This is a genomic window from Desulfosporosinus shakirovi (genome assembly GCF_020595055.1).
Classification (GTDB): domain Bacteria; phylum Bacillota; class Desulfitobacteriia; order Desulfitobacteriales; family Desulfitobacteriaceae; genus Desulfosporosinus; species Desulfosporosinus shakirovi.
In genome coordinates, this window is record NZ_JAJDOO010000005.1 from 138,016 (window position 1) to 195,483 (window position 57,468).

46 protein-coding genes, 2 pseudogenes and 1 riboswitch are annotated in these 57,468 nt (G+C 40.3%); of the genes and pseudogenes, 11 read left to right on the forward strand and 37 right to left on the reverse strand.

Going from position 1 to position 57,468, the window contains the following annotated elements; all coding sequences use genetic code 11:
* The 10 genes and pseudogenes from LJE72_RS06510 to LJE72_RS06550 all read right to left on the reverse strand — a co-directional run.
* Nucleotides 1-585, reverse strand: a pseudogene (locus tag LJE72_RS06510) (hypothetical protein); the annotation flags it as partial.
* A 304-nt stretch (nt 586-889) separates the two neighbouring features.
* Entirely contained in the window at nt 890-1,258 is a 369-nt protein-coding gene (locus LJE72_RS06515) for a hypothetical protein (protein WP_229246815.1), read from the reverse strand.
* A gap of 103 nt (nt 1,259-1,361) precedes the next feature.
* Complete coding sequence (locus LJE72_RS06520; protein WP_229246816.1) at nt 1,362-2,714, reverse strand: YeiH family protein; 1,353 nt, start codon at nt 2,712-2,714, stop codon at nt 1,362-1,364.
* Complete coding sequence (locus LJE72_RS06525) at nt 2,714-4,105, reverse strand: sigma-54-dependent transcriptional regulator (protein WP_229246817.1); 1,392 nt, start codon at nt 4,103-4,105, stop codon at nt 2,714-2,716. The genes LJE72_RS06520 and LJE72_RS06525 overlap by 1 nt, the downstream gene beginning before the upstream one ends.
* Entirely contained in the window at nt 4,106-6,244 is a 2,139-nt protein-coding gene (locus tag LJE72_RS06530) for a PAS domain-containing sensor histidine kinase (protein ID WP_229246862.1), read from the reverse strand. It abuts the gene before it with no gap.
* Nucleotides 6,245-6,583: 339 nt separating this feature from the next.
* Nucleotides 6,584-6,763 (reverse strand): DUF454 family protein, encoded by a 180-nt coding sequence (locus LJE72_RS26695; RefSeq protein WP_396390547.1) that lies wholly within the window; start codon nt 6,761-6,763, stop codon nt 6,584-6,586.
* A 15-nt stretch (nt 6,764-6,778) separates the two neighbouring features.
* Entirely contained in the window at nt 6,779-7,591 is an 813-nt protein-coding gene (locus tag LJE72_RS06535) for an RMD1 family protein (protein ID WP_229246818.1), read from the reverse strand.
* Nucleotides 7,592-7,605: 14 nt separating this feature from the next.
* A complete protein-coding gene (locus LJE72_RS06540; RefSeq protein WP_073030713.1) occupies nt 7,606-8,430 on the reverse strand; it encodes an RMD1 family protein in 825 nt (274 codons plus the stop codon).
* A gap of 1,547 nt (nt 8,431-9,977) precedes the next feature.
* On the reverse strand, nt 9,978-10,241 hold the full coding sequence (locus LJE72_RS06545; protein ID WP_229246819.1) for a class I SAM-dependent methyltransferase: 264 nt from the start codon (nt 10,239-10,241) through the stop codon (nt 9,978-9,980).
* Nucleotides 10,242-10,337: 96 nt separating this feature from the next.
* Nucleotides 10,338-10,874 (reverse strand): YehS family protein, encoded by a 537-nt coding sequence (locus LJE72_RS06550; RefSeq protein WP_229246820.1) that lies wholly within the window; start codon nt 10,872-10,874, stop codon nt 10,338-10,340.
* Nucleotides 10,875-11,222: 348 nt separating this feature from the next.
* Between LJE72_RS06550 and LJE72_RS06555 the strand changes: the two genes are divergently transcribed.
* Nucleotides 11,223-12,584: a radical SAM protein gene (locus LJE72_RS06555; RefSeq protein WP_229246821.1), complete on the forward strand. Its 1,362-nt coding sequence runs from the start codon at nt 11,223-11,225 to the stop codon at nt 12,582-12,584.
* 162 nt (nt 12,585-12,746) lie between these two features.
* Here LJE72_RS06555 and LJE72_RS06560 read toward each other — a convergent pair whose 3' ends face one another.
* From LJE72_RS06560 to LJE72_RS06585, 6 genes are all read right to left on the reverse strand, one after another.
* Nucleotides 12,747-13,673, reverse strand: a complete 927-nt coding sequence (locus LJE72_RS06560; protein ID WP_229246822.1) for a DUF3795 domain-containing protein — start codon at nt 13,671-13,673, stop codon at nt 12,747-12,749.
* A 76-nt stretch (nt 13,674-13,749) separates the two neighbouring features.
* Nucleotides 13,750-14,547 (reverse strand): RNA polymerase sigma factor, encoded by a 798-nt coding sequence (locus tag LJE72_RS06565; protein ID WP_229246823.1) that lies wholly within the window; start codon nt 14,545-14,547, stop codon nt 13,750-13,752.
* A gap of 371 nt (nt 14,548-14,918) precedes the next feature.
* Nucleotides 14,919-15,707, reverse strand: coding sequence for an ATP-binding protein (locus LJE72_RS06570; protein WP_229246824.1), 789 nt, complete (start codon nt 15,705-15,707; stop codon nt 14,919-14,921).
* A gap of 134 nt (nt 15,708-15,841) precedes the next feature.
* Entirely contained in the window at nt 15,842-17,806 is a 1,965-nt protein-coding gene (cooS, locus tag LJE72_RS06575; protein ID WP_229246825.1) for an anaerobic carbon-monoxide dehydrogenase catalytic subunit, read from the reverse strand.
* Nucleotides 17,807-17,919: 113 nt separating this feature from the next.
* Nucleotides 17,920-18,585 carry a Crp/Fnr family transcriptional regulator gene (locus tag LJE72_RS06580; protein ID WP_229246826.1) on the reverse strand — a complete coding sequence of 222 codons (666 nt, stop codon included), beginning with the start codon at nt 18,583-18,585 and terminating at the stop codon, nt 17,920-17,922.
* Between the two features lie 239 nt (nt 18,586-18,824).
* A complete protein-coding gene (locus LJE72_RS06585; protein ID WP_229246827.1) occupies nt 18,825-19,148 on the reverse strand; it encodes a GNAT family N-acetyltransferase in 324 nt (107 codons plus the stop codon).
* Nucleotides 19,149-19,414: 266 nt separating this feature from the next.
* Between LJE72_RS06585 and LJE72_RS06590 the strand changes: the two genes are divergently transcribed.
* A complete protein-coding gene (locus tag LJE72_RS06590) occupies nt 19,415-19,729 on the forward strand; it encodes an MGMT family protein (RefSeq protein ID WP_229246828.1) in 315 nt (104 codons plus the stop codon).
* A 394-nt stretch (nt 19,730-20,123) separates the two neighbouring features.
* Complete coding sequence (locus LJE72_RS06595) at nt 20,124-20,678, forward strand: DoxX family protein (protein ID WP_229246829.1); 555 nt, start codon at nt 20,124-20,126, stop codon at nt 20,676-20,678.
* Between the two features lie 163 nt (nt 20,679-20,841).
* Here LJE72_RS06595 and LJE72_RS06600 read toward each other — a convergent pair whose 3' ends face one another.
* The 12 genes from LJE72_RS06600 to lpdA form a co-directional block, all read right to left on the reverse strand.
* The gene (locus LJE72_RS06600) at nt 20,842-22,791 is read right to left on the reverse strand and encodes an endonuclease MutS2 (protein ID WP_229246830.1); all 1,950 of its coding nucleotides are present in this window, start codon (nt 22,789-22,791) and stop codon (nt 20,842-20,844) included.
* A 612-nt stretch (nt 22,792-23,403) separates the two neighbouring features.
* Entirely contained in the window at nt 23,404-23,937 is a 534-nt protein-coding gene (locus tag LJE72_RS06605; RefSeq protein WP_229246831.1) for a hypothetical protein, read from the reverse strand.
* A gap of 27 nt (nt 23,938-23,964) precedes the next feature.
* On the reverse strand, nt 23,965-24,702 hold the full coding sequence (locus tag LJE72_RS06610) for an energy-coupling factor transporter transmembrane component T family protein (RefSeq protein ID WP_229246832.1): 738 nt from the start codon (nt 24,700-24,702) through the stop codon (nt 23,965-23,967).
* A complete protein-coding gene (locus LJE72_RS06615) occupies nt 24,683-26,233 on the reverse strand; it encodes an ABC transporter ATP-binding protein (protein WP_229246833.1) in 1,551 nt (516 codons plus the stop codon). Before LJE72_RS06615 ends, LJE72_RS06610 begins: the two co-directional genes overlap by 20 nt.
* Nucleotides 26,234-26,298: 65 nt before the next feature.
* A riboswitch (cobalamin riboswitch) is annotated at nt 26,299-26,472 on the reverse strand.
* Between the two features lie 197 nt (nt 26,473-26,669).
* A complete protein-coding gene (locus tag LJE72_RS06620) occupies nt 26,670-27,506 on the reverse strand; it encodes a thioredoxin domain-containing protein (RefSeq protein WP_229246834.1) in 837 nt (278 codons plus the stop codon).
* A 13-nt stretch (nt 27,507-27,519) separates the two neighbouring features.
* Entirely contained in the window at nt 27,520-27,936 is a 417-nt protein-coding gene (gene gcvH / locus LJE72_RS06625) for a glycine cleavage system protein GcvH (protein WP_229246835.1), read from the reverse strand.
* Nucleotides 27,937-28,190: 254 nt separating this feature from the next.
* Nucleotides 28,191-29,057, reverse strand: coding sequence for a methyl-accepting chemotaxis protein (locus LJE72_RS06630; protein ID WP_229246836.1), 867 nt, complete (start codon nt 29,055-29,057; stop codon nt 28,191-28,193).
* 285 nt (nt 29,058-29,342) lie between these two features.
* Entirely contained in the window at nt 29,343-30,062 is a 720-nt protein-coding gene (locus LJE72_RS06635; protein WP_229246837.1) for a Crp/Fnr family transcriptional regulator, read from the reverse strand.
* Between the two features lie 160 nt (nt 30,063-30,222).
* The gene (locus tag LJE72_RS06640) at nt 30,223-31,617 is read right to left on the reverse strand and encodes an SLC13 family permease (protein WP_229246838.1); all 1,395 of its coding nucleotides are present in this window, start codon (nt 31,615-31,617) and stop codon (nt 30,223-30,225) included.
* A gap of 69 nt (nt 31,618-31,686) precedes the next feature.
* Nucleotides 31,687-33,171 (reverse strand): aryl-sulfate sulfotransferase, encoded by a 1,485-nt coding sequence (locus LJE72_RS06645; RefSeq protein ID WP_229246839.1) that lies wholly within the window; start codon nt 33,169-33,171, stop codon nt 31,687-31,689.
* Between the two features lie 471 nt (nt 33,172-33,642).
* A complete protein-coding gene (locus LJE72_RS06650; RefSeq protein WP_229246840.1) occupies nt 33,643-34,932 on the reverse strand; it encodes an alkyl/aryl-sulfatase in 1,290 nt (429 codons plus the stop codon).
* Nucleotides 34,933-34,998: 66 nt separating this feature from the next.
* Entirely contained in the window at nt 34,999-36,372 is a 1,374-nt protein-coding gene (lpdA, locus tag LJE72_RS06655) for a dihydrolipoyl dehydrogenase (protein ID WP_229246841.1), read from the reverse strand.
* A 336-nt stretch (nt 36,373-36,708) separates the two neighbouring features.
* Between lpdA and LJE72_RS06660 the strand changes: the two are divergent.
* Nucleotides 36,709-39,254, forward strand: a pseudogene (locus LJE72_RS06660) (HD domain-containing phosphohydrolase).
* Nucleotides 39,255-39,378: 124 nt separating this feature from the next.
* Here the strand turns inward: LJE72_RS06660 and LJE72_RS06665 are convergent.
* From LJE72_RS06665 to LJE72_RS06700, 8 genes are all read right to left on the reverse strand, one after another.
* Nucleotides 39,379-41,214, reverse strand: a complete 1,836-nt coding sequence (locus tag LJE72_RS06665) for a sensor domain-containing diguanylate cyclase (RefSeq protein ID WP_229246842.1) — start codon at nt 41,212-41,214, stop codon at nt 39,379-39,381.
* Nucleotides 41,215-41,224: 10 nt separating this feature from the next.
* Nucleotides 41,225-41,860 carry a hypothetical protein gene (locus LJE72_RS06670; protein WP_229246843.1) on the reverse strand — a complete coding sequence of 212 codons (636 nt, stop codon included), beginning with the start codon at nt 41,858-41,860 and terminating at the stop codon, nt 41,225-41,227.
* A gap of 428 nt (nt 41,861-42,288) precedes the next feature.
* On the reverse strand, nt 42,289-42,459 hold the full coding sequence (locus LJE72_RS06675) for an alpha/beta hydrolase fold domain-containing protein (RefSeq protein ID WP_229246844.1): 171 nt from the start codon (nt 42,457-42,459) through the stop codon (nt 42,289-42,291).
* Between the two features lie 185 nt (nt 42,460-42,644).
* A complete protein-coding gene (locus LJE72_RS06680) occupies nt 42,645-42,842 on the reverse strand; it encodes a DUF1858 domain-containing protein (RefSeq protein WP_073030690.1) in 198 nt (65 codons plus the stop codon).
* Nucleotides 42,843-42,875: 33 nt separating this feature from the next.
* Nucleotides 42,876-45,227 (reverse strand): endopeptidase La, encoded by a 2,352-nt coding sequence (gene lon / locus LJE72_RS06685; protein WP_229246845.1) that lies wholly within the window; start codon nt 45,225-45,227, stop codon nt 42,876-42,878.
* Between the two features lie 122 nt (nt 45,228-45,349).
* On the reverse strand, nt 45,350-45,925 hold the full coding sequence (locus LJE72_RS06690; protein ID WP_229246846.1) for a TetR/AcrR family transcriptional regulator: 576 nt from the start codon (nt 45,923-45,925) through the stop codon (nt 45,350-45,352).
* A gap of 247 nt (nt 45,926-46,172) precedes the next feature.
* On the reverse strand, nt 46,173-46,349 hold the full coding sequence (locus LJE72_RS06695; protein WP_229246847.1) for a hypothetical protein: 177 nt from the start codon (nt 46,347-46,349) through the stop codon (nt 46,173-46,175).
* An 89-nt stretch (nt 46,350-46,438) separates the two neighbouring features.
* Entirely contained in the window at nt 46,439-46,846 is a 408-nt protein-coding gene (locus tag LJE72_RS06700; RefSeq protein WP_229246848.1) for a molybdenum cofactor biosynthesis protein MoaE, read from the reverse strand.
* 555 nt (nt 46,847-47,401) lie between these two features.
* Here LJE72_RS06700 and LJE72_RS06705 point away from each other — a divergent pair.
* The 5 genes from LJE72_RS06705 to LJE72_RS06725 all read left to right on the forward strand — a co-directional run bounded on the left by LJE72_RS06705 (nt 47,402) and on the right by LJE72_RS06725 (nt 52,747).
* Complete coding sequence (locus LJE72_RS06705) at nt 47,402-48,094, forward strand: class I SAM-dependent methyltransferase (RefSeq protein ID WP_229246849.1); 693 nt, start codon at nt 47,402-47,404, stop codon at nt 48,092-48,094.
* 517 nt (nt 48,095-48,611) lie between these two features.
* Nucleotides 48,612-49,415: a hypothetical protein gene (locus LJE72_RS06710; RefSeq protein ID WP_229246850.1), complete on the forward strand. Its 804-nt coding sequence runs from the start codon at nt 48,612-48,614 to the stop codon at nt 49,413-49,415.
* 12 nt (nt 49,416-49,427) lie between these two features.
* Nucleotides 49,428-50,555, forward strand: coding sequence for an ATP-binding protein (locus LJE72_RS06715; protein ID WP_229246851.1), 1,128 nt, complete (start codon nt 49,428-49,430; stop codon nt 50,553-50,555).
* A gap of 6 nt (nt 50,556-50,561) precedes the next feature.
* Nucleotides 50,562-51,980 carry a vWA domain-containing protein gene (locus LJE72_RS06720; RefSeq protein WP_229246852.1) on the forward strand — a complete coding sequence of 473 codons (1,419 nt, stop codon included), beginning with the start codon at nt 50,562-50,564 and terminating at the stop codon, nt 51,978-51,980.
* A 494-nt stretch (nt 51,981-52,474) separates the two neighbouring features.
* Nucleotides 52,475-52,747, forward strand: a complete 273-nt coding sequence (locus tag LJE72_RS06725) for a hypothetical protein (protein ID WP_229246853.1) — start codon at nt 52,475-52,477, stop codon at nt 52,745-52,747.
* Here LJE72_RS06725 and LJE72_RS06730 read toward each other — a convergent pair whose 3' ends face one another.
* Nucleotides 52,748-52,996 (reverse strand): DUF3102 domain-containing protein, encoded by a 249-nt coding sequence (locus tag LJE72_RS06730; protein WP_312038898.1) that lies wholly within the window; start codon nt 52,994-52,996, stop codon nt 52,748-52,750.
* 171 nt (nt 52,997-53,167) lie between these two features.
* Between LJE72_RS06730 and LJE72_RS06735 the strand changes: the two genes are divergently transcribed.
* Both LJE72_RS06735 and LJE72_RS06740 read left to right on the forward strand, forming a co-directional pair.
* A complete protein-coding gene (locus LJE72_RS06735; protein ID WP_229246854.1) occupies nt 53,168-53,623 on the forward strand; it encodes a hypothetical protein in 456 nt (151 codons plus the stop codon).
* 829 nt (nt 53,624-54,452) lie between these two features.
* A complete protein-coding gene (locus tag LJE72_RS06740; RefSeq protein ID WP_229246855.1) occupies nt 54,453-57,416 on the forward strand; it encodes an FAD-binding and (Fe-S)-binding domain-containing protein in 2,964 nt (987 codons plus the stop codon).
* The last annotated feature ends 52 nt before the right edge of the window (nt 57,417-57,468 follow it).

Below are 57,468 nucleotides of genomic sequence, written 5' to 3' on the forward strand. Positions count from 1 at the left end.
TTGAGCTTCTGCCTGTGCTAGAGCCTCTTCGAGTGCCTGGATATCTGCTTTCGCTTGGGTCAAGGCCTCTTCGAACGCCTGGACATCTGCTTTCGTATGCTGTATATCTGAGTACGATATAGGAAGCTTGGCAGGGTAAGGAAGTACAGAATTAGTCACGCCCTCTATGCAAGAAGCTTCCACAAGACCCTCGGTATAGTTGTCATGAAGTTTTATGTTAATATCTTTAGTATTTACAGTAGTCGAAATGCTATTGAAAGCCTCTTTCTTTTGGAAATCAGTGACTTTCAATATCCCCTCATGTAACATTCTATCCATGGTAACTTGGAATTTCGGAAAGTTATTAATGACACGAGAATCAGGAAGCTGTTGTTCTATAAGTTGTTTAACTCCATCACTTAAGAATTCCGACGGAAAACTTGGGATATCCTGTAATAACGTAGTAAGTTTCATGACGATTTGACAACCCTTTTGAAATTCTTCATCCGATCCCCCCCCCGTTAATATGCAAACGGTGAAGATTCTTTCAATGATCTGATTAATCCATTTTCTAATTCTGGGATCACCGTAAAAATATGTCTCCAAGATTATCCACCTCCAGTTAATAGCTTGTAAATAACCTATGCTTGTCACTTCAGAATAAGTACCCAACCGACGATATCAACAGATCTCATCTTGGTTTCTTCCCAACATTCACATGAATTTTCACCATAAGATGAAATATCTTTAAGAATGCCTATACGCATAATGTCTAAATAACACTATGAAAAGTTAAACAAGGTGCTCCGCATATTTTTATACGAATCACCTTGTTTTCTTACCGACCTCCGAGGTCCGAACTCAACGATCAACTTGCAGCGCACAAATCAAATTTCCTTTACCGCGTCATCTAAAGCACGCCCCATTTGCGCCTATATTCCACCTTCAAAACAAACTCATCATCATGGTAACCATGTTCCTTCAAGGCATTAAGGGAGTCATTAAAATCAAAAGACTCCGTCTCCATCAGAATGTGGTCTTTCCAACCTGTGATTGCCCAATCATCATGTACCTTTAAAAGGATGTCCATCATTTCGGCTATATGATTTAATCGAGTATGCATAAACTCAGCGAAATACCTTAAATTTTCCGGTTGAACATCCTTTACCTTAGTTATGTCATCCAAGGGTGGTTTTTCTCCAGGCAACCACTCTCTCTTTTCATAATAATTAAAGACAAAACGCGTTCTCTGAACACAGGTTTCATTATTCGGATTCATCGATAGGTCTCCTTTGCAAGATAATTCAATGTCTCTGTTGGTCCAAAACAATCTAAAGGCCACCTGCAAAGGTGGCTTTTCTTGAGGAATGAGTGCCCAGATCTTACTTGACTGTTATCCAATAGTTCCCCATAATTACAACCGCTAACAGATATCCAAGTGGAATATTTACCAATACACCGGCAGTAAAAGCTGCAAACGGCTTCCAACCGACTGAAGCAAGGTCCTTCAAGCGGCTGGTTAGGCCAATGGAGAGAAAAGTAAAGATGAAGGCCCAATTTCTCAATTCTATAATCGGATTAATGATTCTATTATCGAGCACTTTGGAAGTCACTACATGCGGAGAAGCAGCTAAGAAGGTTATGATAATTGAGGCTACAAAGAACCCTATAACGAATTTCGGAAAGCGTATCCAGACATCAAGCGCATCCGGTTTGGTGCCGACATACCTTTTCTCCCATCTTGTGACCGAAGTAAAAGCCATTATGAAACACCAGATCCCAATGAACATGTCACGACCTACGACTTTCATCAGGGTAAAGGTTTTGATTGCTTGTTCATTGATAGCAGCCGCTGCGGCCATACCCGGAGCATCAGCAAATTCTGCTGTTCCAATCCAAGCACCAGCGGGGCCGGGCGGAATATGTAATGCTTTAATCGCTAAGGGGAGGATGAAAATCATAATGATGGACCAAAGAATAACCAGAGAAATTGCAATCGACACGTGCTGCTTTTCTGCTTTAACGGCACCACCAATGGCAATCGAAGCTGAAACTCCGCAGATTGAACCACCAGCTGCCAGAGTCGCAGCAAAGCGCTTATCAAGTGCGAAAACCCTTGTTCCTGTCCAGTAAATGGTGAGGAAAGTAGCGAGTGCAATAATTGTTGCTTGAGCAAAAGCAGTCGTACCGGCTTTGACGATTAAAGTAAAGGGTAAGGAAGCACCCATTAAAACAATTCCCAGCTTAATGTAAAATTGGGTCTGAAGTGCGGTGCTAAGCCAATTCGGAATCTTAAAAAGGTTACTAATTATGAGTCCTACTATGAGTGCGAGAAGCGGGGTTTCAATGTTATACCGTTTCATGACATCCCAAGAACCCCATACCGAAACAAGAACACTCAATAAAAAAAGAAACGTGAATCCCACTAAAAATCGTTTAACTTCTCCAGTCAGGGCTTTAACTGCGATTGAAAACAAAATGAGAAAAAACAAATAGAGTGTTAAGAGAGTAATCTTATGGCTGCTGACATAACTTATGGCAGTGTTGTAGCTGCTATAGCTTGGGATCTTCAGTACAATCCAATTCATAAAGTTAATCCCCTGACTCCAGAACACAATTGTTAACACTATGATCGTCAGACCAAGCCACACAGCCCAATAATCTTCCTGTTTCCAAAGGTCCGACCAGCCCCCGGAAGGAGTCGTTGGTTTCTTTGCAGAGGATACATAGCCCATTACTCAACCACCCCATAACTCTGTAACTTTCGATACAGATTCCTTACACTGATTCCTAATAAACTTGCTGCTTGTGACTTATTTCCCTTTACTCTTTTAAGCGCAGCTAGAATGTAGTGCTTTTCAACCTCTTCTAAGGATGGACATTGATCGTCACGGAATATATCTAAGAATCCTTCTTCCGAATCGGAAGAGTGAGATGTTTTCACGACTTGCACTGAGTTTCCCCAAATATCTTTAGGTGTGATTCTTCCACCGATAGACAAGATTTGTCCGCGTTCAATAAGATGGAAGAGTTCACGAACATTACCGGGGAAATCATAATTCAGCAATTGCTCCCTCGTTTCTGGCAACAAAATGTAATCCTGATGAAGCAAATTTTTTCGGTTCTGGGTTTCAAGGAATTGCTCTACAAGAGGTAGTATATCATCTCGCCGTTCACGTAGAGGGGGGACAATCAAGGTTAAGCCGTTCAAGCGATAAAATAAATCTTCCCGAAACCTTCCGTGATTAATTTCCTGTCGTAGATCTCGATTAGTAGCAGCGACGATCCGAACATCTACCTGTCGAAGTCGGGTATCTCCAACACGCCTGAATTCTCCGCTTTCTAAAAACCGGAGAAGCTTTACTTGAATAGACAAGGGCATTTCACCGATTTCATCGAGAAAGAGCGTGCCATTATCGGCCATTTCTACTAATCCGATTTTCTGAGACCCGGCTCCAGTAAAGGCTCCTTTTTCGTGTCCAAAAAGCTCACTCTCTATTAAAGTTTCTGGAATCGCGCCGGCGTTTACAGGAACACAAGGGCGATTAAACCGTGAGCTGCAGTGATGGATTGCTTGGGCAATCAACTCCTTACCCACGCCGCTCTCTCCCTGTATGAGGACCGATGCATCTGTTTGAGCTACTTTTCGGGTCATCTCTAGCAGCGCGACCATGGGTGCACTTACGGCTATAATTTTAAGTTCTGGAGTTTGACGGTTCACGACCTGCCTAAGCCCTGTATTTTCCAACAATAATTTCTGCTTCTCAAGAGCTTTTTGCAGCGTGATTTCGAGCTCAGACAAGTTACACGGTTTGGTCAGATAATCATACGCGCCAAGTTTCATGGCTTCTATGGCTGACTCGATGGTACCATTTCCAGTTAGCATAACGACTTGGAGATCCGGTTGTAATTTTTTAATCTCTGGTAAGAGAATAAGTCCATCACCGTCCGGCAACTTGATATCCAATAAGAGAGCATCGATTAAAGTATCTTTGAGAAGAGATAAACCTTCTTCGGCTGTGCCTGCTTCTAGTATTTCATAACCTTTGCGTTTTAAACGCTGCGCAATAATCGCGCGCAAGGCTTCCTCATCGTCTAAGATTAGGATCTTTTGACAATGCTTCATTTACTTTAACCCTCCTTTATGGAGAGGCAAGGTTATTTTCACACTGGTTCCTTGACCTTCCGTACTTTCTAAGGCCATCTCGCCTTGCATCTTCTGAACAATTCCGTAACTTACGTATAACCCCAAACCTGTTCCCTGCCCTACTGACTTCGTTGTGAAAAACGGATCAAATGCCTTTTTCTGGTTGATTTGAGGAATTCCTTCCCCGTAATCCTTAACCATAAATTGAATATTTTCCCCTTCGCGGTATCCTTTAACTTCGATCACTTTTCCTTCAGAGGAAGCATCTAAGGCATTGTTGATCAGATTGAGAACCACTTGCTGCCACTCATTTTCATTACCCAGGATAAAGAGACTATTGTCCATTTGGAGCTCTATTGTAATCTGCTTTTGTTTTATCTTGTGTTCTAACAGTCCAAGTGTATGTAAGCTGACTGCACCAATTTCGATAAGGTCACTCCCATTGATGCGCTGACGGGCAAAACCAAGTAACCGATCCGTAATCTGTTTACATCTGACGATTTGCCCCAAAACGATCTTAAAACCAGTTTCAATTTCCTCTCGAGTCGGCCCCGGTTCTTCCTCATTCAGACGGTCCAATAAGTCCTCACTATGAGCCGCAACGATGGCCAAGGGATTGTTAATTTCATGAGCCACTCCTGAGGCCAAAAGTCCAATAGCCGCCATTTTATCCGTCTCAATCATACGGGCTTCCATTTCTACCTCTTGAGTAACATCATCAAGCAGTAACAGGTAAGCCGCACTCTCAGGATTATCAGGTGATAACTCATAAAACATCTGACGGAAATGTCGGCGGTCTTCGTTCACAAAAACAGAACACATATTACGGGCATTTTCGTGGTAAATCCCCTCCATTCCCTGTCCTTTAACAACTTGATCACAGGGGAGATTCTCTAAATGATGTCCGAACCATTCTGCAAACTTCGTATTCCACCAAATGATCTTTTTATCTGAATTCAGGAGAACCATTCCAGCCCCAACCCCGTCAACGACGGTGGTCAACAGCTCCTTTTCATCTTTTAGGTTTTCATTCTTTTGATCCAATGAATTTAACAACTGATTAAAGGATTTAACTAATCTCCCGATTTCATCCCAGCTCTCAATGGGAATATGGGATTCTAGATCTCCCGTTGAAATAATTCGTCTGACTTGACCTTCAAGATTTTCAATTGGATGAACTACTTTTAAACCAAAAGCAATACTTAAAATCATGACTAGAACCATGATTAAGATGGCAATCAGGATGAGTCGAAAAGCAAAATCTAAAATTGGTTTATTCGCTTCTCGGGCAGGCTGTTCAATAAATACTGCCCAATTGGGAGTACCGATGGAAGTAAACGCCCCTATGACGGAAACACCGTCCAGATTTTTATACTCACTTCCCTGGGAAAACTCCTCTCCCTCCAGAAAACTTTGAACTGCAGAATCTTGACTGATTTTCTCATTCTGCAAAACAAGATTGGGATCAGTATGGCCAATCAAATTTCCGGCATGGTCAACGATAAATACATACTCTTCGTCACCTAAAAGCATATTAACATAGCGACTGATTATCCCTTGCAAGTCAACTTTAGCTTGCAAATATCCGATTCGGGCTTTAGTCAACGGGTCTTGAACCGCCACAGTTAAATAAATCTTCGGGCGTCTATCACTCGATAAGAACACTTCACTTATAGCTGATGACTTTACCATGGATACGGGATTTTCAATTATGGTTGCAGACGTAGGAGGGGAAATTCCTTCTTGACGATTGATCTGATCGATAATGACAAAATTTTTATCAGTTATCTTAATTTCTTCTATAAAAGACTCCTGGTGCAAAAGTATTTCTAAACTAATCTGACGTGATGTTTTATCTTTCCCCACGAGAGCGTAGGCACTCGTGGCCTTCGTAGGGGTTAAACTGATCTCAACATTTGTGACAAAGTTTCGTATTTCATTGGCGATTACTGTTACCTGCGCAAAGTCTTGTTCATGAATATTTTTTTGTAGATTTTGTCGCACAGATGTAAACCCTAAATTTCCAAGTAGGAATAGCGGAAGAATGGACATGGAAATTCCAAATAAAAGAAAATGAACTTTAAGGCGCATCCACCAGGGAATAGAGCTTTTTTTCAACATTTAGCCCCCATCCGATGTGATATTCTTCAATAACTATATGTATAGTAGTATTTCCTTTTAGTGTAGCATGATTATAATTTGTCTGGAAGAAGATTAAATATGAATCTTCTATTTTCCTGTACATAATTCGCCGATTTTCTTATCCTATAGAAATAAGTCCATCCTAATCAAAACGAATGCCTCAGTTCTGAGACATTCGCATCCGATAAAGAAGTCAAGGACTTTGGGGCCATCTTAAAATTTAGAATCACGGTCATAATATATTAAGGATTCTTCATCTACTCAAGTAAACTATAGAAATTGTAATGGAAATAATCATTGCCATTGCATCTAAAATCATAGCTCTAATAGGGATCTTCCTGTTGTGTTGCCAATTTTTAATGATAACCCGAAAAATTTGTGATTAAGTAACCAATTATGAAGAAACTGTGAGCTTTTCGCAAAAGCTATTGTTGAAAACAAAACCAATGGTACTGTTGGAATTAAAGGAAGAAAAATGCCTATAAAGCCTATGATTAAGGAATATGCGAATTATGATAGGATGTGCAGAAGCGGAAAGCTTGCAAGAAGCAATATTTCAAATAACAGAAGTCTTCTTTCCGATTGTTTACTTCCAAAGCTTAAATAATCTCCCGTAATCGAGTCTAAAATATCCATCTTATTCGATAAAGCGGTATATCTTTCATCGAGCTCAAAATACTCACTCAGTTTATCAAATATTTGTCTTGATTCAATGGTTTTTTTAAACTGAGATGGTCTGTCAAGAAGCCTTACACTTTCAATGCTTCTGTATTTAAAGCGGATGCTTTTGGCAAGAGTTGAAGCGACCTTTTTGCTATTTGCCCATAGGTGCCCCTTATTTAGTTGCATTATGAAAGTCCCCGCCTCATCTAAAACCTTTGAAAGCTCGGTTTCAATCTTGTAAAGCTCAGTGGATTTTGCTAAAACTGTTGCAGCAATATCATCCACGTACTGTTGATAAGGGAATTTTACCTCATCGCCTTCCCAGAGGTTTACATACGCTTCTCTTGAAAGGACCATCTCATGGTTCTCATTAAATTTAGACAGCAATTCATAATCCAAATCAACAAACAGCGTCCTTAAATATTCGAGAAACATAGCGATCTCATCTTGATTGAAGTTTAAAAAGGTAATACATCCGTATTTGTATAAGTACACTGATTTATTTTCCGAAGCATATTTAAGAATCTTTTCAATATCTGCGCTGTCGAATTTAATATATTCCTTCCACCCTACATCCTGCCTTAATTTAATAAATAACGCTATCTGCGCAAGCGGAAGTCTTGTTGCTACTTTGTAAGTATTAAGAATTACTTTTTCCATATTTACACCTGTCTTCACCTAATTAAATCAAACACCATAAGCACAACTTCAATGACAATCAACAGAACAATCACCCACTCAACAAACAATCCGCGAATTGAATGGCTTATGGATGCCAACCCGTCAATGATACTTTTCAAGATTTCAGTCTTGCTTTTTATCACTTCATATCGGTCATTTAACTCGAAAAACTCTGACATCTTTTCGTAAAAATCTGCGGCATCACTGTTAATCCAAGTAATGTCGGGTTTGTCAAGAATCATGATATACGCAATGGTGTTGTATTCATGCCGAACAACCCTTGAAGTTGTCTTGGCAAGTTCTTTGTTTCCAATATTTAATTTGCCCTTTTCCAAATTATCAATTTTGCTTTCAAGATCATCCAGAATTTTGCCCAACTTTTCTTCGATCCTCTCAAGTGCCACAGATTTGGCAATCACCATTGAAATCAGCTGCGGGTGAAACAACGCCATATTTGGAATCTGAACATAACGGTCTGTAAACTCAATTTCTTCGCCCTCAACCGGATGAAGTATATAGTCTTCCTGAAACCTGTCATAACGTGCGATATCGATATCTGACTTTATACCTTTTAGATAGCGCATCAATATTTCTGTATGCTGTTTGGTCGAATTAATAAAAACAATACTCCCAAAAGAAAAAACAAGGATCTTCTCTTCTTCCTCGGGTTCCTCTCCAATAATTATGCCAAGAACTTCGTCCTGGAGGAGCAGAGGCTCCTCCCATGTATATTTTTTTCTGATGTTGCATTCTACGGCAATCTTATTGAGATCAATTTCATTTGTAACTGCAAAGGCTTTAAACTTTAAGTCATTCATAGGATTCCCTTAACTTTCTGTGTAATCTAGCAACAAAAAATAGATAATTGTAGTATCATAACCTCAATCTCTGGGTCTTGGATGGATAAATCCTTGATTTCGTAGAGCTCTGAGATCTGGCTAATTAACTGAGACGCACTCATCACATCACGGTTAAACTGCAACCATTTACGCTTTCCTTCTTGTTTGATCACTTTTGCCCCATTGACAGAAAAACCGTTTGTATCCTCTTCCAGACAACGATCAAAACACGCTCCTTACCAAACCGGTCTTTGATCTTTGCTAATTCTCCATCATACATACACGTCCATGATCAATTAAAATCATTCGCTGACGAAGTTTTTCGATATCCGACATGTCATGGGTCGTGAATTACATTTCCCAGAATTCTCATCCAAGCATCAAAGCGATACGCCGCTGCCCTTTGAAAGGATTTACGAGTAAACACCCCATACATCCTTAATGACCCGATCATATTACTTCACCACCATTATCTTGGAGAAATTCCTTAACTTATTTTGCCTCACTCGGGATTAAATAGCAAGTTTTCCAAGCACCAACTAACTGGAGAAGCCTTAAGTCATAAACACAAAGCTATGCACCGGAACTGGGAAGGTAATTGAATAAATGGTCAAAAAAACAGGACAGCTAAAGCTGTCCTGCATCATCTCTGCTTTTTTTGTGATTCATCATTATTCTCCCCGATGTATAAAGGTTCCAACCCAACATCGGCAAGTATTCTTTCAATTATACACTTTTCCTGTGCAGTCATACAATCCCTCCAAAAATCTAAATATTATGAATATTCAATATTAAATGTTACTACATTATTGTACCCTAAGTAGGATTACATATAAAGCGAAATGTTTATCATAATTTGTGATATATTGTATACATTTAGGTGCACTATGTCTCTACCCAGACCTGGCAAGCCCGCTCATAACACCACGTATTTTTAAAGTAAGGGTATCGAGCTCTATCGGGTAAGTATGATAGTTGCAACGTTCATATCTTATTATATAGTTCATATCTCGTATTGTTACTGTTAAAACACGGTAAATTTACTACTCCACTTAGCACTTTTAGGTGTGGTATTCAACACACACTTCCACCGCAAAGGACTTACTGCCACTTAACGCTGATTAAATACTACAATAACAAATGGAACTAAGAACCGTCCCTCGTGCATTACCTCATGCATTAATCTTGCCTCACATTATTTAGCCTTCCTTAAAAAAGGCACTAAGCCAATATTTATTGATTTTTTCTTCTCTTACATCAGCTGTTTATATAATTTAAGAATTGTCAGCCGTTGAATAGCAGATAACCTTTTACTGAAGGAGCTTTCATCATAGCAATTAAATATTCTGTCGTCCTTTTCATAAACTTTGTCGCCATAACTTAAAGGACATAAAAAGCACACCATCCTCGCTAAGCATAGTGGCTAACTTTTGCAGTGTGTCTATGATCAATCCTCTGTCAACATGCAAGAGGGATGCTGAAGCCCATATGCCATTAAACATAACACAAACTCGACATCTTCAAATTCAGCCCTGCTTGACAGACAATCCAGTTAGTTCTGAGCTCAATCTTACCATTTCCGCCGACGCATCAAAGGCACGTAGATTGTATCCTTTAGTGAGAAAATATAGACTTTCTCTGCCCGAGCCACAGCCCGCATCTAGAATACGGCTCTCAGGGGGCAGGTATTCCTCAAATCTTCTGTAGTGTTCGCTCATATCCACATTTATTGTATTCTTATAAAATTCTTGGGCGTTTTTGTTATAGAAATCAACCGTCGAAATTTTCATTTTGCTAAACTCCTTAAAGATGACTCCTGTTCAGCATTCCTGTTTGTTTTCGAAAACTGAACTAATGCCCAAAATATTTACTACTTACATATTAGTCTATCCCCTATTTTTTATAGCTAATCCTTTTATAAAGTTTCTAGCGTATTTATCGCCACACTCTTTATAATGCTTATGGCCTTCTTTTCTTAATAGTGCGCTTAATTCTCCTTTTGTTAGAATAACTCCAGTCTCCTTTAATATATCAATCACATCATCACTTGTTAGTGATAGGGCTATTTTCAATTTCTTAAGCATCATATTATTAAGATTTTCACTATTTTTTAGTACTGGTATTTCTGGTTGCCCTGGTTTTGGATCTTGTTTCCCTCTTTTAAATATTATTAAGCCATTTAAAAATGACTCTAGCATTCTGTTATTGCATTTAATATTCTCTTCTTTCTCTTCTTTCTCTTCTTTTTCGTCATCATCGTCAACTGCATTATTATAACGGTAAGTGTCTTTCGATTTAATGAGAAGCTTTCTTACTTCTTCTACTGTAAGTTCCACGTCGCCAAGTTTAAATATCTTGACCATATCTATATCTCTTATATTTAATGCGTATCTTAATCTAATTAATATATCATTATTATCCATTATTATCCTCCTAAAAACTCTTTCCTATGGTTGTTGTATAAAAAGCAGAACCTCGTAACCGACGTTACCCACCGGATTGTTAATATAAGCAATCTGAACTATTGAAGAAATGTCCTTAAATCCTTCAGTAGATTTAACCTTAGATGGGATAATACCACAAAGAAAAATAAAAAACAATCTCGTAGCAGGTTCAACCTAGATGGTGCTGTCAAGAGAAGTCTTTCCTTCATCAAGAGACCCAATCACTCCTTCAGAATAATTGCATATTATGTACTCTCCTATAAGTTTCTATTCTAACCTAGGTGGCATTTCATTCAATTCGAACAATTTATGGAGGAGAGTAAAGATATGGGAAGAATCAAGGAGTTTGTTTATACTTTTGCTTTTAAAAGGGCATTGCGTTACGCAGAAAAAAATAGGCTGAAAGATATGAATCTGATTTTAAATTTGTTCAGTAGAATTGCCCATGATCAGGATCATAAAACTGCCATAAGATATTTACAGAACTATTCAGTGGATTCTTCGAGTAATTTCAATAAGTTATTTGACACTATTTTTACAAAGCTTGCTCCTAATGTTCGCCAAAAGTTCCTTACAAACTTTTTTATCAAAGCGACTTTATTAGGGCGAGAAAAAGCACTAAAAACTGCTAAATTACACAATTGTAATATCCCCTGGGCTATTTTGATGGATCCCACTTCATCTTGTAATCTAAAATGCATCGGATGTTGGGCAAGTGAATACGATCAGCATAATTCATTATCCTTTGAGGAACTTAACAATGTCATTGAGCAGGGTAAAAGATTAGGCATATTTATGTATCTGTACTCTGGCGGAGAACCCCTAATCAGAAAAACTGATTTAATTGCTTTAGCAGAAAAACATCAAGACTGTGCTTTCTTGGCCTTTACTAATGGTACTTTAGTTGATAAACATTTTGCTCAAGAATTAGTACGAGTTGGCAATTTTGTACTGGCTTTCAGTATTGAAGGGATAGGAGAAGCAACGGATCAGCGTCGGGGCATTGGAACTTATGACAAAGTTATTAAGTCCATGGATTTATTGAAGGAGGCAGGGGCAGGGTTTGGTTATTCCTCCTGCTACCATCGCCAAAATACCAATACCGTTGCTTCCGATGAGTTTGTGGACCTAATGATTGAAAAGGGGTGCCTTTTTGCTTGGTACTTTACGTATGTTCCGGTTGGGAAAAATGCTGCTCTAGAATTACTTGCACTACCTCATCAACGGGAGTATATGTATCATAGAATCAGAGAAATCAGAAATACCAAGCCAATATTTGCCTTGGATTTCTGGAATGACGGCGAATACGTTGAAGGCTGTATAGCAGGAGGACGCAACTACTTTCATATTAATGCTCATGGAGACATTGAACCTTGCGCATTTATTCATTATTCTGATACAAATATTAAAGATTGCACAATATTAGATGCCTTAAAATCCCCCTTATTTGCTCAATATCGTGAAAATCAGCCTTTTAATCAGAACCATTTGCGGCCTTGTCCTCTCATGGACAATCCTGATAAATTAAGAATAATGGTCAATAAATCTGGTGCCCATTCCACTCAAGTTCTAGATATGGAAACTGTTGAGGAGTTGACGGAAAAACTGCAGAGTGTTTCATCCGCCTGGGGAGAAGTAGCTGATAATATTTGGGAGCAAGTCCAGACCTCTAAGAAAGCAGACAGCTGATCCATTTTACACTATTATTTCAGGTTCAACCCTGATATTGAAATTTAAAACCACTGACGATTTCGTCAGTGGTTTTCGCATCCGAGCCTTCTTCTGTCCTAAGTCTCAACCTCATTTATATAAAGCTAAAAAGATGCAGGCCAAATTCAGCATTTAATAATACTACTTGACTTTGGAAATATGGCTAACAATTGCCTCTTTATTTATCCTCACATAGGTACAACTTGGATCATTGCCACATTTTCGGCAAACCATATCATAAGCAGAGTTTAGGGTACGACATTCTGGACAGGAATAATGCTCACTCATTTCTCTTGCCCATTGTTCATACCCCACATCTTTGATTCTTTGGTGGGATTGCCATAAATCAAGCCTATGGGGTTTAAGAGCTTGAAAGGTTTTAATTTCTTCACAGGGAAATTCTTCACATTCACCACAAAACTCGATTCCTTTTTGCCTGGAACACTCTATCATAGTACAATTCATGCAATAAGCTGTTTTAGCTTCAGAACGACAGCCTTCGCAATGAGTTTCTTCGATAGTTTGATTAAGAGTTATCGCAAGTCTTTTTAATCGTTCTGGATCCTCTTTCGTCGCAATGAAGACAGAACAAGACGGACAAAAAAGTCCACAGACTGCTGAAGTCATTTTAATAGGATCCATCCTTACAATTTCATATTCCATCTTAACTTCAACCTTATTTTTTACTACTAACCACACAGGGGATATTTCCTCTGCTTGCTTGATAACACTTTGAAGGTCTGATTCCATAGCATCTATTGATTCTAGAATGACTTTAAGATGGATCCCGTGAAGTGACAAAGGGTTTTCCCGCAGCATTCCCTTGGCCTTCACTTGAAAACCAGAAATCTTTTTTCCCATTTTCCGCAATAAATACACCATCGCCGTGCTGACACACCCAGTGAAACTCATCAGGAATAACTCTAAGCCCCGAAACCCCTGCCCGTCGCCAAGAGGCGGTAAATAGTCTAAGGTCAGTGGGTAGTCGAGGTTAGATTCGGATACTCCCATAAATTGAACCTTTTGATTGACTAGTCTTAGATTTACTTCCAGTTGATTGTTACTCATTTCAGTTCCTCCCTTATTCTTTGTTCTACTTACTTAGATACAAAGAGAGGAGAAAAGTTACAAAACGATGTTAGTATTATGTAAGTATTTTTAAAGTCTGATTAGCAATGATCTCTCTAATTTTCTCCCTAAATTCCAGATAGGATGTATGACCCGGCGGATGATCATACAGCTGAATTGTTTTCCTCAGAAAATCCATTTCCGTCCAGATCAAAGACATTTCTGCAGTACTTCTTCTTCTTACTGGGTTATGTGGAGAAATAAGGTCTGCCTTTCCGGTATCGATCAAGTATTTCACCCAATTTCCACATTGGCAAGGATTTTTGGGGTCAATAAACGAACATTTTTCTTCCATATTGTCTTTCAAATGCTGTTTTGCTCGATAGACATTTATTTTAACGGCACTCTCAGATATATCCATAATACCGGCGACTTCCTCGATTGATAACTCCATTAGTATTTTCAAGGTGAAGGCAATCCGCTGTTTTTTAGGGATACAGTTAAGAAAAAGCTGCAGGCAGGTTTCGCGGATATCCTCAACCATAGCATGCTCTTCTACAGACTCCTTGGATTTCATTGATTCCCAAAACTCCGTTTCAGATATACACCTTTCAGCCGTGATGACATGAATTGGAACTTTATCCCGTTTCGTCATATAGCGATAGGTACAATTCAGCATTATTTTATAGATCCATGTTCCAAATGAGCTAGTATAGTTAAACTTCGAAAAGGATCGATAAGCATTGATATATGCTTCTTGAATGACATCTTGGGCATCTTCCCTGTTACCGGTTAGACGAAATGCCGTTCTAAACAGCTTTTCATAGTACTCGTGATAAAATGCCTCAAATTGACTTTCTAATTCCTCCGACATTAAAGCTTCACCTCTATCAACTAAACTAATTCAAAGGCACTTCGCCCCGCTGCATCTAAAAGGACTGCTGGAAGAAAGCCTCGTCACCAAGCGAAATTTTGTTGTCAAATCTTCAGAGACGTTCGCCTTGACCACAATTGAATTTAAGTCGACAATGACAAATTCGTTGTGACGATGCCGTCAATAGGACTCTTTACCATTGTATCATTTACTGCAGCATCAAAGGATTTATAATTTAAATCTCTTTTTCCCCAAGATCATAATTTAGCTTGGCCTGACTATAAGCCTTAAAGGACTATAATAGCAAAACCTCCTCCTGCAGATGTTTTAAGGTCTGCAGAAGGAGGCCGATATCTTATAGATTTGGTTTTCTACCTAAGGAACGAATCAATTTTCCCTTTTATCTTTTCTGCTTCTTGTACAAAACTGTTGCTTAAATCAAAAAGATTTTTGCCATGAAAATCAGCTTCGACAACAACAGGATCATAGGGAAAATGCCCTAAAATCGGTAAAAAGTTAATCTCTTGTTCAAGCTCAGCCAATTGCCCTTCATGTATTTTGTTCACAACGGCATAAACATTTTTAACCCCTAGATCATTGGCAAGTTTTACCACTGCCTGTGCTGTTTCAATACTGCGTCGACCAGGTTCCACCACAACAATAAAGGCATCCACACCCCTGGCTGTCCCCCGTCCAAAATGCTCAAGTCCTGCTTCCATATCCAGAATGGCAATTTCATTTCTTTCCAGGACAATATGATCCAAGAGACTTTTCAAGAGGGTATTTTCCGGGCAAGCACAGCCGGTTCCTCCTTGGGTAATCGACCCCATCCGTAAAAGTTTAATTCCCCGATATTCAGCAACATAGGTATCCGGAATATCCTCCACCTGAGGATTGAGGCTGTAAATGGCTCCAATCGTTCCCGGTTCTGCTCCGGTACGTTCTTTGATAAGTTTTCGCTCTTCAGAAATAGGGGTTAGCTTTGCCAACAATTCCGGTGGAAAGCCTAGTGCGGTTCCTAAATTGGCATCCGGGTCAGCATCTACCGCCAGAACTCTCTGTCCATCTCGAGCGTAAAGATAACATAGTAGTGATGACAGCGTCGTTTTACCCACCCCACCTTTACCAGAGATCGCAATCTTAATGCTTTTTTCCCGCATATACTCACCCCGTCCTTTATTAATAGCAGGCTCCCACTTCTACATGTGGCAGTGAGAGCCCCGTTAGTCTGGTTCGTCAATTTGTTAATGAGTTCATCAATCCTGAAACTCCCTCATCTATAAGTGGGTGTTCCTTATTTTTCAGCACTTTCCGTAATTTCCGGGCAAACAAGTCCTAAAGCCTTACGTTTTTGAATAATACGAGCAATCATTGTTTGGGCAGCCTGAATGGGGTCTGCTTCGTAAATTAGTTTTCCCCCGAAAAGCTCATCTGTAGTCACGGGGAACTCGCCTTTATTTGCTGTAAGGGCTTGTTCAACAAGAGGGGAACCTGTAATTGGTGCATTAACCCCAATGTGAACATCCACGCCCTGAGCAATAAAGAAGGTTCCAATAGATAAGGCTTTGGGACTATGATTTTCAGGACTGGAGCCGGCCACGGGTAATTCTCTCACAGCCACACCCAATCTATCCGCTAGCGCAACCAGCAAATCATCAATTCTGGAATTATCAACACAACTCCCCATATGAAGAGCAGGAGGTAAAGCCGGTAAACCGTTTGCTTGTCCAATGGCTGTCAGAACATTGGCTAGTTTTTCGCCGCAATATTGCAAACCATCGGGGGACAATAAGCCATTTTTCCCTAAGGAGTGAGCTGAACATCCGGAAGCAACGATTAAAACATTGTTCCTCATAAGTTCTTTGGCCACTTCAGTATTAGCCCAGTCTTGTTTTACTTTAGGATTTGTGCATCCGACAATTGCAACGACACCTAAGATGTCACCGTTTGCGATGGCTTCTATTAGGGGGAGTAAGGGGTCTGCCCCATTTAACGTAGCCAAAAGCTCAACAATCTGCTCAACAGAAAAACCTGCATAGGCTTCTACGGTACCCTCCGGAATCTGGACTTTAGATTGGTCTCTCTCCGGATAATGGTCAAGAGCACGACGGACAATCTCCTCTCCCATTTTATCCGCCTCTTCCGGTGTCCAGTCTATATGGCTTGCTCCTTCGAGCTTAATATTTGGCAATGTGGAAATGAGTTCTGTGTGATAACATTCCGCTACTTGAGCCAGACCGGGCATGATACATTGAGCATCTACCACCATGGCCTCTAAGGCACCAGTAATAATCGCCAGTTCCTGACTTGCATAGTTAGTCGCTACGGAAACTCCTTGACGCATTAATAGTTCATTAGCACTGCAACAAATCCCTACAATGTTAATCCCTTTGGCCCCTAAAGCCTTGGCCTCATTATTTAATTTCCGGCTCCACTCCAGAACTTTTTCAGAGACCATGGGAATATGACCGTGAACGGCAATATTGACATAATCCTCTTTAATAACGCCCATCCTGTATTGGGTTTTGACAAGCCGTGGAGTTCCAAACAAAATATCCTGGAGATCTGTAGAAAGATGCAGGCCATCATATCCTTCGACTAATCCCATTTTCATAATACCCAGTAAAAGACTGACAGGATCACTCTCACAGCCCATAGCTGTTTTATTAATGGCATTGGCTATTTCTAAGTGAGCATTGGAGGGCAATATATTCAGTTTTTCCCAGGTTTCAATCGATTTATCTTGGGCCCTAAGACGCAACCAGTGGGAAACGCCGGATTGTTGCTGAAAATCTTGTAAAGCAATCAAAGCAACCTCTTGGGCTAATTTATCTATCTCTACACCATCAACCGTCAATCCCAGTTTCCTAGCAATACTGATAAGTTTCTCTTTCCCCTTAATTTCATAGGGAGCTTTCCCTTCGGCAGCTTCCAAAAGGGTGTGGAGTATCTCCCTGGCATGTTCTACGTGGGGAGTCGTGCCTTCCACAATCAGGGACAGCAAATTACGAGCCACAATCTGGTCTGCTGTAGCCCCACAAACTCCACGTTTTATCCCTTTATTTCCATTAAAGGTCACTCTGCAGGGCCCTTGAAGACAACGACGGCAGCAAACACCCGTCAAACCAAATTTACAATGGGGTTCTTGCTCCTTCGCCCTTTGAAAAGCTGTCTCTATATTTTCCTGTTCTGCTTTGACTAATAATTCCTGTACCCCAGTATCCATAGTAAGATCAGTAATTAATACTTGTCTTGACATCTTATCCTCTCCTTGTCGAAAAAATTCTCTTCTCTGACAATCATCTTAGATCATAACAAATAAAAAAACCATCAAATATCTGACGGTTTTCATACTTTTTCGACAATATTAATTTATTCCGTTCTTCCTCCCAATTCTTGCAACTTTAGAATATCCAGCAAGAACACTGTTTTTCGATTACGTTTGATAACCCCGTCCCTTTCCCATCGATTCAAGAGCATCGAAGCGGTCTGCCGAGAGCTCCCAACGGCTAGGGCAATATCCTCCACTGATAAACCTAGATTTATAAACGTGCCTTCTTGTCCAACAACCCCTTTTTCCTTGGCTGCATCCAGTAAAAAGCGAGCAAGCCGTTTATCGATATCAAGGAACGCCAGATTTTCAATGATACGAAGTGTATTCCCTAAGCTATCTCCTAAAGCCTTAACCATACTAATGAGTATGGTAGGGTTATTGAGCATAAAAAAATGAAAAGCCTTAGTATTTATTGCCAAAATCTTGGTGACTTCTCTCGCTTCGGCGAAGGTCTTTGAATGACTGCTATAAATATCACCTTGTTCCAAAAAAGAGATGGTGAACTCTTTTCCATCCGGATAGGCGAGATAAATGCGGACTTTACCTTCCAGCACGATCATGATGAAATTATCTTTGCTGTCTGGTTCAAAGATACGTTTATTCTTTTTATAATCTCTTTCCTGAGCATTGCCTTGAAGAATTCCCAATTGTTCATCGCTTAAAGCTCTAAAAAGCGGGATTTCCCTCAGTTCAGTTAACTTCATGATTGACAGAACTCCTAGCATATTTAATTACCCAAGTAGTACATGAAATAAGTATATCACACAGGGTATATGCTTAACCAACCCAAGTCTTGATGTACATTCCCAGTATTGAACCGACGTTGTAAATATCCGCTAGTTGATTCTTCTACATCAGCTAGCGGAAAACACACTTGTTCATATTTCTTATCAATAAATTGATGTCATAAAGAACAAAACTCCATCTTAAAGAACTTCTTCCCTTAATGCTTTCCGTCAATCCTGCATACCACAGTTTGATCATAGGTATCCTTAGAAAGGATATCAGGATACTGCTTCTTATGTCGTCTTAGCCAGATATTGGCATAGGAACAGGTGGCAGTAGCTTTAAATCCTTCTTTCCTGAAATACTCAGCTACTACTTCCATCATCTGCCCAGCAACCCCATAACCTCTCAAAAGCGGATTAACATAGGTATGATCTATATCCATCTCTCCGTTTTCTTTACGAATAAAAGTAGTCTCACACATCAATTCGCCTTTTTCATCGGTGCTATAAATACGTCCCTTTTCATAGTTCCAGTTCATGTCTTTCCTCCAATTTTTGACTTGATTGATACTTATCACTCAAACAAGCATATCAAAATTCTTACTTATATATGTTTAACTATCTTTACCAAAGTAAAGTAAAATAAAGCCCTCGAGTAGGGTTGCTATATAGTACGTCTAATGTATGATGGATACGAAACAACTAATTATTCAGGGTAGGACAGCATGAGTAATTAAAATTGACTATTGCCTGATTAATTTAGTGTGGCAAAGATACCGATAATAAACGATTGGCAGGTGAATAAATGGACAGAAAAGAATTCTCGAATAAAGTTTATGAGATTGTTAAAGCTATCCCCTTCGGCAAGGTTGCCACATATGGAATGATTGCCATGTTATCGGGTTACCCACGACGTTCAAGAATGGTTGGGCAAGCACTGCATCATGCCCCAGATTCCCTCAACATCCCTTGCCATCGGGTTGTGAACCACCAAGGTCGTTTAACTCCCGGATGGACAGATCAAAAACAACTCCTGTACAATGAAGGTATTCACTTAAAGGAAAACGAGTGCGTAGATTTGAAAAAATATTTGTGGGACGTTGCTTTAACATTTTTTTAGCACTTTAATATTATCATGTCTTAAGGACGAAACCCATGCATTGTTTATAAGAAAAGATTTTCTTTATACACCAACGCCTGAGCCATTGTGTCTCAGCGTTTTTTATATTCTAAAACCTAAATATCTATACTTTTTGTTACAATTTCTCTTTACTTATACTTCATACTAATTTATAATAATTATAATACTAATATTATTATTTACCATTTATTATTCCACTTCTCCTGTATACCAGAACATTTTACTGTCGAACCCGGTAGACTTATTTAATAATTTACATCGCATTCAGAAAGTCAACAAGTGTACTTGTCAACACTTGTTTATATAAACTTGTATTCTCTTTAGATTTAACCTTGATAGAAAAAATTCATAAGAATATTAGGAGGGGAATTTTATGTCGTCTTATTTTGAAGCTGTAAAAACACAATTAAAGGATCGGAAAGTGGCCTTTTTAGTGATCATCTTCACTGTAGCAAGACTAATTTATGGATGGGCATGGGTAGAATCCGCATCTCACAAGTTAGTTTGGTTTTCTGATGGTAAACTTAATTCGGCTGGGAAAATCGAAAGTCTCGTTACTAACATAGCCGGCCCAAAGGTTTCTAGTTTCGATCCACTTTACATCAACAAAGGATTTTCTTGGGTTGCACAAAATATCTTTCTAGGTATGCCAGGAGTCACTGATACCTTAGTAGTAATTTTTGAAATTTTAGTAGGCCTATCAATGCTGCTAGGATTTCGGATATTCTGGTTTGCTCTTATAGCAATGTTTATGAATGTTCAGTTCCTAGCTGGTGGATCATTTAATAATTTCGGCTATATTTGGACTAACTTAGGATTTTTGAAATTTGCTCAATATGCCGAGCTTCTGGGAGTAAGTGGATTCCTGAAATATAAAAAAAACAAGAAATTATTAAGTGAGTGTAAGCGGGAATTATCAACTACTTAAGGAACGTAAATAGTCAATCTCGCTGTCTTGTACCCTCTACTTATACCAGGGGAAGAGATAGTTCCTGAACAAATTCCAATTTATATCGCTTGAGCTTGGAAAAGTTCAGACAATTTGACGCCCCTGCATAGGGGCGTCAAATTAAAAACCATAATCGATTAAATTAATCATTAAACTTTAAATCCTCCTCATATTCGATCACTACATCGTGTCCTTTTTCTAATTGGTGTCTGGCCTTGCGGTTTTCCACCGTATCGAAAATAATCGAAAAATCATAATCCTCAGGATAAAGTTTGGTTGCAGGAATAAAAAGCTTAATCCGCTTGTGATTAATAAGCTGCTTCTTATCTTTTATCTGCACTCCCAGCTCGCCTTTTTCATTGGTCCTCTTGTAAATAATACCAAGCAATTTTTGGGGGTAAACTCTTACACTGTCGCCTATATTAAAGCTTTCGCTCCGTGAGGGTGATTTTTTCTTGGGAATTTCTTTTTGAATTTTGCTGTTGGAAACAGGATTTATCATAGAGTTATCCTCATCAAACAAAATAGTTGGTGTATCTCGTGACACAGAGGATCTACCGCCATAGGCTTCCTTTTGGGCTCGCTTCAGCATATGCCCCGGAAATCCTAATCTTTGGGCAATGTATAAGGCACAGCTTTCTCCGGCCTCGCCAATTTGCAGCTTGTATAAAGGCTGTAAGTTTTCGCGATCAAATTCCATTCGGGCATTCATAAGTCCCTTTGTGTTCTTGGCAAAATCCTTTATCTCTGGGTAATGAGTGGTGGCAACAAAAAGACAGCCTCTCTGATTTAATTCAGCTAAAATTGCAATTGCCAGTCCCATTCCCTCAGCAGGATCTGTACCGGAGCCTAACTCATCAAGCAAAACAAGACTTTCCCTTGATACGCCTTGTAGAATAGCTACAATATTTTTGATATGGGATGAAAAAGTGGATAGATTTTCGGAAATACTTTGCCCATCACCGATATCGCAGTAAATGCTATTGTGCATACAAAATACACTGCCATCCGACACAGGAACATGAAGTCCGCTTTGTGCCATAATTGACAGTAAGCCAATAGTTTTTAAGGCAACGGTTTTACCGCCTGTATTCGGCCCTGTAATCACAACACCGTTGATGGCGTCATCACCCAGACCCCCTCGGATTTCAAAATCAAGAGGCACACATAGATCCGGCTTCAATAAAGGGTGCCTTCCCTGCTTGATGATGATTTTTCGTTCCGTTGTAATGGACACAGGAACTGCTTTCATCTCGATGGACAGCTTGGCCTTGGCAAATATAAAGTCCAAGGTTTCCATGCAGTCCTTGTTTATTCTCAGCTCATTAATATGCTCTTCCACAAATACGGTAAGGGTGTATAATATTTTTCTAATCTCATTATCTTCATCAATTTGCAAAACCGCCAATTCCTCCTGCAGTTTTCTCACTGCTGCAGGCTCCATAAAACAGGTGCTGCCTGTGCTTGAAGTATCAATGACTGTTCCGCTCAACTGATTTTTATAGCCCTTTTTAACCGGCAATACAAACCGACCATTACGGATGGTGACATATCCATCTGTGAACCATTCCTTTTTACTGCGCAGTATCCCTTCAAGCTTTAGTTTAACGGCTGTTTTTGTGTTTTCTATTTTTCTGCGTATATCACGAAGGACAGGAGAAGCACCATCGTCAACCGCTTCATTTCTGATACAGCGCTCAATTTCCTCAAAAAGCATATCCATTTGACTGAAAGAATGACCATAAAACCCTATATCCGTATTGAAAGCTTCAGCCTTTTTAAGATATTTCTTCATTCTTTTGCATGAAGAAATAAAACCACAGATACTAGTAAGCTGTCCAGGGGTCAGCATAGAGCCTTTCACTGTTAGATCCAGGATTTTATCCAGCTCTTTCATTGAGGCCAGGGGCGGTGTACCTATACCCTCTAAAATTTTGCGTGCCTCTGTTGTTTCCTGCATTTTGGATTTGCACTCTCGCTCACTTAAAAACGGCTTTAGTGAGAGCAATTTTTCGATTGCCTTTTCGGATAGTGCGTGTTGGGCTAAAATTTCAAGTATAATATTAAATTCCAGTGTATTGTTTACGTTCATCAAAAATCCTCCTTATAACAATGAAAATGCCCACAAGAGAGATCGCCTTATTTTTAGGATCATTTAATTCCCAAAAATACGCAGAATACTCCTGTGGGCAATGATTTTAGCTGACGATAAAATCACATAACTATATTGAGAAAAATAAATAGAGTGTAACAGGACATGCCCGTTACACTCTACAAAACTATACGATAATAATCGCCATAGTTTCAATGTCAGCACTGTTGTCTTATCGACAAAGGTTGACACTGATATAACTCAAATGGTTATTGTAGGAAGCAATCTGTAAGGCGTTATCCAAAAGCGCAAAGGTTGCGCTTTCAGAAAGGCAAACTTAAAAAAGCAGGTTTAAAACCCACGTTTTATAAAGTAACCTCTCTCAACTGTTTAGTTGAAAATCACCATTACAGACACATTTAACAAAAAAACCATCCTCTCATTTTTAGGTATACCCTAGTTTATTACATTTCTGTGGCATATGTCAATTGTAGTTGCGCCCACCACTTATGTGAAAAAGTGATGGGCGATACTCCTTTGCAATGTTTATCCGTTGAAAGAATTTACTGAACCAGAAGTGTACCAGAACGACGAAACAACAAAAGCCAACTTTTATTGAAGCAATGCTGATTTCTGTAAGGAGCCGTAGATACTCTTTGTCAGGATTCCTGCAACAATTGTTCCAACGAAGGCGGTTATGCTTGAAGATAATAGTGCGATCTTCCAGTCAAGGTGAAAGACATAAATCAATCCTACCATAACGCAAAGGTTGCCTGTCACTGCAGTCCCCAGCATTGCTATTATATGGTGGCTTAATTTCTCCATAGAAAATCTACTGGAAATTAGTGAGTAGACAATCGATCCTATGACATTGGCGAATAAGAAGAAAAAACCCAGTGGTGAATAGCCCGTAGCCATGGCTACTACGGCTTCTACTACTCCAGCGATAATACCCGCGGGTTGTCTGTACATTAAAACAATCAGACCTGTAAAGAATGCCCAGCATGTACCATTAAGAAGTAAGAGGGTTGGATCCAATATTGCATCAATACGACCTGTAACCTGCATCATAATTAGCATTACAATCCCGATGATGACAGAGCCTACTAGTGCTTTTGTGTCAGTTCTGAAGATTTTTCCGTTCATTTAAATTCTCCTCCTAAATTCATCTAATTATATTAATGGTAATACCTTACTAATAAGGCTAATGATTATCACCGCTAACATCGCAAAGATTAAAACAGTATCGTAAGACTTAAGCGCTATATCTGAAGTAAAGGTACGGGTTTTAGTTCGTCCGTAGCCTCTTAACTCCATGGCCAGGGCAGTTTCCGTGGCACGTCGAACGGAACGATATAAAAAAGGTAGAAAGGTTGGGAAAATACCTTTGAGATTGTCCCATGCGCTTTCCATTCTAAGGCCTCGAGTACGTTGGCTATCGATTATAGATATATATTCAGCTTTCATGAGTGGGAGGAAACGGACGCTTAGTCCCACTAACATGGAAAAACGATAAGGTATTTTGAATTTCATGAGCATCAACGTAAACTCTTGAGGTGAGGCCGAGGTGAAAAATTGCATACTTGCAAAAACAATAATGCTAGCCTTAAGAAAGCCGGTGATCGCTAGAGGTAAAGCTTCACTGTATATTTCAAGAATCCCCCATTGGTAGATTAGAACCCCTTCACGGCAAAAAATCAGTTGCACGACCAATATCTGAAGTCCCAAAAACAATAAGATTAAAATCACAACCTTATACTGTTTCAAGGAACCTGTTAAGATTAGCGAGGCCATAATGCCTGCCAATAAAACCACACACAACTGAACAGCAGTCCCACTAATCAGTGAAAAACAGATCATCAGAACATACCAGGCAAGCTTAGTCCTGGGATCAAGCATTGAAAGTCCCATCTTTAACCTCCCTGAATGAAATAAGATTATGGAAATTCAGACCAATCTTTTTAAGCGTATCTAGATGTTGATCCAGATCTCTTGTGGAAATATCTAGTTGAATGCGGTGATCATGCAGGGCAACTAACCTATTAGAATAGTCTTTTGCCATGGTCAGATCGTGGGTGATAAGTAGGATTGTTTTGCCATTTTTCGATAAATGAAAGAGCTTATCCATGATCATATACCCTTGGTTCTCGTCAAGTCCTGAAGTCGGTTCGTCGGCGATAATAAATTCAGGATCACTGACGAGGATGGAGGCTAATGCCAAAAGCTGGCGCTGGCCACGGCTTAAGCGATGAGGGTGCATTTTCTTGTATCCCAGCAATCCCACAAATTCCAATGACTCCTCAATCTTCTGTTCTATTTTTTCATAAATATCACCCCTTAGCCTCAGTGAAAATCCAACTTCTTCTTCTAGGGTGCTTGCAAAGATCTGATAATCAGGGTTTTGAAATAGAAAGCCCACCCGTGATCGGATCTCTGCCAGTTTTTCCTTACTCAGAGGCTGGTTAAACACTTTAATTTCACCTTTAGAGGGCTTTAAGAGACCGATAATCAGCTTAGCTAAGGTTGATTTTCCAGAGCCGTTTAAACCTATGATCGCTAAAAAGTCCCCCTTAAAAATATCTAAATGAATATCTTCACAACCCAACAAATCGTTTTTGTACTGATAGGAGACATCGGTAATCTTCGCAATCATTTCACTAGATTTAACATGATTCGAATTGACAGAAGTGAGGCATTTTATCTTTTCTTTGCGATGTTCGATTTGCTCCTGGTAATATGCCTCTGGCAAATACTGTTTAACAATTTCACCTGATTGAATATAGAAGACTCTGTTGGCATAGTTGAGGACTTCTTCAATTCGATCCATAACCAAAACAATGGTTTGATTCTGAGTTTTATTCAATTGACCTAACCGCTTATAAAGCTCATTTCGGCCCTGGGGATCAAGCTCAGCGGTCGGCTGGTCAAGAATTAAAATAGGGGCGTTGAGGGCTAAAACACTGGCCAAGACGACTCGTTGGGCCTGGCCGCCTGAAAGAGAAGCAGTTTGCCTACTTTCATAGCCCGACAGACCCACAAATTCTAAGGTGTCTTTAACCCTCTGATCAATTTCTTTTAAGGGAATTTCCAGATTACCGAGGCCGAATGCTACATCCTCGTAGACATCCAAACCGATAATTTGATTTTGGGGTTCCTGCATCATATATCCCACATAATCAGACATTTTATTGAGGCGCATATCCTTAATGTTTTGCCCCATGATTGTGACTCTTCCCGTTAACTCTGCGTTATGGTAGTGAGGGATAGCGCCTGTGATGCAATGCAGTAAAATTGATTTTCCAGAGGCTACCCCCCCGGTAATGACAATAAAATCCCCTTGGTTGATTTCAAAGTCAATATTTTTAAGCGCAGGTTTCTCTTCATGCGGAAAGACGAGTTTTTCAATTGTAACTTTCGCAATTGTATTTTCAATCTTTTTCATAGCAACTCCTAAGTATAGAAATAAAAAAGTTCCAGCTTTAATAAGCTAGAACTTTACCTTTGTCCTTTTGCAATATTTCATAGGCAGGTTTCCTGACTTATAGACTAGAATGTACGCCTTCCCAGTTTCCCAGTGGCAAATTATACATTTTCAACATCTACTTACAGTGGTGGGTCCGTCCAGGATTATAACCTGGTTCCCTATTATCCCTTGCGGGCACCTATTAAATAAGTATTCAATTGCCCTTATAATAGAATAATTCATAAATTTTGTCAACAGGCGTTATAAAAGATTCTTTACCATTTCCACCTCTAAGTTGCCTCTTGCCGTAATAACTAATTCTAGATAATTCGAATAATGGACTTGTTGAGATAAGGCCCGATAATTGGAACTATCAAATCGCTGATTCAATGAACCTATTTATTTAACAAGCCTCTTATTTTTCGATTTCGGCAAAGACTAGAAAGGTTCTGGCCTTATTACGATAACTAAACAACTGATTAGACAGCAAGGGAGCAACCTTCTGTAATTCTTTATCATTGCTGTCTTGGGGTTTAGAGAGCTTAAGCAAGTATCGACATTTATTACTCCCGGTTCCTTCTTGAATAAGCTTGGCAATATCCGCAATTTCGTCGGGGGTCAGATAAGAAATACTGCCGTCGGCACGTCTGACGGGTCGAATAGAGGTCTGCAATTTAGCCTCTGGGAATTTCGTGATAAAACTTAAACTTTTTACAATCTCTTCAGTATTGATTTCTTTTTCTAATATCTGCCCATACAACTCCAGGGGAGCAATAACGTCCATGATTAAAACGTCTGCCAAATTTTCCCCAATGACTCGCTCGAGAATCTGACTATTGCGCCCATCAGTGTCAATCTGCAACTTCATATTGTTGCCTTTAATATACTTCAGCACTTGTATTAATTCATCGCCATATTCCGGATTGCCCCCGGACAGGTGAATCCCATCCACCCATTCTTTGTGGAGTGTACCGACACTGAAATAGCCTTCCAGTTTTTGACCAGCATGAAGATAAGCGATGGCAGCGCCAATACTCTGGCGAATATTCTTCCCGTCAGTAATGATGGGGAATTCAATGCCGTCAGCTCCGCGAAAGACAGCATTGCGATTAGCCTTGTAAAAGCTTTGGAATTCGTCTTTTCCTTCAGCTTTCATGTCTTTTTCCACATACTCAATTTGATGGGCTTCCATATACCCTTTAACAATTTTACATCGGGTACAGCCTGTTGCCGTAAAGATAGTAATGCTCAATGTAAACCCCTCCTTAAGCTTGGTTTCGCAAAAGCTCCTTATATTGATCTAAAGTCAGTAGCTCTTTCAGTTCTGTCATATCTTTGGCCTCAATATTAATGATCCATCCTTCCTGATAGGGAGTCCGATTTAAAAGATCCGGAGCATCCTCCAAGGCTTCATTAACCGCCGTTACTTTTCCGCTTATGGGCATGATCAGCGAAGAAACGGTTTTGGCTGATTCAGCTTGGCCAAATGTCTCTCCTCGCTGAAACTCGTCTCCCACTGCTGGAAGCTCAACGAAAATCAGGTCTCCCAGCTGATCTTGAGCGTAATCTGAAATCCCAATTGTAATATTATCCTCTTTTACCCTTACCCAAGTATGCTCAGGGAAATAACTGATTTGCTCATCATAGTTAAGTTCTTCTAGGGCCACCTTAGTCTGAGCCATCCTTTTCATCCTCTCAGTAGTTTTATCCTTTTATCTTAGTTTACACCATTGGGGGTTTTAAATTTGTAGCTATGCTTACAATTATGGAGAAACAATGATCAAACGTCTGCATCAGAAATGTATGTTTTGAAAGGGACTACTTTCAAAGTACAGCAAACCCCGGCGAATAGCAGAGAGCCAGTGTTTGCTGTACTTATTTTTATATATTAAACAGGCTGTTATTGTGTACTAAAGACTTTGGGCTAAGGAAGATATTATTCTTGTATTTTTGCTATGGTCTCTTCAGCACTGTCAATTCTTGCAAAATCACTTAACTGCCGGACAACGCCTACAATATCATCAGAAGTAGCCGCAATTTCTTCGGTGGCAGCGGCCTGATTCTCAGAAGCAAGGCTTGTATCAGAGATTTTAGTACTAATAGTTTCAATTGCCTCTTTCATTTCTAAAAGAGATTTTGCGACTTTATCTGCGGAAGTTTTGCTTAAAGTTGAAAATTTACCCATTTCTTTTGCTACCACGTCAAAACCCCTTCCTGCTTCCCCAGCTCTTGCAGCTTCGATTGAAGCATTCAAAGCCAGCAAATTGGAATGACTTGAGATTTTTTTAATTTCATTAATGATCCCGTTTATTTCACTAATTTTCATTTGGGTTTGCTCGCCGAAATCAGCAATTTCCTTAATAACGCTTGAAAGCATCTGCGAGTTCGAAGCAATTTCCTGAATTCCGGAACTCAATTGAACGATTGAACTAGAGAGAGTTGCCGAAATATTCTCGATTTTTCTCTCAGATTCCAAGCTTTTGCTAACCGCCACAATAGCTTCTACCTTATCTTCTTCATTTAATACTGGAGTAAGCAATAATTTCATGGAGGTCCCATGTTCTACCGGAGGCAAAGAAATCAGTTGTTTTTTTTCATTTTTAACTGCATTTAATAAAGGGCGTTCCTCAATTATAAAAGGATCTCCCACTTTGTTAGTGTCTTTACTTAGTTTTCCGCTGCCTTCTAAGGCAATAATTTTCTTCTGAGGGATATCATAAACACTAATTGATAAGTCATCCTGCATGACTTCCAAAAAATTAGGTATACATTCAATAAAATCTTTTAAGTACTTTGCTTTCACACCTAATCTACTCCTTAAAATAACAAAACAAACTTATATTTTTTCTCGTTCAGGCAAAGGTCAATTGACAACTGATTTTGTTTTTCGAAATTCAGCCCAAGGTTCTCATTATTTTTAGAGATTTGGGCAAGGACTACCATTACTCTAGTTATAAGGACCTTTTATGTTTTTGAAAGAGTAATTAGTCATACCAAATGATTTTGCTAATTTCCCTCGTGTTTGTTTATCAACTTTTAGAAAATCATTAAACACAACGCTAATAATCTCAGGTTCATTTTTTCTTTCCTAATTAAATGCAAACTCTTTCAGCATCCGAGTATCGAGTATCGTTACTTTTTCATATTTATAATTCAGGATCTTAAGCTTTTTAAGCTTATTTAGATTCTTGGTGATTGTAACTCGATGTGCTCCTATCATGTTGGCTAAGTCCTCGTGGGTTAAAAGGATCGATATGCCTGCGCTTGTCTGTCCGTTATTTTCTTCATAACAGCAAAAGGAGTAAAGTATTCGGCAAATATTCTGCATGATATTGCGCACACAGGTATCTTCAAGTTGGACGGCCAACATTCTCGATTTGATGGCCTGGGATGTAAGTATAAAAAGACTGATTTCAAAGTCCTTTTTGCATAGTTCCATAATAGTCTCTCGGCTAAAGAAATAGAGTTCTGAGTCGGACATGACAATGCCTTCAAATAATCCGGGCTGAGTATGAAAAACAAACTGTTCGCCGAATGTCGCGCCGTTCCCCATAATCGAGACAATTTTGGTCGCCCCGTCTTTGCCAATAAAATTCATCTTGACTTTGCCTTTTTTTATAAAAAAGCAACCTTTAAAATTTTCTCCCGGCCTGACAATATTGTCACCGCTCTTTTTCATCATTCGACAGCCCAATTTCAGATACTTATCCCATATACTTGAAGACAAGCCTTCACTTGCGAGGGTGATTTCATCAAAAATAATTGAGGTTGTAATAAACTCAATTAGCTCTTTTGCCTTATCCGTCATGCCGATCCCTCTTTCCTTAAAAAGATTGAGAACTCTTATAGGACTATGGGCCTGTTAATTGAGTGTATCCTGTGGAGATTAATGGGCTTAGTGCCAAAAATGTTAAACCGGGATATGAACGAGGAGCCGGCAATGCACCGCTCCTCACTCATATTGACTGTTAGATCAAACCCAACAGTTTCCAATAGGGATACATAACTACCACCAGGAAAACTAAGTTCAATACCATCTTCAAGCTGAATATTTTAATAAAGTCTTTCAATCGTATTAAGCCGAAGGAGAAGAAAATCAAGACTAAAGCATATTCATAGGGCATGATGATTTGGTCGATTCCTTGGAAAATCGTGTAGAGGACCGGCAGAGGATTCATGCCTAAATTGACAGCAACCTGAGTCAGGGGCACGGTAAAGGTCGCCATAATGGCTAAAGGCGTCAATAAGAAGTTTGAACCGGCACAGAGCAGCCAAATTAAGATGAGGGTGACTAAGGGACCCTGGGATGCCATAGTCGGCACTAAGGCATTCGCCACAACCTTGCCTACTCCAATAACATTGGCCACAGAACCAATGGACATACAAGCTGTTACAAAGAAGACCATGGGAAAGTTTGTCTTTTTAACATACTCATTGGTTCCAATATTAATACCGGGGAAATACATTAAGCATGCCGCGAATACAAATCCCCAACCCACTTCGATATGATGAATATTTCCTGTTACCAAAAAGATGAACAGCAGCAGGGATACAAACAAGCCTTTTTTCTCTTGCTTGGTAATTTTGCCCAGCTTCTTGTATTCCTCTGTAATAAGATCCTTACAGTCGATTTGTTTGTCGGATTTAAACACCTTTGAGATGACAAAGATCATCAGTACATACCATAGGATAAAAGGAAGTCCGTGAATAAAGTATTGTACCCATGATAACGATACTTTGGTAACTTGGGCAGCCAGACCAAAGATGATGGCCATATTAGGATTGTAAAAAAAGAACATGGGAAACAGTGACGCAAAACAACCGGCAATCATGATACCCGCGGCTTCTTTAGAAGGTCCTAAGTCAAGGGCTTTACAAATGCCGTAGGTAAAAGCTGCAAGAGGGATTATGGCACTGGAGGGGATCATTAGGTTAAGAATGATTCCAATCACTAAAATCCCATATAAAATTCCGTTATAAGTCCCCCCTGTCTTAATTATGCACCAATAGGCGATTCGTTTCAAAATTCCGATTCCGTCCAATACGTTGGCCATGAGCATCCCGCCCATGAACATCCAAGGAATATAAAGTGACCAGGGGCTAAAGACTACGTTTGCCGGAGCTAAATTAACCATGACATAAGCAACAGGCAAAAGGACTGATGGAATTAGGCCATCCATGGTCTCAAAGGCAAAGATCAAAATTGCACATAGTGTAATTGCTACAAACAAGCGAATCTGTGGCGTAAAGGCTTCATTGACCGGAACGAACATTACCAGAATAGGTAATCCGATGGTCAGAATCCAATATATGATTTTCTTGCGGTCAATGCCTTGGGGAGAAGGAGCTAATGCCGTTGTCATATGAATCATCTCCTCTTGTCGAATTTCTCGATAGAGGGCGCTGTGGCCCTCTATCGGTTATCATGATCCTTAGATACGGATTACCCCGGAGTACTCATCGTCATCGTCGTCTTCCACTTGAGGGGCTTCTTCCGTTGTGACGCAGAATCCATCCACATCACCATATCCTAATGTGCCGTCTATTTCTACCACATCATCACAGCCGAGAGGAGCAGCCCCCGGCATTCTGAATTGTGTTACATCCAATCTCTCAATGGGAACTTCTGTCGGCTTTTCTAATTGAGGAACCCATTCATAGGGTAAACGATAGGCACGATAAACCATGTTAAGATTGAAGTTTTTGCCCCAATATGGAGAAATGTATTCCCAAACCAGCTCGAACTCAGGGGTTACTTCAATAAGTCTTCCCCCGGAACCTTCGGTAATAACCGTGTTTCCGTTTGGCATCCTTTGGGCGCTGCTAATGAAGGGGCTGTAAAAATGATGGGAGTGGAAGGGCTGCAAATGTCCGGCCTCCGTCGGGGTATACTGCCAAACAATCTTAAAAGTGATGGGATCAAACTCTAAAACTCTTGAATGATCCCGGCGGTATGCTTTTGTACCATAGGGAGACGTCATGCTTGGCAGACCATAGCCCCCCCAGCCGCCGTTATCAAATACCAGAATATTTCCTTCTCCAGGGAGACCCTTAGGAATCATGTGGCAATGATGTTGGCCAATGATGATACCCATTTTCTTTAATGCCTTGCTGGAGGTAAAATCCGGACCCAGTTTCCAAACGATTTTCCCAGTCTCTTTACTGATAATTGCCATGATATTGCTTTCACGGGCATCCCAGATAATATTATCGGGATGGAAGCGCTCATCCCCTTGATCGTACCATTTGTTAGGTCCCAGAGCAGACATGGAATTAATATGCATCCAGTCGCCCATGCCGCCTCCGCAGCCATGCATATTGGGATCTCTGAACAGAACATTTTTTTCTGCCTCTGAGAATCCCAGTTCGTCGAAATGCTCGCTGCAGACCCATTCCCAGATAATATTACCTTCCCAGTCCACTTCAATAATTGTATCATCCAATAAGTTTTTGTCGGAAATTTTGTGATCAAGAACATTTTTATGACACAAGAGCAAGGTATTGCCGCTGTCAACTTTGGGATCCATACCCGGAACATAGTAGCCAACCGGGTTTCCTTCTCTTTGATAGTCATGATGCTGTCTGGCCATCCATTGTGGCTCATTGCCGGGATCCTCAATATATTCGTATTTGTTGAATTCCCAAACAACATTTCCATCCCAATCTACTTGAATTAGATCAATATCATCTTGATAACCGAATTTAGTATCCCGTGTACCGCGATGTCCCAAAACATAGCCACCGGGCAGCATTTTATTCGGGAAACCCTGCAGACCTTTCCACAGTTTCACTTCTTTGCCATTCATGTCAATTAACATTGCTCCAAGTTCGTTAGCTTGGAAAATGGTATATCCGCTGGAAGCCTTTTCAGGATTGTAGACGGTAGTTCCTGTTGGATGTATTGTAGGTAGTCCCATAGATTTTTCCTCCTTAAATTAAATACTGGATAGTCTTGTCGTCCTTTGCACATCAAACATATTGTGAAATTATTAACCATCTTTAAAAAATTTTTTTAATACCCCCTCCATTCCTCTTCCGTTTTTTTAATATCAACCTATCGCAAGTTTTTTAATAGCTATGATAGGAATATACAATACAAACCCCCAAAAGATTGTAATCTTAGTTACAAATCATTGAATTTTTTTCTCAATTCAAGAATTTCAGCTTAAATGGCTAGTGCTCGAAGGCACTCCATCAGAGCATGAAAAAGAGTCGCTCGGGTAAGGCAGCTTCTCCCACATCCGAACACTTTCGCACTTCGAGGCTCGCCATAGAAAGAGGTGCGCTGCCTGCAGCACATAAAAACGACCTAGCTTCTGACGAAAACTAGGTCTGGAGGAAATAGCTATAAAAAACTAAAGTTCAATAACTTCTTCAATTGCATTTAATTATTCGATTCCCAGTTCTGATTCCAATTCTTGAGCACAAGTAAAGTAATAGTTACGACCTGCAGCACTGATTTGTCGGCGGGCAAGGGCGCGGCATGCTTGAATCTTCATACCTTTAGCTGCTTGGACATACTCTCCTAAGGCCAGGAGATAATCTGCTAATTGCATGCACCATTGATAGTCCTCTTGGGCCAGAGAATTTTGCGCTTGATGATATAGTTTTTCTGCTCCCCCCGCTAATTCAGCTATTTTTACAGCTTCATGCTGCTGGGTCAAGGGAGAAAGATTGGTAGGATTACCGTCAAACCAACCCAGATAACCCGTAAAAATGGAACGAACGCTCCACTCCACAGTACCGTAGAATTCTTGAAGATAAGGTTTTTCGGCCAGCTGAGGCGGCAATTTAACAGTTTGAACAAGTTCATCCGGTGTTAATCCTTGGTTCATGTATTTGAGCGTTTCCTGCAATACGAAATTTATAGCATCACGGTAATTTGTTAATACTTCTTTAATGGCATCTCGGCCAATGATGGGACGGCTGTGACCCGGCAAGAGGTACTGAGGCTCCAAGTCAAGCATTTTATTGAGGCTTTCCACCCAGACCGCAATATCCCGATAGGGGGTGCCACGGATCGCATAGAGGTTGGGAAAGGATTTATAGTAGTTGTCGCCAGAAATCAACACCTTTTCATCCGGCAGCCAAACAAAGAGCTGATCATCCGTTTCACCAGGTGCCGCGATTAATTCAAGGTGAATCCCTGCTACGGTTAGACTCAGCTTTTCCTCGGAAAATTGTTTTGTCGGCGGAACAAAGCCCTCTCCCATCCCTCGCAAATCCGTCTCCCCAGGTCCAAGCCCAATATTAAGTCTTTCTTCTGAGGACAAAGACATCCCAAACTGGCGTTTGGCCCGTTTTCCGAGAATAGCTGAGACCGCATTCGGCCCGAGTAAATCACTGAATGGCCGGCGGCTGATTATAACCGGACCATCTCCGCAAAATGCAGAAGTACCACCGACATGATCTTGATGGCTGTGGGTATAAATAATCGTTTTAATCGGTTGGGAAGAAACCTTAGCATAGGCTTCCTTAAGTGCCTCAGCCCCTTTTAAACTTTCCAGAGTGTCGATTAAGACGGAGGCATTTTCCCCTTCAATGAGTATGCTGTTGCTGGCACCGAAGCCGCTGGCTAAGAAGATATGGTCCAGAATGGGAATCAGCTCTTTCCGAAATTCATAGGAATGAGCCTTTAAACTTTCTTCCGGAGACCAGGCAGTTTGATTATTTTTCATAGACTTCCCCTTCCAAAAAACAATAAGTTATTCATTCTATTTTGTCAATGATGGCCTTTTATCCCATCAGCCATGAATGCTTAAGCCATGAACATTTTCAGCAGCTTCCATGATTGCTTCCGTTAAGGTAGGGTGGGCGTGAATGGTCGTCGCCAAATCTTTGGCTGTCATTTTTTTATTAACCGCTAATGCAGCTTCTCCAATCATGTCTGAGGCATGAGGTCCTATAATATGCACACCTAAGACAATATCGCTTTCTTTGTGAGCGATAATTTTCACCAGCCCCTCCTTTTCTCCCATGCTTAAGGCTTTGCCGTTGGCCATGAAGTTGAACTTCCCTATAGTTATGGGGATTTCTTTTTCCTTGGCCATCTGTTCTGTAATTCCTACTGACGCCAGTTCCGGATGAGTAAATATGCAGCTGGGAACAGCTGTATAGTCTATCACGGTCTCTTTGCCCATAATGTTCTCGGCAGCGATAATCCCTTGAGCTGAGGCAACATGAGCCAACTGATATTTATTAACCACATCACCTATGGCAAAAATACCTTGAACGTTTGTTTTCATTTGATCCGTGACAATAATTTCTCCTTTTTCCCCCAAAGTTACCCCCAGATCTTCCAGTCCCAATTCCTTCGTGTTTAAACTTCTGCCAATGGAGATTAGAGCCTTTTGGGAAGATATGGTCTCTCCGCTTTCTAACCTGGCCTCAACACCCTCGGCAGTCTCTTGGATACTTTGAATTGTGACCTTTGTTTTTATGCTGACGTTTTCCTTCTTCAAAAACATTTGTAAACGTTTGCTGAGATCTTTATCCAACAAAGGTAAGATGCTGGGGGCAGACTCAATCATGGTTATTTTAGACCCCAAAGTACCATAGATGTGAGCAAATTCGCACCCAATAACACCGGCACCGATAATAATTAAGCTTTCCGGAACTTCCTTCAGCATTAAAGCCTCTTCACTGGTAATGATGGTGCTGCCGTTGTACCCTAAAGCTTTGATCAGGGCCGGACTGGAGCCTGTGGCAATAATAATGTTCTTACAAGCTAATTCGCTGATATCACCACCTGCATTCACTTGGACAAGGGCAGAATTTTTAATGGTGGCTTTGCCCTTATACAGATCAATCTTGTTTTTCCGCATCAGAAAGTTGATGCCATTGACTAATGTGTCCACAACTTCCTCTTTTTTAGCTTGAATTGCGGCAAAATTGATGACAGGCCTTCCAACCTCAATGCCAAACTCCTCTGCTTTCAAAACCGCCGTCAATTTTTCTGCGGCGGCGACCAAGCTTTTCGTGGGGATACAGCCTCTGTTTAAACAGGTTCCCCCTAAATTGTCCTTTTCAACTAACGCAACCTTGCCGCCCAATTGGGCTATTCGAATCGCAGATACGTATCCTCCGGGTCCTCCCCCGATTATAACTGCATCATACAATCTTATATCCTCCTTGAGATATTTTAGTTTTATAATTAGTAGTATATCTCATCAAGATGAATCATTTTGTAATCAGGATTACAATGTCAATAATAATCCAATAAAGAAAAACTTTGCTAAGGCCCAACCTCCAAACCTCAGCTGCAAGCCCATGGAAAATAGGTCAACACTCTCACCCTCCCCGTTTTGAATCTTGAGCACATCGGCAAGCGGACCTGCCGACATGACCTCAATTAAGTTCGGTTGTGTTAAATAAACGGCAGGATTTCTCTATAAAACGAAGAATACTTCTGATAAGAATGATTCGAGTCGTTTTTTGGAAGGCAGGGATAAATAATGAGGCCGTTATTGAATCGGCACTACTTTCTTTTTTGGATTCTAAGTTTGACATTTTTGCTAATTCAAGCAACCCATGTCAATGCGGCCCCCCCTGAAATAAAAACGATTAGAGTGGTCATGGATGACGACTATCCCCCTTATGCTTTTCGCGATAGTAAGGGTAATTTACAAGGAATCACACTTGATCAGTGGAAACTTTTTGAGCAAAAGACTGGGATAAAAGTGACTATCACCGGGATGAACGGGAATAAAGCCTATGAGAGTATGCTAAATGGTGACTTCGATGTCATTGATACCATCTCTTATAATGCTGACAGAGCCAAGATCTTTGATTATTCAAATCCTTATGCGACGATTGATGTTCCTATATTTTTCCACAAAAATATATCCGGCATTACTGATGTTAATTCTTTGAAGGGATTTACTGTTGCAGTGAAAAAAGAGGATAGCAGTATCCATTTTCTTAAAGAAAACGGCATTACCAATATTAAAGAATATGATACGACTGAAGCAATTGTCCAAGCAGCTAAAGATCATAAGGCCGTAATATTTACGATGGGAAAACCCCCTGCCCTCTACTATCTGTATAAATTGGGAATACAAGATACCTTCAATTATTCTAGTTCGTCATTATACACCAGCCAACTTTTCAGAGCCATTTACAAGGGGCATTCGGGGTTTATGCCTGCCATTAATAATGGATTTGCCCAGATCTCCGAAATTGAATATGAAGGCATTAATAAAAAGTGGTTTGGTTTAACCAATATGCCTTTCTATGAACATCCTTTATTCAGAGTTTCTGTCATCGTCGCCGGGGCAGTTTTTCTGGTGGCTTTCCTACTATTTATCGGGAATAGGACGCTTCGGCGCATGGTCCAACAAAAGACCAATGAGCTATGGAATGCCCTTCGCTCAAAAGAACAAGTTGAAGCTGAAATCAGAGAGTTAAATGCTGAACTTGAAAACAGAGTCATTGAAAGAACCTCACAGCTGGAGGACCTTAATAGTGAGCTTGAAGAAAGTAATGCGCTGCTTGAGGAAGAGATTGTCAAGCGTGAGAACGTAGAAGAAGAGATACGAGCCTTGAATGAGGAGCTTGAAGATAAGATAAGAATGCGTACAAGTGAGTTAGATCAGCTCAACACAATATTGGAACAACACAATGGTTTTTTACGGGAATCACAAAGAGTGGCCCGTCTGGGGAGCTATGTTACAGATGTCATAACGAGAGAATGGCAGTGTTCACCAGAGCTTGAAGAAATTTTGGGGATTGATGCAATCTATCCTCACACGAAGGATGGATGGGTGAGAATTGTTCATCCGGATTGGAGGGCCCCTCTTTCTGATTATTTTTTGCAGATTAAAAATGCACAGCAGCGCTTCGATTTTGAATACAAAATCATACGTATTAATGATGGAGAGGAACGCTGGGTGCATGAGCTTGGAAAGGTTGAATTTGATCAACAAGTCAACAGGCTTCGATTGATTGGCATGATTCAGGATGTGACCGATCGCAAGCGTACTGAAGAGGAAATCATATATTTAAGCTTCCATGATCAATTGACGGGTCTCTATAACCGGCGCTTTTTTGAAGAGGAATTAAAGCGACTCGATGTCGTAAGGAATTATCCCTTGACTCTGGTGATGGCTGATGTTAATGGGCTTAAACTAATTAATGATTCCTTCGGTCATGCCGTCGGTGATGAACTCCTAAAAAACGTTGCCCTAGTGCTCCGCAAAGGCTGCCGAGAAGATGATATTATTGCCCGACTCGGTGGAGATGAATTTGTCATCCTTTTGCCCAATACGAATCCTGCTCAAACTGAACAAATTCTCAAACGAATCAATGCCTTAGCTTCACAGGAAAGAGTTATCTATTTCCTGTGGCTATGAAACAAAGCTTTACGAGAAAGAGGGATATCCGTGAACTTTTAAAAAAAGCCGAAGATTATATGTACAAGAGAAAACTCTTTGAAGGCCCAAGTATACGTGGAAAAACCATCGAGACGATTATCCGAACCCTTCACGAAAAGAACAAGCGAGAAGAACAGCACTCCTACCGAGTTTCCGCCCTCTGCCAAAGTATGGGAGAAGCCCTGGGTCTGCTGGAAGGAGAAGTTCAGGAACTAAAAAACGTTGGCTTACTTCATGATATTGGCAAGATAGCAATCGACGAAGAGATACTTAACAAACCCGGAAAATTAACCCATGATGAATGGGAAGAAATCAAGCGGCATCCAGAAATCGGTTATCGCATTCTGAGTACGGTCAATGGTATGGTAGAAATGGCGGAATACGTGTTGGCTCACCATGAACGATGGGATGGTTTAGGCTATCCGAAGGGTTTAAAGGGTGACGAGTTACCCCTTCAACCTAGGATTATTGCCATTGCCGATGCCTATGATGCCATGACGAGTGCCAGAAGCTATCGAAGCGCTTTACCTGATAAAGTTGCTATCGCTGAACTTCAAAAGAATGCAGGAATTCAATTCGACCCTGATTTAGTGACACTCTTTATTGACAAAGTTATCAACGCATCTTAAGACAGTATTTTGTGAATTAAGGGAAGCCATCTCCGGCTTCCCTTAATTCACAATATCTTTCATTCACTTCCAAAACTAAGCAACAATGTCTAAATTCCAACCATTTGCTATTGTGATAATAGCCTTACGCGGAAATCATACACTTGTTTCTTCCAGCTAATTTACCCCGATAAAGAGCCTCATCTGCACTGGCTATTAGTATGTCCAATGAGGTGTTTTCCCGGTATTGACATAGTCCAAGGGTAATCGTAACGCTCTTGCCGATGTCTGCGTGACGGTATTCAGCTACTGCCCTGCGTATCTCATTGGCCTTGCCATGAATCGTATCCAATTGCTCCGTCTCAAGTACTATTAAGAATTCCTCGCCGCCCCACCGGCCAACAAAACCACAGCCGCTAATAGCTGACCTTAATATTTCTGACAAAAGCACAAGGATTTCGTCGCCTTTAACATGCCCGAACTGATCATTAATATCTTTAAAATGATCAATATCAGCTAAGCCAATGTAAAAGTCCTTTTTCTGCTCAATCAGTTCCTTTATTTTTGCAAGTACCAACCGTCTGTTGGGTAATTTAGTCAGATAATCTGTTTTAGACATAACTTCCATTTCCTCCAGAGCACTCTGTAAATCGGAAGTCCGTTCCTTAACCAGGGATTCAAGATTACTGTTCATAAGCTTAAGCTCTGACAAAATCGATTTATTCTCTGCAGAGAGCTGCTCAGCTCTTGTAAAGGCATTAGAAAATCTAGCAGACAAGGTATAGGCCTGCGTAAAGGTAAATACTGAAACACCTAAGGGAATTAGGGAAGGCGTATTGGCAAGTGTGATTTGGTAAATAAAATCATTGATAAATGTTATCCCTAAGAAAGCGAAACCCAGAAATACGATATTTGCAAAAGGAACACTTTTAAATACGCCAATAACCAAGCGAATCATTGCATAGCCTAATAATGCAAATCCAAATACAGCATAAATCATCAATAGCCTGTCCGCTGAACTATAGGGAATCCAGAGGATGAGAAAACCAAACAATGATCCCAGAGCGATACTGAACTTGACAAACCATTTAGAGAACAGGCCATCCAAAGCATAGTATAAGAATCCACACAAAGCTGCAAAACCGATAAACGCAGATAGATAAGCCATTCGTCCGTAAACAAAAAAACTGAGATTCAAATGACTTGGTAAAAAGCGTTCTCCTAGCAATAACATACGGAGTGCAAACAAGAGGCAAAAAACTCCGAAATAAAGCGGTGCCCGATCCTTTGTCCTCATAATATACAGACCAAAATGATAGATTCCCATAATGAGCAGCATACCAAAAAGGAACAAATCCCTGCCTAAACCCAACTGTACTGCTTGGGTAATCTGAGAGGCTAATCCGATTTTGGGCGCTACGATGGTACAATCTTCTGCTGTAAAATCTGATGTATGATAAATCAGCTCCACTTCATTGCTTTCCGGGTTAAAGTAGGTGGTGAGTATATTGTAGTAAGGTACGCTATTCTCCCGGCACGTTCCGACTTTTCCCACTTCACCGTGTAGATTGCCGTCAATGTAAAGTTTAAAGGATGTCAGTATGATATCTGTCCGTAGTCCATATGTCGACCTACCTTCAGGCAGTTTTATAACGAGCCTCAGCGTACCGTAGAATTTGTTTTCGGCAAAAGGCTTGAAGCGCGCCATGCTTTCTTTAGTGCTGGTTATTTCAATAGGAGATGGCACAACCTCAACACCCTGCACAAAGTCATCATGCGTCAGAAACCGATTGAAGTAGAATGACCATGCACCTTCTAAGCTAACAATTCCATTTTTCTCAAATGACCAGTTGCTTAAATCCAGGACACCGTTGATTGGTTTTGGTGGCTGCGCGACAGTTGGTTTATGTAACAATAATGTGGCTGACAAAAGGATGATTAGCCCTATAATTGCAAAGATCGGAGCGATTTTCTTTCTCATAATATCATCTCTACTTATTCAGTCTTGCCCCGTCAATAAAGTGAAAAGGCTGCAAGGAGGGCATATTGTCGCCTTTGTTAAAGTCATCCGGGCAATACCCGTTTGGTACGTGTTCTGTAGAGATGAATCCCATCGCCATGAAGGTCTCTGCCGTTAATTCACTGCAAAACACTTCCGTATCGGGCGCTGGTTTATTGAAAGACCTGCCTTCTATGTAGTATTTCAAGGCATTTTCAGCCGTTGGAAATCCACGATCATGAACTTTGTCTATGAAAGCCTTAAGCTGTTCCAGCTCCGTTTGCATCAACGAACGATTTAAATATTTTACCAAAAAATGCGTATCGTAATGTTGATTTACATCCACCTGGATACGATCATGCAGTGATACGAGCATGGGACCGTTTTCTTTGGGTTTGCCTGTCAGGTAATCTGTAAGGCCGTCACCGGAGGCTGTCGACTCCCAAAAAAGAGGGTCTTCAACCGTCATGCCCATGTCCTTGGGTAAAACAACCATACCCACGTGTGACCAGTATGACCATTCAATCAATTCGATCAACTTACTTGTCGTTTGAACACCATGGAATAAAATGAGATCCCCGGTTTTAAGACTGTCTTTTACATCATTGTAAGCTATCTCTCTAATCATAATTTCCATCATCCTTTTAATTTTTTTCCAAATACCCTTGTCCGCTCCAACATTACCGCCGTCTCTACATTCTTTGTCACATTTCTCTTTGTGTTTGATCCTTGGTATGTGTCAAATAAACCCATTTTAGACACTAATCTTATTTCTTCGAGTTATCCATTTATATTTCCGCGTGATTTCTTTATTCCCTTCCAGGACATTGAAAAAAAGCAAAAAAATTAAAGACCTGGCTTCTTATTACTAATTGATGAAACAGCAAATCTGCCACCCCAATGCCTTGAGGGGACAAAAAAACCGCTTGAAGCTGATACGCTCTTGGCGGCGGGGTATATTTCTTTATCCAGTTAATTATTTTGCAACGCAAGTTTAAAGCTGTAATATATTCTTTTCGAGCTCGTTGGCTGATTTCAGCAGTAGGAACAATTCCATCAAAGCCATGAAAGCCACCCGGGATATAAATGAAATTCCGTAGATACACCAGCCTGCCTTAATCTTGCTGCATAATCCATCGTTTCATCACGAAATGGATCTAAATCACCAACACAAGTATATGTCGGTGGAAGCCCCGATAAATCAGTCCCACGTACTGGGAGCAACATAGGGAGATACTTCTCCTTTATGGCTTGTGTGCGTCATTTTACACTTAAATAAAAAATAATCCACCATACTATAATTGTACAGTGGATAGAAGATATGAACCGAATCCAAGAAGGATCTTTAGTACTTCTTAAGGAAACCGGAATAATCCTCCAGTCTATGGAAACCCTATATATCTTCATCAGTCTTATTTTGAAATATGCTTGTTTAGCTTATCAATCAGTTCCTGTACTGAAACACCATGCACCATGCAAGCCTGCTCCAGACTTTCGCTAGTGGAAGAAGGACAACCCAGACAATGCATTCCCATCTCTAAAAAATAAGGTGCCGTAGTTTGATCTGCCTTTAAGATTTCCCCAATTAACGTATTTTTTGTTACGGTCATTTTCATTTCCTCTTTTCTTTAAAATATATTTAGTTAATTTTGTTGATCTATTAGATGGGTGAAAAATCCAGGTCCTGTCAAGACTTGTTCAATTTTAGGCAAAGCGATCCCTAACGCCTCTTTCAATACATTTTCTATGGTGTCCACCGCTACAATTTGAACCTTATTCTTAACTTCTTCTGGGACATCCTTTAGATCGGAAACATTATCTTTGGGAATCAAGACTTTTGTGATCCCAGCACGTTCCGCAGCTATCAATTTTTCTTTTAATCCACCGATCGGGAGAACAACACCTCTAAGCGTGATCTCCCCCGTCATGGCAAGTTTCGCATCCACCATGATACCGGTAATCAAAGAAGCAAATGCTGTAAATAGAGCGATTCCTGCTGACGGCCCATCCTTGGGAACGGCTCCGGATGGTACATGAACATGCAAGTCTTTATCTTTAAACTGAATGGCATTCATAGGCAACCGAGATTTCAGAAGACTTAAAGCAATCCTTGCTGATTCCTTCATAACATCTCCTAACTGACCTGTTAAGAGGATATGATCGTTTCCAGGCATTTCGGTCGCTTCGATAAACAAAATCTCGCCCCCCACCGGCGTCCAGGCTAATCCGGTGACAACCCCCGGCGGATTAATTTCCTGAGCCATGTCATGCCTGGACATTTTTCTGCCTAGAATCTCCTCCAAGGCATCCGCTTCAATAACATATGGTTTTACAACGGTTCCCAGTACAATCTTTTCCACGACACTTCTGGCAATGGCAGCCAATCGTTTTTTTAGTCCCCTGACACCGGCCTCCATGGTGTAGTCGGAAATTATGGTCTTTAAGGTTTCATCACTGATTTGAACATCAGCCTCCGTTAAACCATGTTCTTCTAGTGCTTCCTTAATCAAATGTTGTTTTCCAATGTTAAACTTTTCATTGGTTGTATAGCTTGAAAGCTGGATGACCTCCATGCGGTCCAACAACGGGGCGGGAATGTTTTCAAGGGAGTTTGCTGTTGCAATAAAAAACACGTTGGACAAATCGTAAGGCAAATCCAAATAATGATCTGTAAAGGTATTGTTTTGTTCAGGATCCAACACCTCGAGTAAGGCGCTTGCTGGGTCCCCGTTATAACCCGTCATCAATTTATCCACTTCATCTAAAACCATAACAGGATTCATTACCCCAGCCTTTTTGATGCTTTGCAGAATACGTCCGGGCATTGCACCTACATAAGTTCTGCGGTGCCCACGGATTTCAGCCTCGTCGCGGATACCACCCAGACTGAGTCTCGTATATTTTCGGCCCAATGCTCCCGCGATACTCTTGCCCAGGCTTGTTTTCCCGGTTCCAGGAGGACCCACGAGCAGAAGGATAGAACCCTGTTTATCTTTCTTTAATTGCATGACAGCAAGATGCTGTATGATACGGTCCTTTACTTTTTCCAAGCCATAATGCTGCTCATCTAGGACACGCCGGGCTTCTCCAATATCGACGGGTTTCTCCGCCTGCATTTCCCAAGGTAGTTGCACAAGAATATCTAGATAATTTTGAATCACATGATAATCCGAGCTGGCAGGATTCTGACTTTCCAGTTTGCTTAACTCTTCTAGTGAAGCTGTTAAAATCTCTTCAGGCATGTGTGCCTCTTCAATGCGTGTTTTATAATCTTTCTTCTTTTTGTTAGAGGCTGGTTCGTCTTCATTCAGTTCTTTCTGAATCTCTCTCAACTGTTCCCTCAGCACTGTTTCACGATAATTTTTATTCGCTTTTTCGGAAAACCGTTCGGACATTTCAATCTGAAGCTGAATCGCTTCTTTGTAATGTAAGAAATAATCAATAAAGGTCAAACTTCGCTCTTTTAATGACGCTGTTTCCATTAATGTATATTTCTCTTCCTTTGAAAATGGAAGAAACCGTGAGATATATCCTATCAGAACATTAAGATCCTTTATCTCATCAATTGCTTTGACAATGCCCTCTGACTCTCTAAATTTGGCTCCAATTTGATGAGATATATTTTGAATATAGGTCATCATTTCTTTCTGACCGGTTTCGTTGAGGTCGATGACCTCCTGCGCTGATACCGTTTTTCCAGTAATCATGTTTTCGGCAATGTTAATATCCGAAACTTCCACACGGTCTAAGACCTTAACTTGAACATGGTATCCTTTTTCGCTGGGGTTCACCTCTAGTATCTTAAGAGTAACGCCTGTTGTGTAGAAATCCTCCACGTTGATTTCGTGTCGGTCCCTATGCCGTTTTAACGGCAACGCCACAATCTCATGATTTTTGTCTCGAATGCAGGCCAGTTCATCCTCGCTGAAGCGGTCTATTCTTAATGGATACGTCATTCCTGGTAATAAAACAAGATTTTCTATGGCTAATATCATATAAATTATCTCCTCTTTCATAAATGAATGATCATTTATCATTTTTTAAAATTGAAAGCGAGCTTTTACTCTCGCTAAAGAACTAGAAATCTAATCATTTGGGACTGAATGAACCATGCTGATTAGATTTTAAAATCTTTAAGAAGTGCTTTTTGAATGATATAAATCAATTCGTCCAAACGTTCCATGGCCATGCTTTCAGACTCACAACTTTTCACTGCAATCATTTTTACTGGGGCAAACAGAATAGCGTACAAATTATCATTGTTAAAGTTATTTAATATCTGCTGTTTCTTTAAATCCGTCAGCAACTGATTTAAATCCGCTGGTCCCTTCATCGAACCACAACTGCCTTGCAGAACAGGGCAGGTACTAAATTGTTCAATAAAATGAAAAACTTCTTTGTTTTCAATAATGAAGAAATAATACCGTCGGATCAATTCTGCAATGATTTCTTCTCCAACCATGTTGGGGCTCAAACATTGAAGTAAATATTGAATCGCATCTTCAGAATATTCCAGATAAATTTCTCTAAGCATGGTCTCCTTATTTTCATAATAGATGTATACTGTCGCTGGAGATACGCCAGCGGCCTTTGCTATTTTTGAGATAGATGTGCCCTGGAACCCCTCCTCCAGAATCAATTGCACCACTGCAATTTTAATGCATCTTTGCTTTTCGTCATCTTTTCTTCTCATGAGCGCCGCCTAACTTTTAGATAAAATTGATGATAAATCTATAATAAACGATCATTCATTTATTGTCAAATGGAATGATTTTGAGTTTATAAGCAATTTGCCCCCTCATCCCACTCTTCAACGCATACCCCCATGCCCCGTTGGGCCCCATACTATCATGAAACATCTGCTCCCAGCTCATATCCCAGAAGAGAGTCGTCCTCATCTGAACGCGCGGTCATAATGATGATAGTCAATAGGTCTATCCTCATATTCGATAATATAATGGTTTATCCAAGTATTGGCCTTCGCGATTATATATTTCATTGAGCCATTCACTTGGATCACCAAACCATTTTCGGATATGTTCTTTATTCAACCATTCTTCAAACAGCGATATACCAACGTTTTTCATTTTTCTGATATTCAAATCTCCGCTATCCATACTGCTATTTTATCACTCCCCATACACAGACATAAATAAACAAATGCTTTATACCCTTCTAACCGCCCAGGATGCGCTGATTGTTATTACTATTTTTGTTCAATTTCACTTACACATTCGCTTTTAATTTTTTCAACCAGGAACTGCAGTGCATCAATAACATGTGGTCGGATGTCACCGCCTATCAGCACATACATGATGTCGTCGCCAAGTTCAAGCTGGCCTTCATTAAGCCAAACCCTGACATAGAAGATACCCTCCATCTTATAGGTTTCACCAATCGCCCAATCAACCTTTGCTGCATCATAAGCAAATTCCATTCCCTTTACCAGGGAACCGTCATCAATTCCTTGGCGCACCTTGGCTTTAGGCGTTTGACGCACAACACCATTATGAACTAAAAACATCCCTTCCTGTAAAGCCGCCGGATCAGTTTTTGCTTCTTTAAGCCATTCATCCATTGATGGCGATGGTTTTTTCATTTTTTCATTAATCATAAACTATACACTCCCATTCTGAATACTCTTCAACTTGCTCCATGTTTTCAGGAAAACATCTATTCTATCCGCCAGTATTATCTTTCACTACCCCGTATTTTAACATTGGCGTAAAAATTTTGATACCCATAGCTCTATTTTCTTCTTTACATAAAGCTGGTACATTATATCATCCCCCAGAAAATGTCAATGACGGGGTGATGACTGTTGGGTTCGGAGAGCTTGGGCTCCAGGTGACGACTACATCATAAGATTCTTCGAAAATCCCTTGATCCTTACTTCTGACCGTAACTATTTTCTTTTCTGTGTCGATGCCAACGACTTCACTATCTATCCTCACATCAATGTTAAACCTTGATTTCATATCCGCAGGAGTTTGGACGCTAAGGTTTCTCTTTCCTTGATGATTTTCATTGATTCCACAAGTTGCGCTCCTGCTTTAAGTAAATTCTTGCTTATATTATCAAACTTTAAGGAAAGGTGAAGAAGGAATTAAAAACAAAAAGTTGAAAGTTACACATAAAAATAAGAAATAGGAACACGAGGGTGAATGAAATGAACGATGCACTTTTTGACCCCGTTGCTGCCCATTATGATTCCTGGTATGATACTGAGCTTGGATCAGTATCTGATCATGTTGAACGCCACCTGGCCCAGTCCATGTTTAAGGCACCGGGTCCCAAGGTTCTTGAGATCGGCTGTGGTACCGGACAATATACCAGCTGGCTTGTGCAAGAGGGATATGAAGTCACTGCTGTGGATATTTCCGCTGAAATGATGGCTCTGGCCCAAAAGAAACTAGCAGCCATTGAGGAAATCACCTCAAAAGCTAAGCCTGTTCACTGGTGGCATGCTGATATTACAGCAATTCTGGATCAACTGGGAACCTATGATGGGATTTTTTCCATGACCGCCTTTGAATTCGTACCTGAACCTGAAAAGGTCTTGCAAAAACTTTTTAGTCATTTAAGGCCCGGAGGCTGTATTGTGATCGGACTCATCGCAGGCATGAGTGCCTGGAGTGAATACTACGCGGAGGCAGCTCGTAACAACCCCACTTCCGTCTTCGCCCGCGCTGCACTTTATACTAAAGAGGAAATAGGTTCCTGGCAAATCGGTGTACCTGGGGAAATCGGAGAATGTCTTTTCTTCCCGCCGAATGTTCAAACAACAGCTGAGGCCCTTTCTCTCGAGGAGAAAAGAGAAGGAGATCCTGGCTTTGTGGCGGCCAAGTGGGTAAGGATCTGATAAATTACCGAGCAAAGTTCCCCAAACGAAAGGGGCTGTCGCAGTAAGACAGTCCCTTTCACTTTGACAAGCCTTTAATTTTAAGGTCTATCCACTCCAAGGTGCTCCTTAATGACTGCTGGGTAATCTGTGAAAAGTTCACTCCTTGTTTTTCAGCAAGCTCCTTTAACCAAGCCGGTAACGTTATATTTGTCTTTACGGACCGATTATCCATCTCATTCTTCACGACTTCTGGAAACACGGTAATAGGAACAATTAGGGTAATACTTCCCTTAAATTAGAGTTGTCTTTGCGACCACGCCCACGCCCTTCAGACCGCAGCCAAAAAGGAGCTTACGTTTACCGATCCACTAATACCGGACTTTTTATTGTATCAATTGTTAAGTACTTATGGGGTGGGGGCCTCTATTTATAGACTCTTTTTTTATCCGTGGTATAATCATACTGTTAAATTAACTTAGAAAACAATCAATTATCCGAAGTAATATTATAAATAATCAAAGAAGGAAAGTACATTATGGAAAAGTCAAAGCTGATTGAAATGATCAAGAATAATCCTAATGCCATAGCCTATATAACTAATCCTACCGATGAGATAAAATTATTGGCTGTTAAAAACAATGGACTTACATTAAAATATATAGAAAATCCAACTCAAGAGATGCAAGAATTAGCTCTAGACAATAATGGGCGAGCGATTCAATTTATAAATAACCCTACAGAAGCTATGATGATAAAAGCCATAAATGATGGATGGGTTAACTTAGAGTATCTTGAAAATCCCAACGAGAAGATAATAAAATTAGCGCTCAATCAAGCTGGCTGGGCTATTAAATATGTGAAGAATCCAAGTGAGGACTTGCAATTATTAGCTGTACGAAAAAATTACGATTCAATAAAATTTATCAAAGACCCTTGCGAAGGTGTACAAGAAGAGGCTGTAAAAATTAGTTATGATGCCCTAAGATATATAAATTCTCCTACCCATAATGCAGAGCTTATAGCTATCAAGAATAATGAGCGGGCTATTACCTTTATCAATGATTTAGCTAAAAATAAAATCTTAGAATTTTTGAAAGTAAATATTTTAGTGATTAAATATGTTATGAAAGAAATATCTAAAGATCAATTAGAACAAACCTTAAAGGAATCATTATCGAATGAAGATGTTGAAGAAAAATATGTGAGAGATTATTTAAATTGTAGTAATATAGATAAAAATAACGACATTATGCCAATCGACAAGGTTATGTTTGTCTATAAATACGGAAGTAAAAAGGCAAAAAAAATAGCTGTAGATGAAAAGCTGAAGATGCTATAGGAGTGAGACATCATGAATTTTACAGACACATTAAAAAGTGTTGACTTAGTACTATCGACTGGAGAAGTACCTTTAATCGTTGGGGAAAGCGGAATCGGAAAAACAGCTTTAGCCAAGGAAATTGCTCAAGAAAATCATTGGAGTTTAATTGTAATTAATGGGAATCTCCTTAAAGAAGGTGAAATCGGGGGTCTGCCAACGATAGAGTCTTATGCAGGAGTTAATGATAAAGAAGATCAAGTTGAAAAGAAAGCGACGGTATATGCGGTTCATCATAAGCTGAGGGAAATTGATGAAGAAATATCTCAAGGAGAAACCGTTCTTTTATTTATCGACGAGATCAATCGCTGTGAACATACAGTCCAACAGGAACTTATGAATTTAATTTTAAATCGGGAAATCAATGGCTATAAATTACCTGTAGGTGTCAAAATCTTAGCCGCTATGAATCCTTCCAGTAAATATAGTTCGAATTTTGATTACCAGGTTGTCGATATGGATGCCGCCCAAGAAAATCGATTTGTCTGGTTATCTATGGAGCCAGATTATAATCAGTGGATCGATTGGGCAATAGAGGCCGGAATCGAGCAAAACGTTATCGAGTTTATCTCCACCTTCCCAGAATATTTGCATAAGATCAACGAAGATGATCTTAGAGCAACGCCCAGAAGCTATGAGCGAATTTCCAGCAGTTATAAAATTTATAAGGATAAAAAAGATTCCATACCCAGGTCCGTGTTTTTAAATGTTATCAAGGGGAATGTCGGGAGATTAATAGCAGAAGAGTTTGTGAGCTTTGTTGAATCAGATTATCGTTCGCTCATATCTTATAAAGATGTTTTTTCAGGAAATTCTCTTCCTGAATCGATCATAGAAAGAGTGAAAAACGAAAGCCATACCAGACTTTATCTATCCGCAAAGAATATTCTCAAAAACTTAGAATCAAATCTATTAAACAATAGTGATGATTCAAGTTTTTATATGGACAGGCTGATTGAGTTTTTAAAAATACATCCTGTCGATTTAAAGATAGGAATCATGAAAGATATTAAAAACAGTTATCCCGAAGTATACAAACATGCCATAGAAAATGAAGCGTTTATCGAATCATATTTTGAATCTTATCGTTTAATAAGGTGATAAGCTATGGAAAGTTTTATTGATAACCAAGTTAAAGAGCTCTACGAAAAAGCAGATATTATTATTAATAGTTTTTTCAAGGCAAGACGCACACAGGGTCATTCCAAGGTAAATATACCCCCGGAATTTAAAGAAGAGTTTTTCAGCCTTGTCGATAAAGTAAACTTAAGTCTTATGGAATACAGAGATAATTTCTACGGCTATTTTTTGATGCAAATGTCCCGAGAAATACGATTTGACATCAGCAGCCCTACTGCTGTGAATTTTAAAGGGGCTAAGTATGTTATCTATTTTAATCCCATTATTTTTTTAAATCTTAATATTAAGCAGATGGAAAGTACCATTAAACATGAAATTCTCCATATCTTATCCATGCATTTAATAAGAGCCAAAGAATTTAAGGGTGGCTACAGCACATTAGCCATCAATCTGGCCATGAATATCGTTGTCAATACCTATTTAGATCATCTCCCCCCCTATTCTGTTACCTTAGAATGGGTGAATTTAAATTATTCGTTAAACCTCCTGCCCTTTAAACCCTTTGAATATTATGTAGAAGATATCCAAACCGCCCTGGACTTGCTGGAAGCGGATGAGGATGCGGCCGATGAAAGTGATACAGATGACGCTGATCAGGAAGAAACAATAGAAACCGAGTATAATCCTGAAAAAGCCCATGACCTTTGGGCAGACTCCAGTGATATCGATGAAAAAACCCTTCAAGGATTTACAGAGAAGTTTATTGATAATGCTCAAAAAGGTAGCATTCCAAATTATTTAGAAAGTATGATCTCATCCCTTAAAAACAGCAAGGGCGAATTACCTTGGAATTTATATCTTAAGCGGCTAATGGGAACGGTTGAAAGTAATAAAAAGAAGACGATAACCAGAAGAAACCGAAGACAGCCCGATAGATTAGATTTAAGAGGTCGACTCAGGAGTCATAAAGCCAAGATTGTTGTTGCTCTTGATATCAGTGGCAGCATTAATGATCAGGAATTTAATCAAGCCATCCGAGAAGTCCTGGCTATCGTTAAAAATTATCATCATGAAATTACGATTATCGAATGTGACAGTGAAATCAGACGTGTGTATAAAGTCAAATCTGTCAAGGACATCAAAGATCGAAGTAATATCAGTGGGGGCACCAGATTTACCCCGGTTTTTGAGTATGCTAATAAGCATAAGGTTAATTTACTAATCTATTTTACGGATGGCAAAGGTGAAGCAAAGCTTCTGACAATACCTCAGGGGTATAAAACCTTATGGGTTATTTCTGGGAGAGGAGATAAGCTTTCCTTAAAAGAAGCTTATGGGGCAGTCAAAAAGCTTAAAAATATTAAACTAAACGATGATTCATTAAAAATGAGTGATGTTAAAATAGAAGGATTTTCAATGCAAGACCAGGAAAGCATGAATATTTGATCCCCTAGCTACCGGTTAACCAGGCTATTCACTTAAAATATCTATAAGTACATTTGAAAGGGCTCTGTCTTAATGGAAAAAACTCTTTTTATCAGTATCCCCCTCCTCAATGACATTGGGGCAACCGTTGAACACTCTCTCAGGTGGCGAGATTCTTTATATCGGGAACCTGATGGGGTTGAAGGAAATTAATAGGTCTATAACCGGCAAATACATTTTAACTTGGCTTCTATGGTAATCAACTGTCGAGCCCCAATTTTACTTTTCTGATCAGCACCTTACTGCCATCCCCATAGCACTATTATGACTAATCAAAAAACAGGTTGAAAATAGAACTTTTCGGATTCAGGCTGGCAGTATTTCACAAAAACCTTCAGATAACATATAATAACATCGTGTGTGTTTAGTTTTACGAACACTTTACAAACCGATAATTTAGGTTTAACACTTTTTTGATAGAATGAGTAAAACATTAGCTAATTAAGGAGGTTCTTATGTATTGTCATTTCCATTCTGAACTATCAAAGCTAGGTCAGGAAATTGAGCAGCTATGGGCACCAGAACTGCGTGGTGCTGGTGATGAGGCAACATTCTTTGCCGCCAAAGGAAAGGTCTTGGATATTTTAAACGTGTTATACAGTGAAAAATCCAGGGAATTCCGAGTGGTCAAACTGACCAATTCGCCCTCCACTGTCGTTAAAGTTGTAAATCATGTCTTGCGCAGATCGGACATGAACTCACCCGGTTCTAAGGTTGTCAACCTGTAATCATACGACCTTCAATAGAAGCAGGCATAAGCAAAACAAGATGAGAGGTGATTTTCCTCTCATCTTGTTTTGCTTAAATTGGGCGATTTCGCTACTTTTCAAGTCCAGGTCTTTTAGGAGGTCTTTTTTCTCCAGAATGGCCTGGACTCTGTCCTTGACAGCCTGCTGTAATTCCAATTTGGTCATGCTCTCGACATCATGCTCCGCGATAAACTCATCCCGCTCCTCTTCCGGGATCTCAAGAAGGATGGGAGCCTAGGTGTAGGTCAATTCGTCACTGGTGACGAATTTGGATTACCGTCACTGTCGAGGGAAGCAATCATTTTCATCCCATACTCTTTTAACCTAGTCAACAGGTTACATATAAAGATTGAGGTTTACACATTATATAAGCAAAACGTGCTAAAAGGAGATGAATTGGTGAAAAAAGATAGACTTATTGCAGGAGGTATCGCAGGATTTATAGCAAGTATTACTTGTGACATTGTAGGGATTATATATAAATCATTAGGGTGGACTGACAGAACTTTCAACGATTACGCAACAATTATACTTACATATCAAGTTTATTCTAAAGAGGGAATTTTTGGTATAATTCTTTCGATGATTAGCCATGCAGCAGTATGTATAATCTTTGGAGTTATTTTTGCTTACATGATAATGTTTACATCTAGCAATTATTTATATCTCAAAGGATTAGGGTATAGTTTAGTTATTTGGTTATTACTCAATACTTTTGGAACAATACTTAATCTACCTCTATTTAGAAAAATGCCACTAAGCGTCGCATATTCAACACTTTCTACTGCCTTAATATATGGCTTCATGGTTTCTTTGAGTTTAAGAATTATCGATAAGAAAATGCATTTACTATAGTAATTGGCCCCTTGCGGTTCAATAGTATTCAAGAATTAAGTTCTAGGGGAAAAATCATTTCCACTAAATCAAACTCAATATCTTTCCATATCGTTTGTTACTTATTCCAACATCACTACTTCGAACAACCAAGAAAGGATAGGATAGCATCCCACTTCCATGCTTCGGAATTGCACTCAGAAGATCAATCAAAACATCGTGTTCTCATTCGATTAAAGCAGGCAGTGTACAATTTCTGCTGTTTTATAGGTATTCATTCAATCAGATCCCCTCCGAACTTTTACCTAACCGGAAGGGATCTATATTGTTGTGGGTGAATCTCTTATTGAATGCATACAATATAGAGGCACAAAGAACTTCCTATTGTAAAACATGATTCTGGATATACATGTGCAGTTATTTAAAAATAAGAAAGTGGGAATGTGTAATGAGTGAAGATCAAAAATGCCCTATATGCCCGAAATGCGAGCAGGAGTATGATTATGCGAATTCTGTATCAGAAATTCATGTCTGTCCAAATTGCGAAACGATGGAAACGCTAAAAATTTACGCAAAGCACCTAGTCCAAGGAAAATAATATTTAACAAATCCATTTTGCCAGTTGACTTAATGCTTATGAATAGCCGCTTAATAAAGGTTCTCTTGAATACTTTTCGGCGATCATTTTATTGATTGTATTTGGGAGAGCCTTTGTTTGCCACAAACATTGTAATACCTCAAAAATAATATTTATTTGAATTTTATTATAATAACAATTATAATAAAAGTATCATACATGTTAACTCGGCAAAGACTAAAGCATAACCCTTCAAGAAAGGACGTGATTCATTTGACTCATCGGCGCAGCGGTACACGACCCATGTTCTATCCTTTAAATCCCCAAGACCCGCGTAATCCTGCCCAGAAAAATAAGGATTTAAGCTCACTTCCTGAAGTTTATCAAGATTTCTACAGAGAAATAACCCGTTTCCTTCCTCACCAACAGATTTTTATTGACCCTTTTTACACCTTAGGCTTTGGCATTGATGCCAGCTTTTATCGCTTAATCCCTAAGGTGGTTCTTAAAGTCGTCAATAATGAAGAAATGGCGGCGATTTTGAAAATTGCTCAAGCCCTACATATACCGGTTACCTTCCGATGTGCGGGAACTAGTTTATCAGGGCAAGCTTTAACGGATTCTGTCTTACTGGTGGTTCAAGGAGCATGGCGGCACTATGAGGTCCATGAAGAGGGCAAGAGGATTTCTCTCGAACCAGGTATCCTTGGTGTAGAGGCAAACCGCTACTTAAAATCTTATCGCCGAAAAATCGGACCGGACCCGGCTTCCATTGATCACTGCATGATTGGAGGGATCGCAGCCAACAACGCCAGTGGAATGTGCTGTGGCACTGCCGATAACAGCTACAAAACTGTAGAGGATATGCGAATTATTTTCGACGACGGAGCCCTGCTGGATACGGCAGATCCTGCCTCATGCCGTGATTTTTTGCAAAGCAAACCGGATCTTATCCGCCAAATAGAAAGCATTCGTGACGAGCTGAAGGCCGATCCGGATCTGACTGAACTGATTAAAAAGAAGTACAAAATCAAGAATACCACAGGCTATAGCATCAATGCCTTTGTTGACTATGAAGATCCCCTTGAAATTATCAAGCATGTCATGATCGGTTCGGAAGGGACTCTGGGGTTTATCTCGCGGATTACCTATAAAACGGTGTTTGAACATGACCATAAAGCCTCTGCCTTAATCATTTATCCCGATATGGACCATGTTTGCCGGGCTGTTATGAAGCTTAATCGAGATTTAGTATCCGCGGCGGAAATGATGGATCGGGTTTCCCTCAGAACCATGGAAGATGAGCCCGGTATGCCTGATTATTTAAAAACCCTCTCAGAAGAGGCAACCTCTCTCCTGGTGGAGGTCCGGGCCGAGAATCGGGAGATATTGGAACAACGAATTCAAGAGGTTAAATTACGGCTGGAGAGCGTACCGACAGTTTTACCCATTGACTTTACCTCGGTAAAATCCGAGTATGAGACCTACTGGAAAATTCGCAAAGGAATTTTTCCTGCCGTAGGTGGAATCCGTGAACAAGGGACTGCTGTCATAATCGAAGATGTGGCCTTTCCTTTAGAAAGATTAGCCGAGGCCACCATGGATCTGCGCTCCATTCTTAATAAATTCGGCTACCATGATGCCATTATCTACGGCCATGCTTTAGATGGGAACTGGCACTTTATCTTTACCCAGAAGTTTGAGACTGAGGAAGAAATCAATCGGTATTCGGGTTTGATGAAAGAAGTTAATGAACTGGTTGTTAAGAAATACAATGGCTCACTGAAAGCCGAACATGGAACCGGGCGGAATATGGCTCCCTTCGTCGAACTGGAATGGGGGAGTAAAGCCTATCAGCTGATGAGACGGATTAAAACCGCCTTTGATCCCCACGGTCTGTTAAATCCCGGCGTGATTATCAATGACAACAAGAATGTCTATCTGGAAAACTTAAAAATGATGCCTCAGTCTCATGAAACTATCGATCGCTGTACCAACTGCGGCTTCTGCCAAGATATTTGTCCTTCCAAAAATTTGACCACGACTCCACGGATGCGTATTATTCTGCAGCGGGAAATTGCCTTCCTAAAAAGAACGGGCAAAGAACCGCAACGGTTAATGCGCTTGCTGAAGGACTACGACTATGCAGGGAATGCCACCTGTGCCACAGATGGACTCTGTGCCAAGGCTTGCCCCCTTTCCATTAACACAGGAGACAATTCTAAATATCTGCGTTCCCAGGCCATTACTCCCACCACTCGCTTCATTGCCCAACGACTGTCAAATAATATGAATGGGGTAACGACCTTTATGCGCTTTGGCCTGGGGGCAGTGAATGGAGCTCATTCACTCCTGGGAACCGGGGTGATGGATAAACTTGCCTCTAAGGCCCACCTGGTAACCAAGAATCGGATTCCTCTCTGGAATCCTTGGATGCCCGGCCGGGGATCTGCTCCCCAAGCGAGATCCGGTTCTGCGGGACCTTTCAATGCAGCGAAGGTCTCCTCCCCAGGCGCAGAGCCCTTGAAGGTGGTCTATTTCCCCAGTTGCATCAGCCGCTCTATGGGGCCAGCTCGTCAAGACAAGGATCAAAGGCCTCTCCATGAAGTGATGCTTTCTATCTTAGCTAAAGCCGGCTATGAAGTCATCGTCCCGCCGAACATGGCTAACTTATGTTGCGGTATGCCTTGGGAAAGTAAAGGGTTCTTTCAGATAGCTGATGAGAAGAGTGACGAACTGGAAAAGGTGCTGGTCACAGCCAGTGAAAATGGCAAATATCCTATCCTCTGCGATACCAGTCCTTGTCTCTATCGAATGAAGCGAGCCTTCAAATCCGGGATTAAGCTTCATGATTCCGTGGAGTTCACCCACGATTTCTTAATGGAGCACTTAAAGTTCAGACAGGTTCCGGAAACAGTCGCTGTCCACGTGACTTGCAGTTCGGTTAAAATGCATATCAGCGATAAATTTAAAGCCCTGGCCGAAGCCTGCGCGGAAAAGGTGATTATGCCTGATGATGTCCATTGCTGCGGCTTTGCAGGGGATCGAGGATTTTCCTTCCCAGAGTTGAATTATTCTGCCTTAGCCGGACTTAAACCCTCCCTCCCCAAGGAGTGTACTTCAGGTTATTCCAATAGCAGAACCTGTGAGATCGGACTATCCCTGCATAGCGGAATCAGCTATCAATCCCTGATGTATCTGGTGGATCGGGCTTCATCTCCGCTCCCGCTTCAATAAGGGGCCGTAACGAAACTTGAGATTTTTTCAAGCTGGTGGTGCGTTATCCCAA

Coding starts and splice junctions, on each gene's coding strand:
- LJE72_RS06710 (WP_229246850.1), top strand. CDS start 48,612: ATGGAAAAGTCAAAGCTGATTGAAATGATCAAGAATAATCCTAATGCC.
- LJE72_RS06600 (WP_229246830.1), bottom strand. CDS start 22,791: ATGAACGTAAACAATACACTGGAATTTAATATTATACTTGAAATTTTA.
- LJE72_RS06705 (WP_229246849.1), top strand. CDS start 47,402: ATGAACGATGCACTTTTTGACCCCGTTGCTGCCCATTATGATTCCTGG.
- LJE72_RS06615 (WP_229246833.1), bottom strand. CDS start 26,233: ATGAAAAAGATTGAAAATACAATTGCGAAAGTTACAATTGAAAAACTC.
- LJE72_RS06550 (WP_229246820.1), bottom strand. CDS start 10,874: ATGGATAATAATGATATATTAATTAGATTAAGATACGCATTAAATATA.
- LJE72_RS06665 (WP_229246842.1), bottom strand. CDS start 41,214: ATGAGAAAGAAAATCGCTCCGATCTTTGCAATTATAGGGCTAATCATC.
- LJE72_RS06585 (WP_229246827.1), bottom strand. CDS start 19,148: ATGAACTGGAACTATGAAAAGGGACGTATTTATAGCACCGATGAAAAA.
- LJE72_RS06680 (WP_073030690.1), bottom strand. CDS start 42,842: ATGACCGTAACAAAAAATACGTTAATTGGGGAAATCTTAAAGGCAGAT.
- LJE72_RS06700 (WP_229246848.1), bottom strand. CDS start 46,846: ATGATTAATGAAAAAATGAAAAAACCATCGCCATCAATGGATGAATGG.
- LJE72_RS06555 (WP_229246821.1), top strand. CDS start 11,223: ATGGGAAGAATCAAGGAGTTTGTTTATACTTTTGCTTTTAAAAGGGCA.
- lon (WP_229246845.1), bottom strand. CDS start 45,227: ATGATATTAGCCATAGAAAATCTTGTTTTATTACCAGGAATGACGTAT.
- LJE72_RS06520 (WP_229246816.1), bottom strand. CDS start 2,714: ATGGGCTATGTATCCTCTGCAAAGAAACCAACGACTCCTTCCGGGGGC.
- LJE72_RS06590 (WP_229246828.1), top strand. CDS start 19,415: ATGGACAGAAAAGAATTCTCGAATAAAGTTTATGAGATTGTTAAAGCT.
- LJE72_RS06545 (WP_229246819.1), bottom strand. CDS start 10,241: ATGAAAATTTCGACGGTTGATTTCTATAACAAAAACGCCCAAGAATTT.
- LJE72_RS06610 (WP_229246832.1), bottom strand. CDS start 24,702: ATGGGACTTTCAATGCTTGATCCCAGGACTAAGCTTGCCTGGTATGTT.
- LJE72_RS06595 (WP_229246829.1), top strand. CDS start 20,124: ATGTCGTCTTATTTTGAAGCTGTAAAAACACAATTAAAGGATCGGAAA.
- LJE72_RS06640 (WP_229246838.1), bottom strand. CDS start 31,617: ATGACAACGGCATTAGCTCCTTCTCCCCAAGGCATTGACCGCAAGAAA.
- LJE72_RS06540 (WP_073030713.1), bottom strand. CDS start 8,430: ATGAATGACTTAAAGTTTAAAGCCTTTGCAGTTACAAATGAAATTGAT.
- LJE72_RS06515 (WP_229246815.1), bottom strand. CDS start 1,258: ATGAATCCGAATAATGAAACCTGTGTTCAGAGAACGCGTTTTGTCTTT.
- LJE72_RS06645 (WP_229246839.1), bottom strand. CDS start 33,171: ATGGGACTACCTACAATACATCCAACAGGAACTACCGTCTACAATCCT.
- LJE72_RS06675 (WP_229246844.1), bottom strand. CDS start 42,459: ATGTTGCTCCCAGTACGTGGGACTGATTTATCGGGGCTTCCACCGACA.
- LJE72_RS06670 (WP_229246843.1), bottom strand. CDS start 41,860: ATGATTAGAGAGATAGCTTACAATGATGTAAAAGACAGTCTTAAAACC.
- LJE72_RS06635 (WP_229246837.1), bottom strand. CDS start 30,062: ATGACGGATAAGGCAAAAGAGCTAATTGAGTTTATTACAACCTCAATT.
- LJE72_RS06570 (WP_229246824.1), bottom strand. CDS start 15,707: ATGCGGGAAAAAAGCATTAAGATTGCGATCTCTGGTAAAGGTGGGGTG.
- LJE72_RS06525 (WP_229246817.1), bottom strand. CDS start 4,105: ATGAAGCATTGTCAAAAGATCCTAATCTTAGACGATGAGGAAGCCTTG.
- LJE72_RS06605 (WP_229246831.1), bottom strand. CDS start 23,937: ATGAACGGAAAAATCTTCAGAACTGACACAAAAGCACTAGTAGGCTCT.
- LJE72_RS06690 (WP_229246846.1), bottom strand. CDS start 45,925: ATGAGAAGAAAAGATGACGAAAAGCAAAGATGCATTAAAATTGCAGTG.
- LJE72_RS06725 (WP_229246853.1), top strand. CDS start 52,475: ATGTATTGTCATTTCCATTCTGAACTATCAAAGCTAGGTCAGGAAATT.
- LJE72_RS06695 (WP_229246847.1), bottom strand. CDS start 46,349: ATGGATAGCGGAGATTTGAATATCAGAAAAATGAAAAACGTTGGTATA.
- LJE72_RS06720 (WP_229246852.1), top strand. CDS start 50,562: ATGGAAAGTTTTATTGATAACCAAGTTAAAGAGCTCTACGAAAAAGCA.
- LJE72_RS06580 (WP_229246826.1), bottom strand. CDS start 18,585: ATGAAGTTAACTGAACTGAGGGAAATCCCGCTTTTTAGAGCTTTAAGC.
- LJE72_RS06535 (WP_229246818.1), bottom strand. CDS start 7,591: ATGGAAAAAGTAATTCTTAATACTTACAAAGTAGCAACAAGACTTCCG.
- LJE72_RS06715 (WP_229246851.1), top strand. CDS start 49,428: ATGAATTTTACAGACACATTAAAAAGTGTTGACTTAGTACTATCGACT.
- LJE72_RS06560 (WP_229246822.1), bottom strand. CDS start 13,673: ATGAGTAACAATCAACTGGAAGTAAATCTAAGACTAGTCAATCAAAAG.
- cooS (WP_229246825.1), bottom strand. CDS start 17,806: ATGTCAAGACAAGTATTAATTACTGATCTTACTATGGATACTGGGGTA.
- LJE72_RS06650 (WP_229246840.1), bottom strand. CDS start 34,932: ATGAAAAATAATCAAACTGCCTGGTCTCCGGAAGAAAGTTTAAAGGCT.
- gcvH (WP_229246835.1), bottom strand. CDS start 27,936: ATGGCTCAGACTAAGGTGGCCCTAGAAGAACTTAACTATGATGAGCAA.
- LJE72_RS06565 (WP_229246823.1), bottom strand. CDS start 14,547: ATGTCGGAGGAATTAGAAAGTCAATTTGAGGCATTTTATCACGAGTAC.